This is a genomic window from Bradyrhizobium sp. AUGA SZCCT0105 (genome assembly GCF_018129565.1).
Classification (GTDB): Bacteria; Pseudomonadota; Alphaproteobacteria; order Rhizobiales; family Xanthobacteraceae; genus Bradyrhizobium.
The window spans coordinates 55077-112277 of sequence record NZ_JAFCMK010000009.1 but is presented as its reverse complement, the minus strand read 5'-3'; the positions used below and the strand labels follow the sequence as shown (position 1 = coordinate 112277).

Sequence of the window (57201 nt, the reverse complement as noted above, 5' to 3'; positions counted from 1 at the left end):
AGCCGATCGGCGAGAGCACGAGGCCGAGGATGAAGGTGCCGCCGAATTGCGTGGTCGCCAACACGATGTCGGGCGTCGCGCGCAATGAGCGCGTAATCAGCATCAGCACCGCAAACGACAGGCTGCCGCCAAGCGCGATCATCGCCGGCCAGCTGATGGTCTGCGCCGATGGCCGCAGCGCAATCAACACGCCGCAAAAGCCGACCAGGATCGCGGTCCAGCGCCGCCAGCCGATATGCTCGCCGAGCACGAGGCCCGACATCGCGGTGACGAAGATCGGACCGGCCAAATAGTAGGTGATGACGTCGGCGAGCGGCAGATAGACGGTCGCGAGGAAGAACGCCGCGACCTCCAGCGTCGACAGCGTGACGCGCAGCAATTGCAGCCACGGCCGCTCCAGATGCAGGAAATCCGCGCGCCGCTTCCACACGATCGGCAGCAGCACCAGCAGTGCCGCGCAGGCGCGCAGCCACAGCAATTGCCCGACCGAATAGGTGGCGACGAGGAATTTGCCCATCGCGTCGCCGAACGAGAACATGAAGATCGACAGCAGCATCAGGCCAATGCCGGCAAGCCGCGCCGATCGATCGTCGTAGGAGGACAGTTTTGCGAACAGGCTCATTGTTCTCTTGTTGTCGCCGCCTCTGAGTCGGGCGGTCCTGTCGCCGGTTTTACCGACGTCGTTGCGCAGGACAACCCCGGCGGCTGCAGATCGAACCAATTGTCGCAGTGCGGCGCCTGCGCTACCGGTAGAGCGTTTTCGAGCGAAGTGGATACCGGTTCGCGTGAAGAAAACGCGTCAAAACAAGAATCTAGATCCCCGTTCCGATTCAATCGGAACGGGATAGGCTCTAGGTCAGCCATTCAAGAAACAGAGCAGGAAACGCCGCATGAGCGAATTCGACCCCACCCAGCATCGCATGGTCCCCGCGCAGCGGTGGTTCGAGGATTTCGTGCTCGGCGAGCGCTTCGTGATTCCGAGCCGGACCCAGACCTCGGCGGTATTCGCGGCGTTCCAGACCGCCAGCGGCGACACCCATCCGATCCATTACGACGTCGAATATTGCCGCACGCGGGGCATGCCGGACCTGCTTGCGCATGGCTTCCAGACCCTGGTGCACACCGCGCCCGGCGCCGGGCTGTTTCCCTATGTCGTGGAGGAGTCGCTGATCGGCTTCCTGGAACAGTCGAGCAAGTTCCTGAAACCGGTCTATGCCGGCGATACCATCTACCCCGCGCTGGAGGTGATCGAGCTCGCGCCCGGCCGGACCACGGGCGTCGTGACGCTGCGCTCGACCGTGCACAACCAGCGCCGCGAGCTGGTGCTGGAGGGGATGCAGAAATTCCTTGTGCGGCGGCGGCCCGCAGCATGATCCGGAAAAGTGTGAAGCGGTTTTCCGAAAAGATCATGCTCAAAGGACAGGCCAAAGCGCGATAGCCGCGCTTTGGCGCTAAGGGCCGCAAAAAGGCCCGAAAATTAAGGCTTTTCGCCGAAGTCAGGGCCTTTCCGGGTTGCCGCCGCGGCCCCCCTGCCCTAACTAGTACGGATCATGAAATTCCTCGATGAAGCCAAGGTCTATATTCGCTCCGGCGACGGCGGCAACGGCTGCGTCGCGTTCCGGCGCGAGAAGTTCATCGAGTTCGGCGGCCCCTCCGGCGGCAATGGCGGCCGCGGCGGCGACGTCATCATCGAGTCCGTCGACGGACTGAACACGCTGATCGACTACCGCTACCAGCAGCACTTCAAGGCGCAAAAAGGCACCAATGGCATGGGCAAGGACCGCCATGGCGCCAACGGCAAGCCGATCGTGCTGAAAGTGCCGGTCGGCACCCAGGTGTTCGACGAGGACCGCGAGACGCTGCTGCACGATTTCACCGAACTCGGCGAGAAATTCGTGCTGGCTGAAGGCGGCAATGGCGGCTTCGGCAACGCGCATTTCAAGTCTTCCACCAACCGCACGCCGCGCAACGCAAATCCCGGTGCGCCGGGTGAAGAACGATGGATCTGGCTGCGGCTGAAGCTGATCGCCGACGCCGGCCTTGTCGGCCTGCCGAATGCCGGCAAGTCGACCTTCCTGTCGGTGGTCAGCGCGGCGCGACCGAAGATCGCCGACTATCCCTTCACCACGCTGCATCCGCAGCTCGGGGTGGTGAATTACGGCGGCCGCGAATTCGTGCTCGCCGACATCCCCGGCCTGATCGAAGGCGCGCATGAAGGTGCCGGCCTCGGCGATCGCTTCCTCGGCCATGTCGAGCGCTGCCGCGTGCTGCTGCATCTGGTCGATGCGACCTGTGAGCACGCCGGCAAGGCCTACAAGACCGTGCGCACCGAGCTCGAAGCCTATGAAGGCCATCTCGCCGACAAGATCGAGATCGTCGCGCTGAACAAGATCGACGCGGTGGAGCCGGACGAGTTGAAGAAGCAGAAGGACCGCCTCAAGCGGGCGGCGAAGAAGACGCCGCTGCTGGTCTCAGGCGTGACGGGCGACGGCGTGCAGGACGCGCTGCGCGCGCTGGTCGAGGTGATCGGCGAAGCGCCGGTGTCCAACAAGGCCAAGAGCCAGGCGGAGCCGTGGGCGACGCCGGTGCCGCAGGGTTGAGCGGCACTTCGACTTCTTAAGCCACATCGTGGCGCCTCTTGCTTCCACTTTCCTGCCAGACCAAACCCATGAAACGCCCCGCGCTCAAGAACTTTCGCCGCATCGTCGTCAAGGTCGGCTCGTCGCTATTGGTCGACTCGCAGGCCGGCGAAGTCCGCGCATCCTGGCTCGCCGCGCTGGTCGACGATATTGCGAAGCTGCACAAGCGAGGCTGCGAGGTCATGGTGGTGTCGTCGGGCTCGATCGCGCTCGGCCGCAGCCGCCTGAAGCTGCCGCGCGGCCCGCTGAAGCTCGAGGAGAGCCAGGCTGCCGCCGCAGTCGGCCAGATCGCGCTGGCGCGGATCTGGTCGGAGGTGCTCGGCCATCACGGCATCGGCGCCGGGCAGATCCTCGTGACGCTGCAGGACACCGAAGAGCGCCGCCGCTATCTCAATGCGCGCTCGACCATCGCCAAGCTGCTGGAATGGCGCGCGGTGCCCGTGATCAACGAGAACGATACGGTCGCCACCACCGAGATCCGCTACGGCGACAATGATCGCCTCGCCGCCCGCGTCGCCACCATGGCGAGCGCGGATCTGCTGATCCTGCTGTCCGATATCGACGGCCTCTACACCGCGCCGCCCGCGATCGATCCCGATGCCAAGCTGATCCCGGTGGTCGAAAGCATCACCTCGGAGATCGAAGGGATGGCCGGCTCGGCCGGCTCCGAACTGTCGCGCGGCGGCATGACCACCAAGATCGAGGCCGCGAAGATCGCGACCACCGCCGGCACCCACATGCTGATCGCCTCCGGCAAGATCGAGCATCCCTTGCAGGCGATCGCCGACGGCGGCCGCTGCACCTGGTTCCTGACCCCGGCCAATCCCGTCACCGCGCGCAAGCGCTGGATCGCGGGCTCGCTCGAGCCGAAGGGCACGCTGACCATCGATGCCGGTGCGGTGGCCGCTTTGCGCGCCGGCAAGAGCCTGCTGCCGGCCGGCGTGATCCGGGTCGACGGCCAGTTCGCCCGCGGCGATGCCGTGGTAGTGCGCGGCCCCGACACCCATGAGATCGGCCGGGGCCTGGTCGCCTACGACGCCGAGAATGCCGAGAAGATCAAGGGCCGCTCCTCGCCGGACGTGATGGCCATCCTGGGCATCAGCGGCCGCTCCGAGATGATCCACCGCGACGACCTCGTGATCGGCCCGGCCGGGGCGATCCCGGCCAAGTAGGCCCAGATAGCCTACCCGGCCGACAGGCTGGGCCTGCCGCCCACCTGCCATGCCGGTTCCGCGCCTCGCCACCCCTCAATTGCCATGCTAGAACATAGCCTTAATCGAAAGCCGGGACTTCCATGAGCGCCCCCCTGAAGGCGATCGACGGCAACGCCGATCTCGCCGCCCTGATGACCGACCTTGCCGCCAAGGCGCGCGCCGCCGCGCGCGTGCTGGCGCTGGCGCCGCCGGAGCAGAAGAACCGGGCGCTCGCCGCGATCGAGCGCGCGATCCGGGCCAACGCACCGGCCATTCTTGCAGCCAATGCCGAGGATGTCGCCGAGGCGCGCGCGGGCGGCATGACGTCAGCCTTCGTCGACCGTCTGACACTGACGCCGGCGCGCGTCGCCGCCATGGCCGATGGCGTGGCAACCGTGCGCGAGATTGTCGATCCGGTCGGCGCCGTCACCGAAAGCTGGCAGCGTCCAAACGGCATGACCATCGAGCGCGTCCGCGTGCCGCTCGGCGTAATCGGCGTGATCTTCGAGAGCCGCCCCAATGTCGCCGCCGACGCCGGCGTGCTGTGCCTGAAATCCGGCAACGCCGTGATCCTGCGCGGTGGCTCCGACAGCTTCCGATCGTGCCGCGCGATCCATGATTGCCTGGTGCAGGGCCTGCGTGAAGCCGGCCTGCCTGAGGCCGCGATCACCCTGGTGCCGACCCGTGACCGCGCGGCCGTCGGCCTGATGCTGACGGGATTGAACGGCGGCATCGACGTGATCGTGCCGCGCGGCGGCAAGAGCCTGGTCGCGCGCGTCGAGGCGGAGGCGCGCGTTCCGGTGTTCGCGCATCTGGAGGGCGTCAACCACATCTATGTCGATGCCAGCGCCAGGCTAGATATGGCCAAGGAGGTCGTGCTGAACGCCAAGATGCGCCGTCCCGGTGTCTGTGGCGCCGTCGAGACCCTGCTGATCGATCGCAACGCTGCCGCGACGAAGCTGAAACCGCTGGTCGAGTTGTTGATCGATGCCGGTTGCGAGGTGCGCGGCGACGAAATCGTGCAAGGCGCCGACGCCAGGGTGAAGCCCGCATCCGACGAGGACTGGAACACCGAATATGAGGACGCGATCATCTCGGCGAAGATCGTCGGCAGTCTCGATGAAGCGATCGCGCATATTCAGAATCACGGCTCGCATCACACCGATGCGATCGTGACGGAGGATGCCGCTGCCGCGCAGAGATTTCTCAACGAGGTCGATTCGGCGATCGTGCTGCACAACGCCTCGACCCAGTTCGCCGATGGCGGCGAGTTCGGCTTCGGCGCCGAGATCGGAATTGCCACCGGCAAATTCCACGCCCGCGGGCCGGTCGGCGCCGAGCAGCTGACGAGCTTCAAGTATCGCGTCCACGGCACCGGGCAGACCCGGCCGTGATCATTGTCGCACGCGCACGGTAAACCATTGCAACAAGCTTCCACCGTGCCGTTATCCCCAGCCCAGGCGCTTCCGTTCTATACCAACGGCATGCGCATCGGGCTGCTCGGCGGCTCGTTCAATCCACCGCACGCCGCGCATCGCGCCATCAGCCAGTTCGCGCTCAAGCGTTTGCAACTCGACCGCGTGTGGTGGCTGCTGACGCCGGGCAATCCGCTGAAGAACCATGATGGCCTGCATGCGCTCAACGAGCGTGCCGCGGCCGCGCGTCGCGTTGCCGACGATCCGCGCATCGACATCAGCTGTCTCGAAGCTGTCATCGGTGTCCGCTACACTGTCGACACGATCATCCACTTGCGCCGCCGTGTCTCCGGCGTGCACTTCGTCTGGATCATGGGCGCTGACAATCTCGCGCAATTTCATCGCTGGAAAGATTGGCGGCGCATCGCGTCCGATGTGCCGATTGCCGTGATCGACCGTCCGCCCCAGAGTTTCCGCGCCCTTGCCGCACCGGCGGCGCAGGCGCTCATGCGCTATCGCTTGCCTGAAAATCAGGCGACACGGCTGGCCGATCAGCAGGCGCCGGCCTGGGTGTTCCTGACAGGAATGAAATCCAATTTGTCTTCGACCGGACTGCGGAACCCGGACGGGAGCTGGAGGACGGCGTGAGGCGCAAAAGGGTTACTGGATATTGAAACCATTAACCCCACATGCGTAGAATGGTGCGTGGGGCCGAGGATTCGGCACCCGCGATACAGTGAAAGGAATGGTCCCTGGCCACATCTGTATTGTCAAAGTCTGTTTTACCGAAAGTTCCCAAGACTTCAGGTCCCAAGACTGCGCGTAAAACATCGACGAAAACCGCGGCCTTGCAGGCGCAACCGGATGCCGACAAACCGGATGCCAACAAGACGCTGAGCCTGATCCTCTCCCGCCTCGACGACATGAAAGCGGAAGAGACGGTCACCATCGACCTTCGCGGCAAATCCGCATATTCCGACTACATGATCGTCACCACCGGCCGGGTTAACCGGCACGTTGGCGCGATCGCGGAAAATGTGACGAAGAGCCTCAAGGAAAACGGGGTCAAGAACATCCATGTCGAGGGCTTGCCCAATTGCGACTGGGTGCTGATCGATTCCGGCGAGGTGATCGTGCACGTGTTCAGGCCTGAGGTGCGCGAGTTCTACAATCTCGAGCGGTTGTGGACTCAGAACCCGGCCGTCGCGGCGGTCTAAGGCGTATCGAAGCCGATGCGAATCGGTTGCAGCGCAGCTAGTCTGCGTTGATGCGTCTCGTCGTGATCTGCATCGGCCGTCTGAAACAGGGCCCTGAACGGGAGCTCGCCGAGCGCTACCGCGAGCGCTTCGAAGATATCGGCCGCAAGCTCGGCTTTCGCGGCCTCGAGATCCATGAGATTGCGGAGAGCCGCGCGCGCGATACGTCTGCGCGCATCACTGAGGAGGCCGCGGCGATCGCGGCGCTGCTGCCGGAAAAGCACATGCTGGTCGCGCTCGACGAACGCGGCAAGAGCATCGACAGCGCGAGCTTTGCGCAGCAGCTCGGCCGCTGGCGCGACGAGGGGGCAGCACATACTGTCTTCATGATCGGCGGTGCGGACGGACTTTCGCCTGAATTGCAGCGCAAGGCTTCGTTGCGTATTGCATTCGGCTCCGCGACCTGGCCGCACCAAATGGTCCGCGTCATGCTTCTGGAACAGATTTATCGGGCCGCGACCATTTTGGCCGGCCACCCCTACCATCGCGCCTGAGGCGCGGTGACGGACAGTCGAAAGCGCTGAACGCACGCGAATGCAGCACAAGCGGGACACAGCTTCGGATTCGCATCGCGGCACCGCGCGCCGCCGCTGGCTGCCGGCATCCCTGCCTCTGTCGATCGCTATGCTCGGCGCGTATCCGCTGACCGCGGCGCATGCGCAGGCGACACCACCCGCGCAACAGTCCGCCCCGCCGGCACAGCAGGCCACGACGGCAGAAACATCGCCCGACGCCATCAAGCAGCGCGAGCAGGAGCTCGAGGCCGCGCGCGAACAGCAGCGCAAGGCCACCGAGTTGCAGGAGAAGTTGAAGGCCGACATCGCCGCGATCGGCCAGGACCGCAGCAAGCTCAATCAGCAGCTGATCGACATTGCCGGCCAGGTGCGCGGCGTCGAGACGCGGATCGCCGACGCCGAGGCACGCTTGCAGCCGCTCGATGGCCGCGAGCGCGAAATCCGCGGCTCGCTCGATTCACGCCGCTCCGAAGTGATCGAGGTGCTTGCCGCGCTGCAGCGCGCCGGGCGGCGCACGCCGCCGGCGCTGCTGGTGCGGCCCGAGGATGCGCTGCAATCGCTGCGCACCGCGATGCTGCTCGGCGCGGTGGTGCCGGAATTGCGCGTCCGCGCCGAGAAGCTTGCGTCCGATCTCGGCGAACTGGTGGCGCTGCGCAAGACCATCTCGACCGAGCGCGATGCGCTGGCGGGCGACCGCGACAAACTCAGGGAAGACCAGACCCGCCTCGCCGCATTGGTCGACGAACGGCAGCGCCAGCAAAGCGCGGCCGAAAAGGACATGGAGGCCGAAGGCGCCCGCGCCATCGCGCTGTCGAAGCAGTCCGCCGACCTGCAGAGCCTGATCGCCAAGATGGAGCAGGATCTCAAGAGCGCGGCCAAGGCCGCCGCCACGGCCAGCCTCCAGGGGGCCCCGGCGACCGTCAACGGCAAGCCCAATCTGGGGGCGCTCAAGGACCCGGCCCGCATGAGCCCGGCGGTCGCCTTCGCCTCGGCCAAAGGCCTGTTCTCCTATCCCGTGAATGGCACCAAGATTCGCGAATTTGGCGGTTCCGACGGCGCGGGGGGCGTACAAAAGGGCATTTCTTTGGCCGCCAAACCGGGCGCGCAGGTCACAACCCCGTGTGACGGCTGGGTTGTTTACGCTGGTCCTTTCCGCAGCTACGGACAACTCTTGATCCTCAATGCCGGGGGCGGGTATCATGTCCTGATCGCCGGGATGGAGCGTATTTCGGTAAACATCGGCCAGTTTGTGCTAACGGGGGAGCCGGTTGCGACCATGGGGTCGACGTCCCAGGTTGCATCCATTCTCGCGACCAATGCGAGCCAGCCAGTGCTCTATGTCGAGTTCCGGAAAGACGGCACTCCAATCGATCCAGGTCCATGGTGGGCCGCAAATGAAGGCGAAAAGGTTCGCGGATGATGCGCAAGACTTCGGTAATTCTCCTTAGCGCCGCCACCGGCGCGGCCCTGACGCTTTTCGTCACGCAGCCCCGCGCTGTGCTGATGGGATCGAGCGCGCGCGCCGCGACGTCGGACACCTACCGCCAGCTCAATCTGTTCGGCGACGTGTTCGAACGGGTGCGCAGCGACTATGTCGAGAAGCCGGATGACAGCAAGCTCGTCGAGTCCGCGATCTCGGGCATGCTGTCCGGCCTCGACCCGCACTCGAGCTACATGGACGCCAAGAGCTTCCGCGACATGCAGGTGCAGACCCGCGGCGAGTTCGGCGGCCTCGGCATCGAGGTCACGATGGAAGACGGCCTGATCAAGGTCGTCTCGCCGATCGACGACACCCCGGCCTCGAAGGCCGGCATCATGGCCAACGACATCATCACCAATCTCGACGATGAGGCCGTGCAGGGCCTGACGCTGAACCAGGCCGTCGAGAAGATGCGCGGTCCGGTCAACACCAAGATCAAGCTCAAGATCATCCGCAAGGGCCAGGACAATCCGATCGACGTCACGCTGGTGCGCGACAACATCCGCGTTCGGTCGGTGCGGGCGCGCGTCGAGGCCGACGACATCGCCTACATCCGCATCACCACCTTCAACGAGCAGACCACCGAAGGCCTGAAGAAGGAAGTCGCCAATCTGCAGAGCCAGATCGGCGACAAGCTGAAGGGCTACATCATCGATCTCCGAAACAACCCCGGCGGCCTGCTCGAAGAGGCCGTCACCGTGTCCGACTCCTTCCTGGAGCGCGGCGAGATCGTCTCGACCCGCGGACGCAATGCCGAGGAAACCCAGCGCCGCGCCGCGCACCCCGGCGACCTGACCAAGGGCAAGCCGGTCATCGTGCTGATCAACGGCGGCTCGGCATCGGCCTCCGAAATCGTCGCCGGCGCGCTGCAGGACCACAAGCGTGCGACGCTGGTCGGCACCCGCTCGTTCGGCAAGGGTTCGGTGCAGACCATCATCCCGCTCGGCTCGGGCAACGGCGCGCTGCGTCTGACCACCGCGCGCTACTACACGCCGTCGGGCAAGTCGATCCAGGCCAAGGGCATCGTGCCCGACATCGAGGTGCTGCAGGACGTGCCGGAAGAGCTGAAGGCGCGCACCGACACCAAGGGCGAGGCCTCGCTGCGTGGCCATCTGAAGAACGACGGCGACGAGAAGACCGGCTCGCAGTCCTACGTCCCGCCGGACGCCAAGGACGACAAGGCGCTGAAGATGGCCGACGACCTGCTGCACGGCATCAAGTCGACCTCGAGCGCGACGCCGGCACCGGCTGCGCCCGGCGACAAGGCCGCGGTCGACAAGCCCGGCAACAAGGCTGCGAACTGATCCAATCCAATTGTTGAGGCGAACAGGGCGGCCCTCGGGCCGCCCTTTCTGCTTTCGCCGTCCACCCCCAACCGTGCTTTGACGGGGGAGGCCGGCGCGCGGAAATGCACCGCATCGTGCTATCGTTCGCGCTGTTGATTCGGGGAGGGGCATGGCAGAAGCGGCCGACGAACTGAGCACGCCGCTTGGGCAGCAGACCGTGGGCAGGACGCGCCGTTTCCGCCTGCCATTCACGGCGATGCAGGCGCTCGCCGTGCTGTTGGGCCTCGTGCTGGTCGGCTTCGCCGGCGTCGCATTGTTCAACGACAATCCGCTCGGCGGCGAACCGATTGCCCGCATCGCGCTTCACAATCCCCCGCCCGCAGCCGCCGACGATAAACACGCCCCGGCCGAACCGGCGGTCAAATCCGCCGCCAAAGCCCCGGCCGCAGCCGTCGACGCCAAGAACGACGCCAAGACCGTCACCATCATCGACGGCTCCAGCGGCAAGCGCCAGGACGTGGTGATCGGCGCCGGCGATCCGGCCGAAAAGACCACGGATGGCGACGCGCCGCCGCTCGCGATGACCGGGATCGACCCGCGCCTGCTGGAAAAATCGCGCTACGGCATGATCCCTGTTGTCGCCGACGGCCTGAAGCCGTTCACGGTCTATGCGGCCGAAGCCGACCGCGCCAAGGCGGCCCGGATGCCCGTGGTCGCCATCGTGGTCGCCGGCCTCGGGGTCGGCGCCGCCAAGACCGCGGACGCCATCATGAAGCTGCCGCCGGCCGTGACGCTGGCCTTCACGCCCTACGGCGCCGATCCCGGCAAGCTCGCGGAACGAGCCCGGACCCAGCGCCACGAGATCCTGCTGCAGATCCCGATGGAGCCGTTCGACTATCCCGACAACGATCCGGGCCCGCAGACCCTGCTGACCACCTTGAGCAGCGAGCAGAACCTCGACCGTCTCTATTGGCACCTCAGCCGCCTGCAGGGATATGCCGGGATCGCCAATTTCATGGGAGCCCGGTTCGTCGCGACCGATCCGGTGATGCAGCCCATCGTGCGCGAGGCGGCCAAGCGCGGCCTGAGCTTTTTCGACGACGGTTCCACCCCGCGCAGCGTCGCGCAGAGCCTCGCGGCCGGCCAATCGTTGCCGTTCGCCAAGGCGGATTTCGCCATCGACGTGGTGCCGACATCGGCGGAAATCGACCGCGCGCTGGTCAAGCTGGAAACGATCGCCAAGGAACGCGGCACGGCCGTGGGCGTCGCCTCGGCGCTGCCGGTCTCGATCGAGCGGCTCGGCGCCTGGCTCAAGACACTGGACTCCAAGGGCATCATGCTTGTGCCATTGACAACGGCGATGCTGAAATCAAAATCAGGCTAAAGATCAATCCGTTGGTGCAGCTTGAGACCTTGCCGGGGGGCCGGGTCGGCGGCGCCAGGAACTGTACGAGGTAGCGGCGGCATGGCACGTTACGAAGACCTGCCCTATCGAACCTGCGTCGGCATCATGCTGCTCAACACGGCTGGGCTGGTCTTCATCGGACGCCGCGCCGGCGGCATTGAGCATGTCGACGACGCGCATGTCTGGCAGATGCCGCAAGGCGGCGTCGATCCCGGCGAGGATACGTTTCAGGCCGCACGGCGCGAGCTCTATGAAGAGACCAGCGTCAAGTCGGTGGAGAAGCTCGGCGAGGTCTCGGACTGGCTGATCTATGATATCCCGCGCACCGTCGCCGGCCGCGCTTGGAAGGGCCGCTACCGCGGCCAGCGGCAGAAGTGGTTCGCATTGCGCTTCACCGGCGACGAGAACGAGATCAACGTCGCCCACCCCGGCGGCGGCCACAAGGCCGAGTTCATCACCTGGCGCTGGGAGCCGATGAAGAATCTTCCGGAGCTGATTGTGCCGTTCAAGCGTCCGGTCTATGAGCGCGTCGTGAAGGAATTCGCCGGTCTGGCGGCCAAATAGACGGCCATATGATCGGCCAGACAAACGCGCGGCGCACCGGTCGAGATGTCATCAGATAAGCCCTATCGCCCCAATGTGGGCATCGCGCTGTTCAACGGCGACGGACGCGTGCTGATCGGCCACCGGATCAAGGACGACGGTCCGGAAATCGTACTGCCCGGCCTCGAATGGCAGATGCCACAAGGCGGCATCGACGCTGGCGAGGACCCGCGCCAGGCCGTGATGCGCGAATTGTGGGAAGAGACCGGGGCGGTCAACGCCGACTATCTCGGTGAGACCGACTGGATGACCTACGAATTCCCGGACTATGACGGGCCGGCATCGCATCGGCTGGCCAAATTCCGCGGCCAGCGGCAGAAATGGTTTGCGCTGCGCTTCACCGGGCGCGACGAGGAGATCGATCCATTGACGCCGCGCAACGGCCAGCCCGCCGAGTTCGATCAATGGCGCTGGGAGCGTCTCGATCGCGTCGCCGATCTCGTGGTGCCGTTCCGCCGCGACGTCTATCGCGCGGTCGCGATCCGGTTCGCGGAATTCGCTAAAGCGCGATGAGATTAGGTTGAATCGTCATCGCGCCTTAGATTCTTGTTCGAGCATGATCTTTTCGGAAAACCGCTTCACACTTTTCCGGATCATGCTCTAGCTGATCCTGCGGCGGAAGACGCCGCGCATCGCCCGGCGTCATGCGGTAGGTCGCGCGGAACACGCGATAGAAGGTCGCGATGCTGTCGAAGCCGCATGAGAACGCGATCTCGTCGATGCCGCGCTCCTGCATCGATGAAAGAAGCCGCCTCGCCTCCCTCAACCTCTTGGCCGTCAGCGTTCGCGCAAATGAGAGACCGGTCGGCTCGAACAGCGCATGCAATTGCCGAAGCGAAATACCGAGCTCGGTGGCGACCGCGGCCGGCGTGAGCGAGGCGCGATGCAGATCGCGCAGCAGGATTTCGCGCGCGGCATGAAGGTAGCCGGCATGCAGCGCGGCACGGATCTCATCCTGGCGCGGCCGCAAGCGCCCGCGCGCAAGCAGCGCCAGGCGCACCATATGCGTGACCTCGCCGGCGAACTGCCCGGCTTGCGCCGGATCGCGCGTCATGGCGCGGAACATGGCGCCGACAAGCCGGGTCAGGCTCGCATCACGCGCCAGCGCGACCAGCGGCACGTCCTCGATCCGCGCACCGAGCACGAGTTCGTCGGTGGCGGGAATCTTGAGGCTGAAGAAGCGAAAACCGTCGGTCCGTTCGGGCGTCGACGCAAACGGAAGATTGGAATGGCCGAACACCATATCTCCGTTGCCGACCCATTGGATGCGATCGCGGCCGATATTCATGTGGCCGGGGCCGCGCACCTGCCAGCCGAGATGCAGGCTGTTGCTCGGAACACGTCCGATGTCGGATGACGTCCGGCTGACGCGGTAGGACGACGCCGACATTTCCGCCAGCACGGCATCGCCGACCGGCGTCGCGGAAAACCGTCCATGGAATTCGGGCCGTCTGTCGCGCTCGAGCTCGATCGTGACCCCGAACAGGTTTTTGCCGCGAACATCGCACCAATGCTCAAAGCGGTCCTGCGGGCGGAGAGCGTCAGTCGAGAAAGTCAGCACAGTACCTTGTCCGTTATTCCGGGGATAAAATCGCGATGCAATCGCGTCAACTCGTCATCGCGCCGCAGCTTGTCATTGGTGCACGATCCCGGCTGTAAGCTGCTTCACATTTCCCGGATCATGCTCTAGTTCGGGCCGACCGTGAACGGACCGACCGCGATGACATGGCAATCGCTGTCGCGCCTGGCGCAGTCGCCGAGCGCGGCGTTGACCGCGCTCTGCTCGTTCTCCGCCTTCAATCCCAGTCCCGGCCGTCCCTGCGTCCCGACCGCAACCGCATTCCAGCCTGCCGTCGCCTCGGTAAGCTTCCGCGCCACGTCGCTCCGCTCGCCCGGCGTGATGACCGAGCTGTCCGCTGGCTTGAAGAAACCGGTCACGCGCAATGTGGCCGGTATCGGCACCACGAAAGCATCGTCGACCACGACGATCGTGCAGGGTACGCCCGCCACCGCACCGCAGGCCTGCAGATTGCGCCGCGCCGATTCCTCGAGCGAATCGATGCCCGAATTGAAGAAGTAGTGACCGCCCGGACCGAGCGCGATGGTTCGCGTCTTGCGCCCCGGCACAAACAGGCTGTCGAGCCGGGTCCTGGCCGCCTCGCGCAGCAGCGGAACGTCCTTGGTCGCGTACGGCTTCTCGACCAGCGCATCACGCTTGACCCACGGCAAGGGCGGCACTGGAGGCTGGCCATGGGCATACACGATGGCATTGCCGACCGCGTACAGCTCGCACTTGCGCGGCGAGCCTGCATTATCGGCGCGCTTCTGGCACAGATCGAGTGCTGCCGTCTTCGCCGCGTCCTCGCTCGGCTGCGCCACGCTCCAGCCGACGAAGCCGTTGATGTTGAGGGCAATCGCCTTGGAGTTGCCCGCCGGCAAATACTCGGTCGCGAGCGCGATGCGGGTGCGGTCGCTGACGAACGGAACAATGTCGGTGGCGAGCTTGTCGCCTGATGCGATCGGAGGCGGCAGCGAGGATGCCGGTGCAGCCGGCACAGGCGGTGCGGGCTTCGCAGACGGCACGCTCGATGCCGGCGGCGACGACGCGACCAACGGTGCCGGTGAAGCTGATACCAAGGGTGTGGGTGCCGGAGGAGAACTGGCCACGGCTGCAGGCTTCGTCGCCGACGTTTCCAGCTTGGTGTAGTAGAGGAAGCCGCCGACGCCGATCGCGGCCAGCAGCACCACGGTGATGGCAGTGGGCCACATCCAGGCCGGTGCGCCCGCAGCTGCGGCCTTGATCGGCTTCTTGAGCTGCGGCGTCGCGTAGGTGCCGTCCTCGCGCCGCATCGCCACCATGTAGGCGTGCACGGGGGTCGGAATGTTCTTTACTTCCTGCGCGCCGATATCGGCGAATTGCACCGACAGCTTGTTGGCGACCTGCTCATGCACGGCGCGCGACACGCAGATGCCGCCGACCTCGGCGAGGCCCTCGAGCCTTGCCGCGATATTGACGCCATCACCCAGCAGATCGCCGTCGCGCTCGACCACGTCGCCGATGGTGATGCCGATCCGGAACGACATCTGCCGGCTCGGCGGATAGGCCATGTTGCGCGTGCGCAGGCTTTCCTGGATGTCGATCGCGCAACGCACGGCTTCGACGGCGCTGGGAAATTCCGCGAGCACCGCATCGCCTGCGGTGTTGAAGATGCGGCCGCCGCATTTGGCAATGAAATCGTCGGTGACCTGACGATAGGAGGCGAGCCGCCGCAGCGTCTCTTCCTCATCCTCGGCAACCAATCGACTATAGCCTGCAATATCGGCCGCAAAGATCGCTGCGATCTTGCGCTTCATGAGTGCCAGCCCCGGAACCCAAATATGCCGGGCAGAATGCCGCCAGACGCTTCCGGGCGCAACAAGCATTCACCGCCCGCCGGGGTACGGCGAGCGTTGAATGCTTCAAGTCCTGGCAGACGATGACTGGAAGAGTGTGAGCGATTTCACAAAGGAGCCGGCTCACTCGACGCTATGGCGCGATCGCTGGTCAGCAATCGCGCCTTAGTGCATAGCCGTCGCGTTGAGCTCGTGCTGGATGCTCTTGAAGTGGTCGAGCCGCTCGATCGCGTGGTCGAGTTCGGAGCCCTCCTTCTCGGAGAGCTTCTCCTGCATCTCGTTGATCGTCTCGGCGAACTTCGCCCGATCGAGCTCCGCAATCGCGGTCGCAACATCGGCGAGCACGGTGAGGCCCTTGTCCGACACCTCGGCAAGGCCGCCGAGCACGATCACCTTCTCGCGCTTGCCGGCGGTCGTGATCGTCAGGATACCCGGACGAATAGTGGCGACGACCGGCGCGTGTCCGGCGAGCACACCGAAATCACCCTCCACACCGGGGACGTCAACCTGATCCACCTCGCCGGAGAAGGCGAGCTTTTCGGGAGAGACGAGATCGAAGTGGAAGGTGGCCATGGTCTTTCCGTTCTTTGCGCTGTCACCCGCGGGCTCGGCCCGCGGGTCCATCAGTCAAAATACTTCTCGTTCGATGGATCGCCGGAACATGTCCGGCGATGACGACATTCCACTTAGGCCGCTTCGGCGGCGAGCTTCTTGCCCTTCTCGACGGCTTCTTCGATCGTGCCGACCATGTAGAACGCCGCTTCCGGCAGATGATCGTACTTGCCCTGGCAGAGATCGCGGAAGCCCTTGATGGTGTCGGCGAGGTCGACGAACTTGCCCGGCGAGCCGGTGAAGACTTCGGCGACGTGGAACGGCTGCGACAGGAAGCGCTCGACCTTGCGGGCGCGGGCGACCGTCAGCTTGTCCTCTTCCGACAGTTCGTCCATGCCGAGAATGGCGATGATGTCCTGCAGCGACTTGTAGCGCTGCAGGATCTGCTGGACCATACGCGCGGTGTTGTAGTGCTCTTCACCGACGACCAGCGCCGACAGCATGCGCGAGGTCGAGTCGAGCGGGTCCACCGCCGGATAGATGCCCTTTTCCGAGATCGCGCGCGACAGCACCGTGGTGGCGTCCAAATGCGCGAACGAGGTCGCGGGCGCCGGGTCGGTCAAGTCGTCGGCCGGCACGTAGATCGCCTGCACCGAGGTGATCGAGCCCTTCTGGGTGGTGGTGATGCGCTCCTGCAGCGCGCCCATGTCGGTCGCGAGCGTCGGCTGATAACCCACCGCCGAAGGAATACGGCCGAGCAGCGCCGACACTTCCGAACCCGCCTGGGTGAAGCGGAAGATGTTGTCGACGAAGAACAGCACGTCCTGGCCCTGGTCGCGGAAGTGCTCGGCGACCGTCAGACCGGTCAGACCGACGCGGGCGCGGGCGCCCGGCGGTTCGTTCATCTGGCCGAACACCAGCGCGCACTTCGACTTGACGCTCGGATCCGGATTGTGCGGATCGGCGTTGACCTTCGATTCGATGAACTCGTGATAGAGGTCGTTGCCTTCACGGGTCCGCTCGCCGACGCCGGCGAACACGGAGTAACCACCGTGCGCCTTCGCGACGTTGTTGATCAGTTCCTGAATCAGCACCGTCTTGCCGACGCCGGCGCCGCCGAACAGGCCGATCTTGCCGCCCTTGGCGTACGGAGCGAGAAGGTCGACGACCTTGATGCCGGTGACGAGGATTTCCGCCTCGGTCGACTGGTCGGTGTAGCTCGGCGCTTCCTGGTGGATGGCGCGCAGGCCTTCGGACTTGATCGGACCGGCTTCGTCGATCGGCTCGCCGATGACGTTGATGATGCGGCCGAGCGTGCCTTCGCCGACCGGCACCCGGATCGGCTCGCCGGTGTCGGTGACTTCCTGGCCGCGCACCAGACCTTCAGTGATATCCATCGCGATGGTGCGAACGGTCGATTCGCCGAGATGCTGCGCGACTTCGAGCACCAGGCGGTTGCCGCCGTTCTTGGTCTCGAGCGCATTCAGAATCGCCGGAAGGTGGCCTTCGAACTGCACGTCGACCACGGCGCCCGTGACCTGGGTAACGCGACCGATCTGGTTGGCTGCTGTAGCCATGGACTGTTCTCCTTCGAAATCTGTCTTAGACCGCCTCAGCGCCGGAGATGATTTCAATCAGCTCCTTCGTGATCTGGGCCTGACGGGTCCGGTTGTAAATCAGGGTTTGCTTGCGGATCATCTCGCCGGCGTTGCGCGTCGCGCTGTCCATCGCGCTCATCTGCGCGCCGTAGAACGAGGCGTTGTTCTCCAGCAGCGCACGGAAGACCTGCACCGCGAGGTTGCGCGGCAGCAGGCTGCCGAGAATCTGGTCCTCTTCCGGCTCGTATTCGTACGAGGTCGCGGGAGCCACGCTGGCCGCGGGTGCAGCCACTTCCAGCGGGATGATCTGCTGCGCGGTCGGGATCTGCGCGATCACCGACTGGAAGCGCGAATAGAACAGCGTGCAGACATCGAACTCGCCGGCCTCGAACCGCGCCAGCACCTTGTTGGCGATGTCCTCGGCGTTGACGAAGCCGATCTGCCGCACCGAACGCAGGTCGAGGTGCTCGACAATCCGCTTCTCGAACGTCCGCCGCAGTTGCTCGTAGCCCTTGCGGCCGACGCAGAAGAATTTGACTTCCTTGCCTTGCGCGAGCAGCGCGTTCGCCCGCTCGCGCGCCAGACGCACGATGGCTGAGTTGAAAGCGCCGGACAGGCCGCGCTCGCCGGTGCAGACCAGAAGCAGGTGCACCTGGTCGTTGCCGGTGCCCGCCAGCAGCGCCGGCGCACCGGGTGAGCCGTTGGTCGCGGCGGCGATGTTGGAAATCACCGCGTCCATCTTGGTGGCATAGGGCCGCGCCGCCTCGGCGGCGTTCTGCGCGCGGCGCAGCTTCGAGGCTGCGACCATCTGCATGGCCTTGGTGATCTTCTGCGTCGCCTTGGTCGAGGCGATGCGGACCCGCATGTCTTTCAGTGACGCCATTCTTCGTCCACCCCGGCAATCCGACCGCAACGGTCAGATCGCAAGCCTCTCTGTTCCTATCGCCTGGCCAACGGCCAGGCGATGCCCTTATGCGAAGGTCTTCTTACGCAAACGTCTTGTTACGCAAAAGTCTTGGCGAAGCCCTCGACCACCGTCTTGAGCTTGGCTGCGGTGTCGTCGGACAGATCGCGGCTGGTGCGGATCGCGTCGAGAATCTCGACGTTCTTGCCGCGCAGCAGCGAGAGCAGGCCGTCCTCGAACGCCTTCACCTTGTTGAGCGGCAACGGATCGAGATAGCCGTTGGTGCCGGCCCAGATCACGCAAACCTGCTCTTCCATCTTCAGCGGCGAGAACTGCGGCTGCTTCAGGAGTTCGGTCAGGCGGGAGCCGCGGTTGAGCAGGCGCTGGGTCGAGGCGTCGAGGTCGGAGCCGAACTGCGCGAACGCCGCCATTTCGCGGTACTGCGCGAGCTCGCCCTTGATCTTGCCGGCGACCTTCTTGGTTGCCTTGGTCTGCGCCGACGAACCGACGCGCGACACCGACAGACCGACGTTCACCGCAGGACGGATGCCCTGGAAGAACAGGTCGGTTTCCAGGAAGATCTGGCCGTCGGTGATCGAAATCACGTTGGTCGGAATGTAGGCCGACACGTCGTTGGCCTGGGTTTCGATGACCGGCAGCGCGGTCAGCGAGCCCAGACCATGCTCCTTGTTGAGCTTGGCGGCGCGCTCGAGCAGGCGGGAATGCAGGTAGAACACGTCGCCCGGATAGGCCTCGCGGCCCGGCGGGCGGCGCAGCAGCAGCGACATCTGGCGATAGGCGACGGCCTGCTTGGACAGATCGTCATAGATGATCACGGCGTGCATGCCGTTGTCGCGGAAGTACTCGCCCATGGTGCAGGCGGTGAACGGCGCGATGTACTGCATCGGGGCCGGATCGGACGCGGTGGCCGCGACGATGATCGAGTATTCCAGCGCGCCCTGTTCTTCGAGCACCTTGACGAACTGCGCGACGGTGGAGCGCTTCTGGCCGATCGCGACGTAGACGCAATACAGCTTGAGGTTTTCGTCCGGCTGGGCGTTCAGCGGCTTCTGGTTCAGGATGGTGTCGAGCGCGATCGCGGTCTTGCCGGTCTGACGGTCACCGATGATCAGCTCGCGCTGGCCGCGACCGATCGGAATCAGCGCATCGATCGCCTTCAGGCCGGTGGCCATCGGCTCGTTCACCGACTTGCGCGGAATGATGCCGGGCGCCTTGACGTCGACGCGCTTGCGTTCGGTGGCCTGGATCGGACCCTTGCCGTCGATCGGATTGCCGAGCGCGTCGACGACGCGGCCGAGCAGGCCCTTGCCGATCGGGGCGTCCACGATCGCGCGGGTGCGCTTGACGGTCTGGCCTTCCTTGATCTCGCGGTCGGCGCCGAAAATCACGATACCGACGTTGTCGGTTTCGAGGTTGAGCGCCATGCCGCGCGTGCCGTTCTCGAACTCGACCATTTCACCGGCCTGGACGTTGTCGAGACCGTAGACGCGAGCGATACCGTCGCCGACCGACAGCACCTGGCCAACTTCGGTGACTTCGGCTTCCTGGCCGAAATTCTTGATCTGGTCCTTGAGGATCGCAGAAATTTCTGCGGCGCGGATGTCCATCAGCCTGCCTCTTTCATCGCGTTCTTGATCGAATTGAGTTTGGTGCGAAGCGAACTATCCACCATGCGGCTGCCGAGCTTGACCACCAGGCCACCAATAATGGAGGGATCGACCTTCACGTTGAGCGCGACGTCCTTGCCCGTCACTGATTTCAGTGCGGCCTTCAGCCCGTCGAGATTCTTGTCACTGAGCTGCTCGGCGACGGTGACTTCCGCAGTCGCCTCGCCCTTGAACTTGGCCACCAGGGCGCGATAGGCGCGGATCACATCGGCCACGGCAAACAGCCGGCGATTGGCGGTGAGCACCTTGAGGAATTTTGCCGACGTGCCGGCGATGCCGGCCTTGTCGAGCACCGCGGCCAGCGCCTTCAGCTGGGCGTCGGCGGCAAACACCGGGCTGCGGACGAGGCGCTTGAGATCGGCGCTCTCGTTGAGCATAGCCTCGAATTTGTCGAGGTCGGCCCGGACTTGATCGACGGACTGCTCGTCGCGCGCCAACTCGAACAGGGCCGTTGCGTAACGACCGGACACTCCCGAAACGGACGGATCTTCAGCAGCCACGAGCTCGCTCTTTTTTGCTGTCAAATTCGCAAGGGAAAAACCGTCGCCACCAAAGCAGCGCCTAGCGATCCAAGCCCTTGGAATTCAAGCGGGACTTCGATTTTCGACCGGCACAGGACATGCCGGGATCGTTAAAATCGCGGCTTTGCTAACATAGCAATCGCGCAGGTGCAACATGACGGCATCGTGCGAGCCGCCTTGTCGCATGCGGTTTTTGGCGACCGCATCCGGCGCTCGAATCAGAAAAATTCGGCGCGCGGAAATTCAGCGCGCAGCCCCCGATTCGCGCCACCGCGGATTTGTTCCATCGAAATTTGCATGGGCCTATGGCCGAGCGTGCAAGGAACCCGAAACGGGCCGCCGCTTCATTTGGCGATTACTTACTGAAAACTTACCGCTGGACCATTAATCAGTATTCGTAAGTATATTAATGGTTAAAAATTAGTTAAAGGCCAAGATTACGGAACCTCGATTGAGTACCCCAAAGCGGTAACAAGATATTTCAGCCCGAGACAATCGGGATTTACTGCCCAATTCGTGCCTCATTGCGAAACCAAACGGCTTTGGTCAACGAAGGGACGGGGGTTCCACTTGCCGCGTTAGTGGCAATACTGTCTGAGGGTCTTATCAATGCTGAATATCAAGAAGGTGGCGGGCAATGTAACCCGCTCGCGTACGGCGCTTGCATTTGTAGCCGCAACTATCCTGGTCGGGGGCAGCGTGACGGAGGCGTCCGCGAAGTCCAGGCACCATCATCATCGCCACCACCATCATCACCAGGCCCGCGCCGAAGGTTCGTCCTGGCGCGACGCCAATGCATCGATCCAGCCGTCCGGCGGCCACACGTTCTCGGGGATGGCCTCCTTCTACGGCAATGAGTCGGGCAGCCGCACCGCTTCCGGCCAGCGCTTCAACCAGAACGCCATGACCGCCGCCCACCGCTCGCTGCCGTTCGGCACCAAGCTCCGCGTCACCCATGGCGGCCGCAGCGTCGTCGTCACCATCAACGATCGTGGCCCGTTCATCCGCGGCCGCGTGCTCGACCTCTCCACCGGCGCAGCCCGCGCCATCGGCCTGACCGGTGCCGGCGTCGGCCGCGTCACCGCCGAGGTCGTCTCGTAAGCGCTTCAGTAAGCGTTGCGTTGCGTAACGGCCACGAGGCCTGCCTCGCGCCAAAAGGCCTGCCGTCGCGAATGACGGCAGGCTTTTTCTTTGCCAGCTCGCCTACAGGAAACTCTGCGGATCGACGTCGACCTCGAGCTTCAGATTGCCCTTGGTCTTCGGACCGGCTTCCAGCCATTCGCGCAGATATTGCGACAGGTCGACATTGCGCAGCGACTTCACCAGCAGGCGGAAGCGATAGCGGCCCTTGATGACAGCAAGCGGGGCCTCGGCGGGGCCGAGCACCTGGATCCGCTCGTCGAGCGGCGCGACCGCAGCGAGCTTGCGGGCAAACCCCTCCGCTGTCGGACGGTCGCCGGCGGAAATGATCAGGCTCGCCAGCCGGCCGAACGGCGGATAGCCGGTGCGCTCGCGGATATCGATCTCGCTGGCGTAGAACGCCTCGCGGTCGTTCGCGATCAAGGCCTTGATGACCGGATGTTCCGGCTGATGGGTCTGCAGATAGCCGACGCCACGGCCCTGCTCGCGGCCGGCACGGCCGACCACCTGGTTCAGCAGCTGGAACGTCCGCTCGGCGGCGCGCGGATCGCCGTTGCTCAAGCCGAGATCGGCATCGATGACGCCGACCAGATTGAGCCGCGGGAAATTGTGTCCCTTGGCCACCAGCTGGGTACCGATGATGATGTCGACGCGGCCCTCGGCGATCTCGTTGAGCTCGCTGCGCATGGTCTCGATCGAGGTGATGAGATCGCTCGACAGTACCATGGTGCGGGCCTCTGGGAAAATGTGAGCTGCCTCCTCCTGCAGGCGCTCGACGCCGGGACCGACGGCGACCAGCGATTCCTCGGCCGCGCAATGCGGGCAGATGTTCGGACGCGGCATCGAGAAGCCGCAGTGATGGCAAACCAGCCGCTGCCGGAACCGGTGATCGACCAGCCATGCATCACAAATCGTGCAGGCGAAGCGGTGGCCGCAGGCGCGGCACAGCGTCAGCGGCGCATAGCCGCGACGATTGAGGAACAACAGCGCCTGCTCGCGGCGCTCGATCGCATGGCGAATCTGCTCGGCCAGCACAGGCGAGATGAAGCGCCCGCGCGGCGGCGGCGCGCGGCGCATGTCGATCGCCTCGATATGCGGCATGTGCTGGCCGCCGAACCGCGACGGCAGCGCGACGCGCTGGTAGCGCCCCTTGCGCGCGTTGACCTCGCTCTCGACCGAGGGCGTCGCCGACGCCAGCACGATCGGGATCTTGGCGATATGGGCGCGGACCACCGCCATGTCGCGCGCGTGATAATGCGCGCCCTCGTCCTGCTTGTAGGCCTGGTCGTGCTCCTCATCGACGATGATGAGACCGAGATCGGCGTAAGGCAGGAACAGCGCCGAGCGGGCGCCGACCACGACCGGCGCCTTGCCCTCGGAGATCGCGGCCCAGTTTCGTGCCCGCGTGCGCGGCGTGAGCTCCGAATGCCATTCCAACGGCCGCACGCCGAAGCGCTGCGCGAAACGGTCGAGGAACTGGCCGGTCAGCGCGATTTCCGGCATCAGGATCAGGGTCTGCTTGCCGCGGCGGATATTCTCGGCGATCGCCTCGAAGTAGACCTCGGTCTTGCCAGAACCGGTGACGCCGTCGAGCAGCGCGACGTGAAAGCTGCCGCTTGCCGCCAGCGTCCGCATCATATCGACCGCACTGCGCTGCTCGCGCGAAAAATCCGGCTGCGCATAGGAGGGATCAGGAACGGGTGGCGGTGCGGGCGGCGGCATCGCCTCGACCGTCAGCGTGCCCTCGTCGACCAGACCGTCGACCACGCCGGAGCTGACGCCGGCCTCCCGCGCCGCCTCGGACTTGCCGTGCAGCAAGCCATCCGACAGCACCTCGATCAGCCGCCGGCGCGCCGGTGTCAGGCGTCGTGGCGGCTCGCCCACGAGGCGCACCCCGAGCCGCATCCGCTCCGGCCCAAGGTTCTCGCCCATCCGCAGCGTCATCCGCAGCACCATGCCGCGCGCCGATAAAGTGTAAGTGGAGACCCAGTCGACGAGCTGGCGCAGCTCCGCCCTGAGCGGCGGAACATCAAGCTTCTCGCTGACGTCCTTGAGCCGGTTGTGCAGCCGCGGATCCGGCCTGGCATTCTCGGCCCACACCACCGCGACGACCTCGCGCGGCCCGAGCGGAACACAGATCACGTCGCCGGGCGCAAGCTCCATGCCGCGCGGCACGCGGTAGGAATAGGTCTGGTTCAGCGCGACAGGCACCAGCACGTCGACGACGCGGGTCGTCGATGCGGAGGCTGGGCTGGGGCGTGTGGTGTGGTCCATTGAATCAGAGCTTTGAGCCGGGCTAGCACCGCTGCGCGGTCTTAGCGAACGGTAAACGAAGGCAGTGCGATATAATCAGGAGATCAGCAGCGCCAATAGCCCCTAAGGACATGCCCGCTCAAGACATGACCGCTCAAGACATGGCCCGGACCGATCAGCCCATGCAACCGCTCGAGCTCGACTGCGCCGACGTGTCGGTCACGCAGGAGATGACGCGCTGGCTGTCGCATCTGCGCGCCGAGCGGCGGCTGTCGCCGAAGACGCTCGAGGCCTACGCCCGCGATGTGCGTCAATGCCTGACTTTCCTGGCCGAGCACTGGGGCGCGCGCGTCACGCTTGCGGCATTTTCCGCGCTCGAGGCCAGCGATGTCCGCGCCTTCATGGCGATGCGCCGCGCTGAGGAGATCGGCGGGCGATCGCTGATGCGGGCGCTGGCCGGCCTGCGCTCGTTCGGACGTTTCCTGGAGCGCGAGGGCAAGGGCAAGGTCGGCGCGCTCTCGGCGATCCGCGCCCCCAAGGTGGCGAAGAGCCTGCCGAAGCCGATCCATATGGAAGCGGCGAAACGCTTTGCCGATGCCGACGAGCGCGCCGGCGAAACCCGCGAGACCTGGATCCTGGTGCGTGACGCCGCCGTGATGGCGCTGCTCTATGGCTCCGGTCTGCGCATCTCCGAGGCGCTGGGGCTGAAGCGGCGGGACGTGCCGAAGCCGGGCGAAGGCGACGTGCTTGTCGTCACCGGCAAGGGCAACAAAACCCGCATGGTGCCGGTGCTGCACAATGTGCTGCAATTGATCGCGGACTATGCAGCGATCTGTCCGCATCAGCTCAGCCCGACCGGGCCGATGTTCGTCGGTGCGCGCGGTGGACCCTTAAGCCCACGCATCATCCAGCTCACCATGGAGCGGCTGCGCGGCGCGCTCGGCCTGCCGGACAGCGCGACACCGCATGCGTTGCGGCACTCCTTCGCCACGCATCTGCTCAGCCGCGGCGGCGATTTGCGCGCGATCCAGGAATTGCTCGGCCACGCATCGCTGTCGACGACGCAGATCTACACCGGCATCGACAGCGAGCGCCTGCTGGAAGTCTATCGCTCCGCGCACCCGCGCGGCTGAGCACCCGGGTTCAAAATACGGCGCGCGGCCGGCATCAATGCGCCGTTCATCTTGCGCCGTTCATATTCATACGGCTGCCACAAACCGCTCGGCACTTGCCTTGTGCGCCGCATTCAGCAATCGTGGCGCGGTCTCATCCGGAGGGGGAATCATGAGCGCACAAGAAAGTATGGAGCACGCGGAGCATGCCGAGCATGCGTCGGGCGAAAACAAGAAGATCGCCCTCCTGATCGCCGTGATCGCGCTCTGCCTGGCGCTGTCGGAAACGCTCGGCAAGGGCGCCCAGACCGAATCGATCAGCAAGAACGTCGAAGCCTCCAACCTCTGGGCCTTCTTCCAGGCCAAAAGCATCCGCCGCACCGCGGTGCAGACCGCTGCCGAACAGGGCAAGCTGAACCTCGCGACCACCACCGACGAGGCAGCCAAGGCCGCGCTGCAGAAGCAGATCGACGACTGGCAGAAGACCGCGGCACGCTACCGCTCGGAGCCGGAGACCGGCGAAGGTTCAGAGCAACTCTCCGAACGCGCCAAGCATTCCGAGCACGAGCGCGACGAGGCCACCGCGAAATATCATCACTTCGAGCTTGCCTCTGCCGCCTTCCAGATCGCCATCGTGCTGGCGTCCGCGACCATCATCACCGGCATCGCCGCGCTGGCCTGGGTGTCCGGTCTGGTGACGCTCGCCGGCGTCGTGATGACCTTGCTCGGCCTGTTCCAGCCGCATCTGCTGCATTTGCATTAGCTGCATCTGCATGAGTTGGCATAGCTCCGCTTTTGACCGTCATCCTGAGGCGCGAGCCTTGCGGCGCAATTGCGCCGCTGGGCGAGCCTCGAAGGATGCACGGCCACCGGCCGGGCCGTTCATCCTGCGAGGCTCGCCCAAGAGGCTCGCACCTCAGGATGACGGAAAAAGGCTTAATCAGAGAACCTTGCTGGTCTGGTGGACGCTTTTGCGGAAGCGCGCGATCAGGCGCAGCGTGCGCGCGGTCCAGCCGTCGCCGTCGCCACTGATCATCTCGAGGATACGCCGCTTGACCGGCTCGACCAGCTCGGTGGCCTTGGCGCGCAGCGCCATCACGAAATTATAGAGCGCCTCGAACCAGGGCATCTCCAGCAGTTTCGATCGCGTCACGTCGAACAGGAAAGCGGTGACGCCGACGCCGACGATCTTGGCGAACAGGATCAGCGAGACCGCGCTGAACCAGTATTGGTTCGCCAGGAGCCAGAGTCCGACCAGCTTGAGCGGAAACAGCGGGATCAGCGGCACGACGAAGACGATCAGCGTCATCGCCGGCGACAGCGAATCGACCCGGTCGGCAAGCCATTGCTTGAGCGCACGCAGCGGAATCCACGCCACCACCCGGGCCACGATCGGCTCGACGTGATCCCATAGCCAGGCCTCGATCAGGAAGATGATCGCAAGCAGGACCCAGAACGGCTGAAGCAGACGGCGCAACATCACTATGATCTCTACCCGGCTCGCGCGCGGGATGTTCGATCACATATGGATGGCGCGCTTGCCCACCGCAAGCGCGGCTTCCTTGATCGCTTCGGAGCGGGTCGGATGCGCGTGGCAGGTGCGCGCCAGATCCTCCGCCGAACCGCCGAATTCCATCAGGACGCAGGCTTCGTGGATCATTTCGCCGGCTTCCCGGCCGACAATGTGCACGCCGAGCACCCGATCGGTCTTCGCATCTGCGAGAACCTTCACGAAACCGTCGGTGGTCTGATTGACCTTGGAGCGGCCGTTCGCGGTGAACGGGAATTTGCCGACGGTATAAGCGACGCCGGCCTGCTTGAGATCTTCCTCGGTCTTGCCGACCGACGACACTTCCGGCGTGGTATACACAACGCCTGGAATGACGTCGTAGTTCACATGGCCGGCCTGGCCCGCGATGATCTCCGCGCAGGCAACACCCTCGTCTTCCGCCTTGTGCGCCAGCATCGGCCCGGCCACGACGTCGCCGATCGCGTAGATGCCCTTCACATTGGTCGAGAAGTGCGCGTCGATCTCGACGCGGCCGCGATTGTCGAGCGCAACGCCGGCTTCCTTCAGCCCGAGGCCCTCGGTGTAAGGCACGCGGCCGATGCACACGAGCACGACGTCGGCTTCGATGGTTTCCGCAGCGCCGCCCGCGGCCGGCTCGATCTTGGCCTGAAGCGTCTTGCCCGAGCTGTCGACCGCGGTGACCTTGGCACCGAGCCTGAAGGCAAAACCCTGCTTTTCCAGGATGCGCTGGAATTGCTTCGCCACTTCGCCGTCCATGCCGGGCAGGATGCGGTCGAGGAATTCCACCACGGTGACCTTGGCACCGAGACGGTGCCAGACCGAGCCGAGCTCGAGCCCGATGACGCCGGCGCCGACGATCAGCAGGCTCGACGGCACCTTCTCCAGCGACAGCGCGCCGGTCGACGACACGATGCGCTTCTCGTCGATGTCGATGCCCTTCAACCGCGCGATGTCGGAGCCGGTGGCGATCACGATGTTCTTGGTCTCGACGATCTCGGACTTGCCGTCGCCGGAGACCTCGACCTTGCCGGCACCGAGGATCTTGCCGGTGCCCTTGAGGACGTCGATCTTGTTCTTCTTCATCAGGAACTCGACGCCCTTGACGTTGCCGTCGATGCCCTGCTGCTTGAAGTCCATCATCGCGGGTAGATCGAGCTTCGGCGTGGGGACGCTGACGCCCATCTTGGCGAAGGAGTGCGCGGCTTCCTCGAACATCTCGGAGGCATGCAGCAGCGCCTTCGACGGCATACAGCCGACATTGAGGCAGGTGCCGCCCAGCGTCGCGTTCTTCTCGACGACGGCAACCTTCATGCCGAGTTGCGCCGCGCGGATCGCGCAGACATATCCGCCGGGCCCGGTGCCGATGACGACGAGATCGTAAGAAGCCATGATAGAGGTCCTGTAGCTAAACTCTGTGACAGTTGGGCGGGCGCGATCCGATCGGAAGGCCGCTTCCCGCTTGATCGTGTTCTAGCGACCGCCCGAGACGTCGAGGATCGCGCTGGTGACGTAGGAGGCTTCGTCGGAGATCAGCCAGACGATGGCGTTGGCGATCTCGTCCGCGGTGCCGACGCGCTTCATCGGCACCATATGGGCCAGCCGATGCGCACGATCGGGCTCGCCGCCCGCGGCGTGGATGTCGGTGTCGATCAGGCCGGGACGGATGCCGGCGACGCGGATGCCTTCACCCGCGACTTCGTAACCGAGGCCGACCGTGAATGAATCGATCGCCCCCTTGGAGGCGGCATAGTCGACATAGGTGTTGGGCGCGCCGAGCCTTGCCGCGACCGACGAGAGGTTGACGATGACGCCGCCCTGGCCGCCGTGCTTGGTCGACATGCGCTTCACCGCCTCGCGCGCGCACAGGATGCTGCCGGTGACGTTGACCGCCATCATCTGCTGGATGCGCTCGGCCGACATCTCGTCGACACGCACACCACTTTTGCCGACGATGCCGGCATTGTTGACGAGCGCGCCGAGCGTGCCGAATCCATCGGCCGCCTTGAACAGCGCCAGGATATCCTGCTCGCTGCCGACGTCGCACTTCACCGCGATCGCTTTGCCATTCCTGGCCTCGATCGCGGCGACGACCTCGTTGGCCGCAGCCTGGTTGGAGGCATATCCGACCACAACGCGATGGCCGCGCGCGGCAGCCGCAAGTGCGGTAGCGCGGCCGATGCCGCGGCTGCCGCCGGTGATGACAACGACCTTGTCCGTCACATTGATCCCCAAACGTAAGCACCCAACGAATCGCGACGCCCGAACCGATCGGGCGCCGCGCGCGACATGACCTCAGAGATCCAGCACCAGGCGGGCCGGATCTTCCAGGCTCTCCTTGACGCGAACCAGGAAGGTGACCGCTTCCTTGCCGTCGATGACGCGGTGATCGTAGGACAGCGCCAGATACATCATCGGGCGAACCTCGATCTTGCCGCCGACCACCATCGGCCGCTCCTGGATCTTGTGCATGCCGAGAATACCGGACTGCGGCGCGTTGAGGATCGGCGTCGACATCAGCGAGCCGTAGATGCCGCCATTGGTGATGGTGAAGGTGCCGCCCTGCATCTCGTCGATCTTAAGCTGGCCGTCGCGGGCGCGGCGGCCGTAATCGGCGATCGACTTCTCGATCTCGGCGATCGACTTGTGGTCGCAGTCGCGCACCACCGGCACCACCAGGCCGCGGTCGGTGCCGACCGCAACGCCGATGTGGTAGTAGTTCTTGTAGATCAGGTCGGAGCCGTCGATCTCGGCGTTGACGGCCGGAATGTCCTTCAGTCCCTGCACGACCGCCTTGGTGAAGAAGCCCATGAAGCCAAGCTTCGAGCCGTGCTTCTTCTCGAACGTATCCTTGTAGAGGGCCCGCAGCTTCATCACCTCGGTCATGTCGACCTCGTTGAAGGTCGTCAGCATCGCGGCGGTGTTCTGCACGTCCTTGAGGCGGCGCGCGATGGTCTGGCGCAGCCGGGTCATCTTCACGCGCTCCTCGCGCGCGGCATCGTCCGCCGGCGACGGCGCGCGAACCTGCACGGCGGCGGCCGGCTGGTTGACCGGGGTCGGCGCCGAGGCGGCCTTCTCGATCGCAGCCAGCATGTCGCCCTTGGTGACGCGGCCATCCTTGCCCGAGCCCGGAACGGTGGAAGCGTCGACGCCGCTTTCGGCGGACAGCTTGCGCACCGAAGGCGCCAGCGGCGCATCCGCCGGCGGCACCTTCTGCGCAGCGGCAGGAGCCGGTGCGGGAGCAGCGGCCGGTGCAGGCGCGGCGGCCTTGGCGGGGGCTGCGGCAGCCGCGGACTTGGCCGGGGCAGCGCCGTCATTGATCTGACCGAGCAGCGCGCCGACGGCGACGGTCTCGCCATCCTTGGCGATGATCTCGCCGAGCGTGCCGGCGACCGGCGCGGGCACCTCGATGGTGACCTTGTCGGTCTCCAGCTCCACCAACGGCTCGTCCACCGCGACGGCCTCACCGGCCTTCTTGAACCAGCGGCCGATCGTGGCCTCAGTTACGGATTCACCGAGCGTTGGAACGCGAATTTCAGTCATGATCTTTTCCTCGATAACCTTGCGGTCGCAAATTTGGCAGTCGCAAACCTTGTCCGCCACCGTCCGCCAAAGCGAACGACCCGGTACTCCGTGACGACAGCGGTGAGGCTGGATGACGCGGGATACCGGATGCCCCGCTCCAGTGCGCAATTGCGCACAAGGCGGGGCATGGCTTCAGTGAAGGTCGTTAGTTCAGTGCGTCGTCGAGCAGCGCCTTGAGCTGCGCCAGATGTTTCGACATCAGACCGGTGGCAGTCGCCGCCGATGCCGGACGGCCGGCATAGCGCGGACGCTTGTTGGCTGCGTTGGTCTGGTTCAGCACCCATTCCAGATAGGGCTCGATGAAGTGCCAGGAGCCCATGTTGCGGGGCTCTTCCTGGCACCAGACCACCTCGGCACCCTTGAAGCGGCCGAGCTCCTGCACCAACGCCTTCAGCGGCACCGGATACAGCTGCTCGATGCGCATCAGATATATGTCGTCGACGCCGCGCTTCTCGCGCTCCTCATACAGGTCGTAGTAGACCTTGCCGGAGCACAGCACGACGCGACGGATCTTGTCGTCCGGTACCAGCTTGATCTTCTCGTCCGGCAGCATCTGCGCGTCATCGTACAGGATGCGGTGGAAGGTGGCGTTCTTGCCGAGCTCGTCGAGCCGCGACACCGCGCGCTTGTGACGCAGCAGCGACTTCGGCGTCATCAGGATCAGCGGCTTGCGGATTTCGCGATGCAGCTGGCGCCGCAGCACGTGGAAGTAGTTTGCCGGCGTGGTCGGATTGACCACCTGCATGTTGTCCTCCGCACACATCTGCAGATAACGCTCGAGGCGCGCGGAGGAATGCTCCGGTCCCTGCCCCTCGTAGCCATGCGGCAGCAGGCAGACGAGGCCCGACATGCGCAGCCATTTGCGTTCACCCGAGGAGATGAACTGGTCGAACACCACTTGCGCACCGTTGGCGAAGTCGCCGAACTGGGCTTCCCAGAGCGCCAGCGCATTCGGCTCGGCCAGCGAGTAGCCGTACTCGAAGCCGAGCACCGCCTCTTCCGACAGCAGCGAGTTGATGACCTCGTAATGGCCGGTGTCCTCGCCGCCGAGATGGTTGAACGGGGTGTAGCGGCTCTCGTCCTCCTGGTCGATCAGGACCGAATGGCGCTGCGAGAAGGTGCCGCGCTCGGAATCCTGGCCGGACAGGCGCACATGATGGCCCTCCTGCAGCAGCGTGCAGAACGCCAGCGCCTCGCCGGTCGCCCAGTCGATACCGACGCCGGTGTCGATCGCCTTGGCGCGATTGTCGAGGAAGCGCTGAATGGTGCGGTGAGCGCGGAAGCCGTCCGGCACCTTGGTGATCTTGCGGCCGATCTCCTTGAGCACGGCGACATCGACACCGGTGACGCCACGGCGGGCGTCTTCTTCCTGATCGGCCGACTTGAAGCCGGCCCATTTGCCGTCGAGCCAGTCGGCCTTGTTCGGCTTGTAGCCCGAGCCGGCTTCGAGCTCGGCATCGAGCCGTGCGCGCCAATCGGCCTTGGCCTTCTCGACCTCGCCCTCGGTCAATACGCCGTCGGCGACCAGCCGCTTGGCGTAGATCTCCAGCGTCGACGGGTGCGAGGCGATCTTCTTGTACATCACCGGCTGGGTGAACGCCGGCTCATCGCCCTCGTTGTGGCCGTGACGCCGGTAGCAGAACATGTCGATCACGACCGGCTTGTGGAATTTCTGCCGGAACTCGATCGCGACCTTGGCCGCGAACACCACGGCCTCCGGATCGTCGCCATTGACGTGGAAGATCGGCGCGTCGATCATCTTCGCGACGTCGGACGGATAGGGCGACGAGCGCGAGTAGCGCGGATAGGTGGTGAAACCGATCTGGTTGTTGACGATGAAGTGCAGCGAGCCGCCGGTGCGGTAGCCCTTCAGGTCGGACAGGCTGAAGCATTCCGCCACCACGCCCTGGCCCGCGAACGCCGCGTCGCCGTGCATCAGGAGCGGCAGCACCGAGATGCGCATGTCGGGCGGATCGCCGTGCTGATCCTGCTTGGCGCGCACCTTGCCCATCACGACCGGATCGACGATCTCGAGATGCGACGGATTTGCGGTCAGCGACAGATGGATGTTGTTGCCGTCGAACTCGCGGTCCGATGACGCGCCGAGGTGATACTTGACGTCGCCGGAGCCTTCGACCGAGTCCGGATTGGCCGAACCACCCTTGAATTCATGGAACAGCGCGCGGTGCGGCTTGCCCATCACCTGGGTCAGCACGTTGAGGCGGCCGCGATGCGGCATGCCGACCACGATCTCCTTCACGCCGAGATTGCCGCCGCGCTTGATGATCTGTTCGAGCGCCGGGATCAGCGATTCGCCGCCGTCGAGGCCGAAGCGCTTGGTGCCGGTGAACTTGGTGTCGCAGAACTTCTCGAAGCCGTCGGCCTCGATCAGCTTGTTGAGGATCGCGCGGCGTCCCTCGGGCGTGAAGCTGATCTCCTTGTCCGGACCTTCGATGCGCTCCTGGATCCACGCCTTCTGCGCGGCATTGGAGATGTGCATGAACTCGACGCCGAGCGTCTGGCAGTAGGTACGCTCGCAGATCTGGACGATCTCGCGCAGCGTGCCGTATTCGAGGCCGAGCACGTGGTCCAGGAAGATCTTGCGGTCGAAGTCGGCCTCGGTGAAGCCGTAGGAACGCGGATCGAGCTCCTCGCGGTCGCGCGGCGCCTCGATGCCGAGCGGATCGAGCTTGGCGTGGAAATGCCCACGCATGCGATAGGCGCGGATCAGCATCAGTGCGCGAACCGAATCGCGGGTGGCCTGATGCACGTCGGCGTCGGACAGTTCGGCGCCCTTGGCCTGTGCCTTGGCGGCGAGCTTGGTGCCGACCGCCTTCTCGACCTGGGCCCAGTTGCCGTCGAGCGCCGAGGTCAGCTCGTCACGCGGCGTCACCGGCCAGTTGGCGCGGCCCCACGAGGCACCGTCGGCGTTCTTCTGGACGTCGGCCGGGGCGTCCTTCAGGCTCTTGAAGAAATCCTGCCATTCTGCGTCGACCGACGATGGGTCCTGCTCGTAGCGGGCATAGAGATCGTCGATGTAGGTGGCGTTGGTGCCTTGCAGGAATGATGAGAGAGCAAAAGCAGCATTCGCGTCTTGGCGAGACATGGGGCAGTCCTGGTGATTTTTTTCGGTTCGCGCGTAGGAGACGGCGCTGGTGCCGGTCTGGAAGTGCGCCGGCTGGATTGATACCCTTTACCCTATCTGGGCGCGATATTCCTGCCTAAAAGAACCAAGAAATGAATTTATTTTCATATTTTATTGATCAGCGTTCTGGTGGCAAAACGCAATAAAAAGGCGGGTTCCCTCATGAGAACCCGCCCAAAACCACGTCAAACCTCGAAGGGAACTTCGCCTGACGGAGGTTACTTGAGCATCTCCGCGAGCGTATGCCCGAGCCGCGCCGGCGACGGCGACACCCTGATGCCGGCGGCTTCCATCGCCGCGGTCTTGGAACCGGCATCGCCCTTGCCGCCGGAGATGATCGCGCCGGCATGACCCATGCGGCGGCCGGGAGGTGCCGTGACACCGGCAATGAAGCCGACCATCGGCTTCTTACGGCCGCGCTTGGCCTCGTCCTTGAGGAACTGGGCGGCGTCTTCCTCGGCGGAACCGCCGATCTCGCCGATCATGACGATCGACTTGGTCTTCTCATCGGCCAGGAACATCTCCAGTACGTCGATGAACTCGGTGCCCTTGACCGGATCGCCGCCGATGCCGACCGCAGTGGTCTGGCCGAGGCCCTCCTGGGTGGTCTGGAACACCGCTTCATAGGTCAGGGTGCCGGAGCGGGAGACGATGCCGACCGAGCCGGGCTTGAAGATGTTGGCCGGCATGATGCCGATCTTGCATTCGCCCGCGGTCATCACGCCGGGGCAGTTCGGCCCGATCAGCCGCGACTTCGAACCCGACAGCGAGCGTTTGACGCGCACCATGTCGAGCACCGGAATGCCCTCGGTGATGCAGACGATCAGCGGGATCTCCGCATCGATCGCCTCGCAGATCGCGTCCGCGGCGCCCGGCGGCGGGACATAGACCACGCTGGCGTCGGCGCCGGTCTTCGCACGCGCGTCCGCGACGGTGTCGAACACCGGCAGGTTGAGATGGGTCGAGCCGCCTTTGCCCGGCGCCACGCCGCCGACCATCTTGGTGCCGTAAGCGATCGCCGCTTCCGAATGGAACGTACCGTTCTTGCCGGTGAAGCCCTGGCAGATGACCTTGGTGTTCTTGTCGATCAGAATGGACATGGTTCGAGATGCTTTCGCGAGACGAGCGGTGAAGGGTTCAGTGGATACGCCGGTACACGCCGGTGAGCACGTCGGCCCACCCTTCCGCGTCAGGCGAGAATTGGATCTTCATGTTGTAGGTATTGTCGTCGACGACCTCGTAGACGTGACGCGCATTGCCGCGCAGCGAGCCGCGCACCAGGATCAGCGACTTGCCCGCCCAGCCGCCGGACGCCGGCGACGGCGGGTAGTAGCCGAGTGAATCGTGCCAGAACAATCGGTAGGCGCGATCCTCGCGGTCGTAGGTGAAGACGCCGTGAGTGGCGAAGCTCTCCTTGCCGTCGCGGGTCTGCACGCAGTCCTGGATCAGGTAGAAACCGTTGAGCGCGATGCGCGCGACGACATGGGAAGTGGCCGGACCGCCTGCGGTCCAGCGCGACGGATAGACCATCTCGTCGCCCTTCCACTCGCCCGCGAAAACCGCGAGCTTGCGGTGTTCGTCCAGCGGGGTCGGAGCGTCGAGATGATCGGCCATCGTTAGCCTCCCTTGACGGCTTTCACGATCTTCTGTGCGGCATCATCGAGATTGTCGGCGGGCACCACGTTGAGACCGCTGTCGCGGATGATCTTCTTGCCCTGCTCGACATTGGTGCCTTCGAGGCGCACCACCAGCGGCACCTTGAGGCCGACCTGCTTCACCGCGGCGACCACGCCCTCGGCAATCACGTCGCACTTCATGATGCCGCCGAAGATGTTGACCAGGATGCCCCTCACGTTCGGATCGGCGGTGATGATCTTGAACGCAGCCGCAACCTTCTCCGCGCTGGCGCCGCCGCCGACGTCGAGGAAGTTCGCCGGCTCCATGCCGTAGAGCTTGATGATGTCCATCGTCGCCATGGCGAGGCCGGCGCCATTGACCATGCAACCGATCGTGCCATCGAGCGCGACATAGTTGAGGTCGTATTTCGACGCCTCGATCTCCTTGGCGTCCTCCTCGGACTCGTCGCGCAGCGCGACCACGTCCGGGTGACGGTAGAGCGCGTTGCTGTCGAACGACACCTTGGCATCGAGCACACGAAGCTGGCCCTGCTTGGTGACGACGAGCGGATTGATCTCGAGCATCGCCATGTCCTTGGCGGCGAAAGCTGCATAGAGCTGACTGGTCAGCTTCTCGGCCTGCTTGGCGAGATCGCCCTTCAGCTTCAGCGCCTCGGCAACCGTGCGGCCGTGATGAGGCATGATACCGGTGGCGGGATCGACCGAGAACGAGACGATCTTTTCCGGGGTCGAATGCGCAACGTCCTCGATGTTGACGCCGCCTTCGGTCGACACCACAAACGAAATCTCGGAGGTCTCGCGATTGACCAGGATCGAGAGGTAGAACTCCTTGTCGATGTCGGAGCCTTCCTCGATGTAGAGGCGGTTGACCTGCTTGCCGTGCGGGCCGGTCTGCACCGTGACCAGCGTCGCACCGAGCATCTGCTTGGCGAATTCGTCGACCTCGGCAACCGACTTGGCGATGCGGACACCGCCCTTGTCGCCGGCGGATGCCTCCTTGAACTTGCCCTTGCCGCGACCGCCGGCATGGATCTGGCTCTTCACCACCCAGATCGGGCCGGGGAGCTGCTTTGCCGCCGCATCGGCATCTTCCGGCTTCAGCACCGGCACGCCGCGCGAGATCGGCACGCCGAATTCGTGCAGCAGAGCCTTGGCCTGGTATTCGTGGATATTCATGGAAAGACGCTCCCAAACCCTCGTGCGGCGAACTTCAAGTCAGCCTTGACGCTGGTATACCATATACCAAAGCTCGCGCAACTACAAAATCCGCCGGAATTTCATCACCTTGTACCCGACAGGCGATTGAAATCGCCTATCGGGTCATTGTCGATTGAGATTACTTGCCGAGCAGATCGGGCGCGATCTTCTTGCAGGCGTCGACCAGGCCCTGCACCGCGCCGACCGACTTGTCGAAGGCTTCACGGTCCTTGCCGGCGAGTTCGATCTCGACGATGCGCTCGACACCCTTGGAGCCGATCACGGTGGGCACGCCGACATACATGTCCTTCACGCCGTACTCGCCGTTGAGATAGGCGGCGCAGGGCAGCACGCGCTTCTTGTCCCTCAGATAGCTCTCGGCCATCTGGATCGCGGACGCCGCCGGCGCATAGAAGGCCGAGCCGGTCTTGAGCAGGTTGACGATCTCGGCGCCGCCATTGCGGGTGCGGTCGACGATCTCGTCGATGCGGGCCTGCGAGGTCCAGCCCATCTTGACGAGGTCGGGCAGCGGAATGCCGGCGACGGTCGAGTAACGGGTCAGCGGCACCATGGTGTCGCCGTGGCCGCCGAGCACGAAGGCGGTGACGTCTTCGACCGAGACGTTGAATTCGTCGGCCAGGAAATAGCGGAAGCGCGCGGAGTCGAGCACGCCGGCCATGCCGACCACCTTCTTGTGCGGCAGACCCGAGGCCTTCTGCAGCGCCCAGACCATCGCATCCAGCGGGTTGGTGATGCAGATGACGAAGGCGTCGGGCGCGTACTTCTTGATGCCGGCGCCGACCTGCTCCATGACCTTGAGGTTGATCGACAGCAGATCGTCGCGGCTCATGCCGGGCTTGCGCGGCACGCCTGCGGTGACGATGCAGACCTTGGCGCCGTCGAGCGCTTCATAGGAGTTGGCGCCGACCAGATTGGAGTCGAAGCCGTCGACCGGCGACGACTGCGCGATGTCGAGCGCTTTGCCCTGCGGCACGCCCTCGGCGATATCGAACAGCACGACGTCTCCGAGTTCCTTGAGGCCAACGAGGTGCGCCAGCGTTCCGCCGATCTGTCCGGAGCCAATCAGTGCAATCTTGTCGCGTGCCATGGGAAATCAGTCCTTTGAACTGGTGCAGGAGGGAGGGAAGTCGGTTGCAAGGGTGGTTATCCCTTTCGAATGATCCATTCAAGTCGCGGCCTGCCCGATTGGAGGCCTTGCCTGGAATTCGATCAGGCATGCCAGCAACATCCGTCCCGGAGACACGAAAGTTGCTCCGAACCGGACCGCGCGCAAGACCGAATTTGGAGGCCGAATTTCAAGGCTGAATTTCAGGTCTCGACCAGGCCGGTCGACGAGCCGCTGGCCGAGGAATCCTTGCGGCCGTGCGGCAGCGCCAGATAGGATTCCGAGCTCATCTCGATCAGGCGCGAGGACGTGCGCTTGAACTCCATCGCCTCGATGCCGTCGGTCGCAAGGTACAACGACACCGGATCGGCCTCAGCCGAGGCCATCAGCTTCACGGCATTGTCATAGAGCGTGTCGATCAGCGAGATGAAGCGCTTGGCGGCGTTGCGCTCGGCGTAGTCCATCACCGGAATATGGTCGATCAGGATCGTGTGGTAGTCGTGCGCAAGCCTGAGGTAATCGGACGCGGCAAGCGGCTTCTCGCAGAGATCGGCGAAGCTGAAGCGCGCGACGCCATGCGACGAGCACGGCACAGTCAGCAAACGCTTTTTGATCTCGATAAGGCGCGCCTTGCACGGCGCGTTGCCGGTCATCTTGCGCCACGCCGCATTGAGCACATCGCGAGCCGCGTCATCCGCGGGCACCAGCCACATCTTCACGCCGACGAGCTTCTCGAGCCGGAAGTCGGTACGTGCATCGAGCCGCAGCACATCCATGTGGTCGGAAATCTGCGCGATGAACGGCAGGAACAGCGCGCGATTGAGACCGCCCTTGTAGAGATCGTCAGGCGCGACGTTCGAGGTCGCGACCACGACGGTGCCGAGATCGAACAGCTTTGCGAACAGCCGCCCGAGAATCATCGCGTCGGCGATGTCGGTGACGTGGAATTCGTCGAAGCAGAGCAGCCAGGCTTCGTCGAAGATCGCTTGCGCGGTGAGCGCGATCACGTCGCCGTCTGCGATCTCGCCACGCGCGATCTGCTGGCGGTAGCCGTAGATGCGCTCATGCGCCTCGGCCATGAATTCGTGGAAATGCGCACGGCGCTTGTGCTCGACCGGGCTCTGCTGGAAGAACAGGTCCATCAGCATGGTCTTGCCGCGGCCGACCTCGCCATGGACGTAGAGCCCGCGCGGCGGCTTGTCGTCCTTGTCGCCGCCGAACAGCCGTCCGAGCAGGCTTTGCTTGCGCTGCGGCTTGTAGCTCGCGAGCCGCTCCTCCAGCGCGCCGAACGCCTCGGCAGCTTGCGCCTGCGCCGGATCGGCCTCGATCGCGCCGGAGGCGACCAGGTCGTTGTAGTGTTCGAGAAAGGAACTCGGCGAGGTGGACAGCATGGGCCCACCTTACGGCCCTAGTGCGCGGAAAATTGCAAGCCGTGAATTGTGCCAATGGGGTATGCAAGCGCAAGCCCTTGCATACCACGGCCGACCGCACCGGCCGCTGCCTGACACCTCAAGCCGCGATCTGCGATCCCTCACGCGCAGAGCGCGTAGGAATCCTCGACCACATAGGGGCCGCCGCCCGTCGACGCGCGCGACGAGAACAGCACGAAGCGGTCCGCCATGAAGCTGCGGCTCGGGAAGTAGCCGCGCACCGACAGATAATCCGCGACGTCCTGGCTCGATGCGTCATGTAGACGCGCGAGCGTGACATGGGGCGTGAATTTCCTGCCCTCGGGATCGAGCCCCATCCGCTGCATCATCCGCTCGAGCTCAGCCTGCAGTTCGATCAGCGGCCGACTGGGCTCGACGGCGGCAACCACCGCGCGCGGCTTGCGTCCACCGAAGCTCGACAGGCCCTGCAGTTTGACCTCGAACGGTTTTCGGTTCACCCGAAACAGCATCGTTGCGATCTCGTTGGCCCAGAGGCCATCGATATCGCCGATGAAGCGCAGCGTGACATGATAATTTTCGGGATCGATCCAGCGTGCGCCGGGAAGGCCGCCACGCAAATTGGAAAGTGTCTGGCCGATCTCGGCCGGAATTTCCAGTCCAGTGAAGAGACGCGGCATCGCATTAATCCTCGATGCTTGGCGCGGGTTTTGGGAGCCCGCCCCTGTAACAAGCCCGGCGACGAATCACCGATGCCTATTTGTACCCGAGATATGTGACTCTGCGAAGCACGACCCGTTAACAGCTCGTAAACCTACGGGCACAACTCGGCGCGCTGCCTGCATTTCAACTGCGTTGCCCTGATAATGCGCCGAGAAATGCCTCCACCGTGGGCAGCATATTCTTGACGACGATGTCCACACCTTCCGCCGTCGGATGCATGCCGTCGGCCTGATTGAGCTTGGCATCGGCAGCCACGCCATCGAGGAAGAACGGATAGAGCGGCACGCCAAGGGACTTCGAGAGATCCGGATAGATCGCGTTGAACTTCGCTGCATACTCACTGCCATAGTTCGGTGGCGCGAGCATGCCGCACAAGAGTACGGCGATCTTGCGCCCCTGCAACTTTGTGATGATGTCGGTGAGCGCGGCACGCGTGACCGCGGGATCGATGCCGCGCAGCGCATCGTTGGCGCCGAGCTCGACGATCACGGCGTCAGTTCCGTTAGCCACCGACCAGTCGAGCCGCTCGCGGCCCCCCGAGGCGGTGTCGCCGGATACCCCGGCGTTGGTCACGCTGACCTTTATCCCCTTGGTTTCCAAGGCTTTTTGCAGCCGGACCGGAAATGCCGCCGCGGCCGGAAGGCCGTACCCGGCGCTCAGGGAATCGCCCAGAACCACCATCTGGATCGGTTTCGCCGAACCTTGCGCCGGGGCATTCTCCGGTGCTGGCGTCTGCGCACTTGCCGCCGTCATCAAGCCCATAAGCAACACGAGTATGTGCACGAAGATTCTCAACCGGCTCTCGACCGCAGCAGCGGAAGTGCCATATGACCGAACCATGGACAGTCTCATCGAATCCTCTTCACTGACCGACGTCGAGCCGGACACCATTGCCGTCAGGAACGTCAATCTCTCGCTCGGCACCGGCGCGGCACGGGTCCATATCCTCAAAGATATCAGCCTTCGTGTGGCAGCGGGTGAGGCCATCGGCCTGATCGGCCCGTCGGGTTCGGGCAAGTCGACCTTGCTGATGGTGATGGCGGGGCTTGAACGTCCTGACAGCGGAGAAGTGGTCGTCAACGGCACGTCGTTCAATGCCCTCGATGAAGATGCGCTGGCGCGCTTCCGCGGCCGCCAGGTCGGCATCGTGTTCCAGTCGTTCCATCTGATCCCGACCATGACGGCGCTGGAGAACGTCGCCGTGCCGCTCGAGCTCGCCGGTAATCCCGATGCCGCCGCGCGCGCCGCGCAGGAGCTGCAATCGGTCGGACTCGGCGAACGGCTGCATCACTACCCGACGCAGCTGTCCGGCGGCGAGCAGCAGCGCGTCGCGATCGCACGTGCGCTCGCGCCCGATCCCGCGATCCTGGTTGCCGACGAGCCGACCGGAAATCTCGACGAGACGACAGGAAAGCAGATCATCGACCTGCTCTTCACCAAGCACACCGAGCGCGGCATGACGCTGGTGCTGGTGACGCACGACCTTTCGCTGGCACAGCGCTGCGATCGTGTGGTGCGGCTGCGCTCCGGCCGCATCGACGGACAATCCACGACATGAGCATCGCGTCCGAAGTCGCGGTGCAGGGCCGCGCGTCGTCGCTTGCCTTCCGCTATGCGCTGCGCGAACTGCGCGGCGGCCTGCGCGGATTCTACGTGTTCATCGCCTGCATCGCGCTCGGCGTGATGGCGATTGCCGGCGTCGGCTCGGTCGCCGCGAGCCTCGGCGACGGCCTGTCGCGCGAGGGCCGCACGCTGCTCGGCGGCGACGTCGCATTCTCGTTGATCTCGCGCGAAGCCAAGCCTGAGGAGGTCGCGTATCTGCGCACCCGCGGCGAGGTTTCGGTGGCAGCCACGCTCCGCGCGATGGCCCGCAGCGGCGACGGCAAGCTGGCGCTGGTCGAGCTCAAGGCGGTCGACGGCAAATATCCGATGCTCGGCGAGCTGACGCTCGAGCCGAACATACCGGTTGCCGATCTGCTCGCCGAACGCGATGGCGTCTATGGCGCGGCCGCCGATTCAACGCTGTTGGCGCGGCTCGACCTGAAGCTCGGCGACCGCGTCAGCATCGGCAGCGCGACCTACCAGATCCGCAGCGTGGTGGCGGCCGAGCCCGACAAGCTTGCCGGCGGCGTCGGCCTCGGCCCGCGCTTCCTGATCAGTGAAGCCAGCCTGCGCGCTACTGATCTCTTGCAGCCGGGCAGCCTGGTGCGCTGGATCTACCGGGTAAAGCTGCCTGACGGCGCCAACGACGATCGCGCCACCACCGCGTTGATCGACGGCGCACGGGCTGCCGCACCGGAGGCCGGCTGGGAAGTCCGCAGCCGCAACAACGCCTCGCCGCAGCTTGAACGCACCATCAACCGCTTCACCCAGTTCCTGACCCTGGTCGGCCTCGCCGCACTGCTGGTCGGCGGCGTCGGCGTCGCCAACGCGGTGAAGAGCCATATCGACCGGCGCCGCGACGTCATCGCCTCGTTCAAGGCGCTCGGCGCCACCGGCCGCGACGTCTTCACGATCTACTGTACGCAGGTGGTGGTGCTGGCCGGGATCGGTTCGGTGATTGGGCTCGTGCTCGGCGCCGCGCTGCCGTTCGTCATCGTCGGCCTGTTCGGCAAGGTGCTGCCGCTGCCGGTGGTGCCGGCGCTGCATCCCGACGAACTCGCGCTCTCCTTCCTCTACGGCCAGCTCACCGCGCTGGCATTCGGACTGTGGCCGCTCGGCCGGGTCCACGACGTGCCCGTCGCCGCGCTGTTCCGCGAGACCGTCGCCAGCGAATGGCACCGTCCGCGCTGGAGCTATCTCGCGCTGATGACGGTGGTGGTCGCACTCCTGATCGCCGTTGCGATCGGGCTTGCCTATGACAAGCGAGTGGCCGCGGTGTTCGTCGCCTCGTCGATCTCGGTGTTCCTGCTGCTGCGCGGGATCGCCGAGATCCTGATGGCGGTGGCGCGGCGGCTGCCACGCAGCCGCATGACCATGCTGCGGCTGGCAATCGCCAACATCCACCGGCCGGGCGCGCTGACGCCGTCGGTCGTGCTGTCGCTGGGGCTCGGGCTCGCGGTGCTCGTCACCATCACCCAGATCGACGGCAATCTGCGCCGGCAATTCCTGGCCGCATTGCCGGAGCGGGCGCCGTCGTTCTTTTTCATCGACATCCCCTCCACCGAAGCCGACCGCTTTGCCGCCTTCCTGGCGCAGATCGCGCCCGGCTCGACCGTCGAGGACGTGCCGATGCTGCGCGGGCGCATCGTCGCCGCGCGCGGCGTCAAGGCCGACCAGCTCAAGCCGTCGGTCGATTCAGAGTGGGTGCTGCAAAGCGACCGCGGCCTGACCTACACCGGCGAAGTTCCCAAGGGTTCGAAGATTGTCGAGGGCGAATGGTGGGGGCCGGACTACAGCGGACCTCCGCTGGTCTCGATGGAGAAGAAGATCGCCGACGGCCTGTCCCTGAAGATCGGCGACGAGATCGTGGTCAACGTGCTTGGCCGCGATGTTCCGGCCAAGATCGCCAATCTGCGCAACATCGACTGGCAGGGCCTCGGCATCAACTTCGTGCTGGTGTTCTCGCCGAATGCCTTCAAGGGCGCTCCGCATAGCCACGTCGCGACCCTGACGGAACCCCATGCCGGCACCACCGACGATGCGCGCATCATCAAGCAGGTCGCCGACGCGTTCCCGATGGTGACCAGCGTCCGGGTCCGCGAGGCGCTTGAGACGGTCGGCACCGTCGTCAGCAATCTGGTGCTGGCGATCCGCGGCGCCAGCGCCGTGACGCTGATCTCGGCGATCCTGGTGCTGGGCGGCGCGCTCGCCGCCGGGCACCGCCACCGCGTCTATGACGCCGTGATCCTCAAGACGCTCGGCGCCACGCGGGTGCGATTGCTCGGCGCCTACGCGCTGGAGTATCTGATGATCGGTTTTGCAACCGCAATCTTCGGGGTGATCGCCGGTTCGGTCGCGGCCTGGCTGATCGTGACGCGGCTGATGACGCTGAGTTTCATCTGGCAGGCCGGCAGCGCCGCGCTGGTCGTGGTCGCCGCGCTGGTCGTCACCGTCGGATTGGGGCTGGCCGGAACGCTGCTCGCGCTGAACCAGAAGCCGGCCTCGGTGTTGCGGAATTTGTGACAATTTGTAGCGGCGGCAGCGCCGTTTTGCCTATAAATGCTAGGCTAGAGCGACATTCGGCCGCGCGTGGAAGCTTGCGTCGGATGTGTTAATTTCCCACATACCACTCGGGTCGGATAGTCGGTTTGAATGACACGCAATTAATGTTCCGCAAACCGAGCCATCTGAGATAGATTTAGAACCGGCGCCGCAAATCCCTTGCGCTCCACCGGGACCAACCACGGGAATTCGACCATGTCGGACCTAGACCGCAACTACGCTTCTCCTTTCGGCCGGGCCGCCGGGCGCATTGACGCTGCGGCCGTCGACGCCGGTCTGCGCGCCTACATGCTGCGCATCTACAACTACATGAGCATCGGCCTCGCCATCACAGGCTTGGCCGCGCTCGGTGTCTACATGGGTGCGGTGACCAGCGACCAGTCCGCCGCCGTTGCCAAGTTCGGCAACGCCTATCTGACGCAGTTCGGCTACGCGATGTTCGTGAGCCCGCTGAAGTGGCTGTTCATCCTCGCCCCTCTGGCGATGGTGTTCGTCATCTCGGCCGGCATCAACCGCCTGCAGCCTGCGACCGCCCAGCTGCTGTTCTGGGTGTTCTCGGCGCTGATGGGCCTGTCGCTGTCGTCGATCTTCCTGGTGTACACGCACACCTCGATCGTGCGCGTGTTCTTCATCACCGCGGCGACGTTCGGTGCGCTGAGCCTCTATGGCTACACCACCAAGCGTGACATGAGCGGCATGGGCTCGTTCCTGTTCATGGGCTTGATCGGCATCATCATCGCGAGCCTGGTCAACCTGTTCCTGGCGAGCTCGGCGCTGCAGTTCATCGTCTCGGTGGTCGGCGTGCTGGTGTTCGCGGGCCTCACCGCCTGGGATACCCAGCGGCTGAAGAACGACTACATCTACGGCTACGCCTCGCAGGGTGGTGTCATGGCAGAGCGTGCGGCGATCACTGGTGCGCTGTCGCTCTACCTGAACTTCATCAACCTGTTCACGCTGCTCCTGCAGCTGCTCGGCCAGCGCGACTAAGCGCATCGAGCCAAGCGATCGATCCAATCCAAGCCCCGGCCTTGCGGCCGGGGCTTTTCTTTTGCGCGGGGCAAAATACTGTCGTGCCCATGTCCAATTCCGCGGGATCCAATCCGGAAATCAGGCCGACCGCCGAGGCGGACCTGCCCTCGATCACCGCGATCTACGAGCACGCGGTGCGCTTCGGCACCGCGACCTTCGAGCTGATCCCGCCCGACCTTGCCGAAATGACCCGCCGCTACAGGGCGGTGGTCGATGGCGGCTTCCCCTATTTCGTCGCCGTGCTCGATGGCCGCGTCGCCGGCTATGCCTATGCCGGTCCCTACCGGCCGCGGCCGGCCTATCGCTTCACCGTCGAGAACTCGGTCTATCTGGACCCTGCGGTGCATCGCCGCGGCATCGGCCTCCGGCTGATGGAGCGCCTGATCGCCGAATGCGACGCGCGCGGCTTCCGGCAGATGATCGCGGTGATCGGGGACTCGGCCAATGCCGGCTCGATCGGGCTGCACCGCCGCTGCGGATTTCAGATGATCGGGACGCACCCGAATGTCGGCCTGAAATTCGGCCGCTGGCTCGACACCGTGATGATGCAGCGCGCGCTCGGCGAAGGCGCGGCGACGGTGCCGGCGGATTAGGTGGGATACGTAGCCCGGATGGAGCGCAGCGCAATCCGCGGCAAGTTCATCCGCGCTCTCGGCGGCCCCGGATTTCGCTGCGCTTTATCCGGGCTACGGCAGTGAATTTGCCGCGCCTACACCAGCGATAGCTTGCGATCGATCACGAACAGCACCCGTTCGAGTTCGTGGCCGCGGCGCAGGATCAGACCGGTCGCCGAAATTACGCTGTACATGCCCTGCTTGCGCGCCAGCCGGGGATCCTTCTCGATCCGGTAGATCGGTATTTCGGATGCGCGCCGGAACACCGAGAACACAGCGCGGTCCTTCAGGAAGTCGATCGCATAATCGCGCCACTCGCCATCGGCGACCATGCGGCCGTAGAGATTGAGAATGCGATTGAGCTCAAGTCGATTGAATGTCACGCGGTTGGGCTGAGGGGTCGCGGCGGCGGGACGCGCCGCGGCACGATTCCCACTCGGATCACTATCCTCCGAGATCAAACTCATCGAGCGCCTCCTGTCATCCCGGTGACGATCGGGTTCCGAAGGCCGGTGCCCCCACTTCGGGATCGTCACGAGAGTGACATGATTGCGCTAAGCGACGGAGCCTGCAAGGGGCCATTCGCAATGCAACCAGCCCTTAACCAAGGCCAGGCGCGACCGATTGTCCGGAAAACCGAAGAGTCACGGGAACGTTAGAGGAATCATATTGCTGCCCCACTTCCGCCCATCGCCCGCCCCGCTGCCCTGCGAAAAGAAAATCCTGCGTTGGCCCGGTCCTTTCGGTTCCGGATTCCTCAGCCCCCAGCCCCCCGGGGCCGTCGGGATCGGGCCTGTTCGCAGGGGAATCAAATCCCAACACACTGGGCCAACGAAAGTTGGTCCTTTTTGTTTTTGGGGCCCTGCTCGATTACGCGCGATCAAGACGCGCAACGCCCCGGCGCTTCCCTCTCAGCAGATCACTGGATGCACGCTGCCGCCGCACGGAGCCGCACGACTACATGCGTGCGGCCAATGACGCGACTAGCAGAAGCCAGCGCCGCCCAGCGTTAGAGCGTTTTCGAGTGAAGTGGACACCGGTTCGCGCGAAGAAAACGCGTCAAACAAGAATCTAGAGCTTCGGTTCTGATCAGTCAGAACCGAAAGGCTCTAGTGAAGCGAGGTGAATGCGGCGCCCAGCATCGGGCCCGGCTTGTCGCGATTGCCGTCCTGGACGTAGACGGCCGCAGCATCGACGCCATCGCGCGTGATGTTCTCAAGCGGCACGGTCCAGCTCCCGGACGAGCCGTTCCAGTCGCCGACCTTCAGGAGATTGCGCACCACGTTATGATAGGTGATCTCGCGGCCGCGGTTCTCGCCGCGCGCGATCGAGATCGGCACCGACTTCGAGATCGAGCAGATCCAGACTTCGCCGCGCGACACCGCGGGCGATTTCGATGCGGCCACCGACACGTTGATCTGTTTGCCGGTCAGCGTCATCGTCACCGGCACCGACATCACGCTGCCGCTCTTCTCGGTGTCCTTGATGGCGTCCTCGATGCTGGCGCGGTCGCTGCCGATCACATGAGCGGAGCCGTTGATCACGGCCTGCGGCGTGTAGACGTCGCGGTCGCCGCGCATATGCGAATAGGCTTTCTGGCGCGCGCTGAAACGTGAATCGGCCAGCGTGTCCTTCCAGCCGAGATAATCCCAATAGTCGATCGGCATGCTCAGCGCGATGACGTTGGGGTCCTTGGCGAGGTCACCGATGATCTTGTCCGCGGGCGGACAGGACGAGCATCCCTGCGAGGTGAAGAGTTCGACGACAGCACGCGGATCGGCGTGAGCGGGGCGGATGATTGCGACGATCGCGCAGAAACCGAGGGCGCTGGACCATCGCGAGATAGAATTATAGGCCATCATCGCTGTCATACTGCGAACCAGTCGTGATGATTTCTATCCGTAATTGTACGGAGCATGAAGCTGTCCCTTGAACTTGCGTGCCCCAGAACGCCAGAAGGCGGCCTTGTCATAGGCCGCCTTCTTTTTAGCCGCTACTCACTAAGCAGTGAGGCACCGATCACAAATCCTCGCTAGGCCGCGAGTTTGCGCAGCACGTAATGCAGGATGCCGCCGTTGCGATAGTAGTCGAGCTCGTCCAGCGTATCGATGCGGCAGAGCAGCGGGACATCCCGCTTGCCGCCGTCGGCGGAGACGATTTCGGCCGTCAGCGTCTGGCGCGGCTTCAAATCGCCCTGCAGCCCGCGGATCGTGACCTTCTCGTCGCCCTTGAGGCCGAGCGAGGACCACGACGTGCCGTCCTGGAAGGTGAGCGGAAGCACGCCCATGCCGACCAGGTTGGAGCGATGGATGCGCTCGAAGCTCTGGCAGATCACCGCGCGCACGCCGAGCAGGCGGGTGCCCTTCGCGGCCCAGTCGCGCGACGAGCCGTTGCCGTATTCGGCGCCGGCGAACACCACCAGCGGCACGTTCTCCTGCTGGTACTTCATCGCGGCGTCGTAGATCGACATCTGCGCGCCGTCGGGCCAGTGCTTGGTCAGACCGCCTTCCGGAATATTGCCGTCGGCGCCCTTCAGCATGAAGTTCTTGATGCGGATGTTGGCGAAGGTGCCGCGCATCATCACTTCATGGTTGCCGCGCCGCGTGCCGTACTGGTTGAAGTCGGCGGGGCGCACCTGGTGCTCGCTGAGGAACTTGCCGGCGGGCGAGGTCAGCTTGATCGAGCCGGCCGGCGAGATGTGGTCGGTGGTGATCTTGTCGCCGAACATCGCAAGGATGCGCGCGTCGACCACGTCGACGATCGGCTCCGGCTGCTTCTTCATGCCTTCGAAGTAGGGCGGGTTCTGCACATAGGTCGAGCTCATGTTCCAGCGATAGGTCTCGCTTTCCGTGGTCTTGATCTTGCGCCAGTTGGTGTCGCCCTTGAACACGTCGGCGTACTTCTTCTTGAAGATCGTCGCGGTGACGTACTTCTTCATGAAGGCATTGATCTCCTTCGTGGTCGGCCAGATGTCCTTGAGGAACACCGGCTTGCCGTCCTTGCCGATGCCGATCGGCTCGACCGCGAGATCCTTGGTCACGGTGCCGGCAAGCGCATGCGCAACCACCAGCGGGGGCGAAGCGAGGTAGTTCGCCTGCACGTCGGGCGAGACGCGGCCTTCGAAGTTGCGGTTGCCCGACAGCACGGCGGCGGCGACGATGCCGTTGTCATTGATCGACTTCGAGATGTCTTCCGGCAGCGGGCCGGAATTGCCGATGCAGGTGGTGCAGCCGAAGCCGACCAGGTTGAAACCGACTTTGTCGAGATCGGCCTGCAGGCCGGAATTGGCGAGATATTCAGCCACCACCTGGCTGCCCGGCGCGAGCGAGGTCTTCACCCACGGCTTGGCCTTCAGGCCCTTGGCGGCCGCCTTGCGCGCCAGCAGGCCGGCGCCGATCAGCACGCTCGGGTTCGAGGTGTTGGTGCAGGAGGTGATCGCGGCGATCACGACGTCGCCATGGCCGAGATCGAAATTGCGGCCCTCGACCGCGAAGCGCTTCTGCTCGCCATCGGGCTTCTTGTACTCGTTGACCAGCGCGGTGGCGAAACCGGTCGAGACCGCCGGCAGCGCGATGCGGCCTTCGGGGCGCTTCGGTCCGGCCATCGACGGCACGACGTCGGCGAGATCGAGCGTCAGCGTGGTGGTGAACACCGGATCGGCCGACTTGGCGGTACGGAACAGGCCCTGCGCCTTGGCATAGGCCTGAACCAGCTTGACGCGATCGGCCTTGCGGCCCGAGGTCTTCAGGTAATCGATGGTCGCGGCATCGACCGGGAAGAAGCCGCAGGTCGCGCCGTATTCGGGCGCCATGTTGCCGATGGTCGCCTTGTCCGCGACCGACAGGAAATCGAGGCCCGGGCCGAAGAACTCGACGAATTTGCCGACCACGCCGAGCTTGCGCAGCATCTGGGTGACGGTCAGCACGAGGTCGGTCGCGGTGACGCCTTCCTTGAGCTGGCCCTTGAGCTTGAAGCCGACCACTTCCGGCAGCAGCATCGACAGCGGCTGGCCGAGCATGCAGGCTTCCGCCTCGATGCCGCCGACGCCCCAGCCGAGCACGGCGAGGCCGTTGACCATCGTGGTGTGCGAGTCGGTGCCGACGAGCGAGTCCGGATAGGCGACCTCGAAGGTGCCGGTCTTCTTGCCGACCGTCATCTTCTCCTTCTTGGTCCACACCGTCTGCGCGAGGTATTCGAGATTGACCTGGTGGCAGATGCCGGTACCGGGCGGCACCACCGAGAAGTTCGAGAACGCCTTCTGGCCCCACTTCAGGAACTCGTAGCGCTCCTGGTTCTGCTTGTATTCCTCGGTGACGTTCTTCGCGAACGCCTTGTTGTCACCGAAGAAGTTGACGATCACCGAGTGGTCGATGACGAGATCGACCGGCACCAGCGGGTTGATCTTCTCGGCGTCGCCGCCGAGGTTCTGCATCGCGTTGCGCATCGCTGCGAGGTCGACCACGGCCGGAACGCCGGTGAAATCCTGCATCAGAACGCGCGCCGGGCGGAACGCGATTTCGTGCTCGAGCTGGCGCTTCTTCAGCCACTTCGACACCGCAACGATGTCTTCCTTCTTGACGGTGCGGCCGTCCTCGTTGCGCAGCAGGTTCTCGAGCAGAACCTTCATCGAATACGGCAGCTTCGAAATACCCTTCAGTCCGTTCTTCTCTGCCTGGGGCAGGCTGTAATAGACGTAGGACTTGCCGCCGACCTTCATGGTCTTGCGGCATTTGAAGCTGTCGAGTGAGGTCATGCGGAGGATCCCAATTCTCAGTTATACCCGGCAAGGGTAACTAAACACCGGCGATCGACACGGGCCGAGGGGATGGCCTGGATGGCTTGCGGCCGCCGATTGTGTGTGCTGCATCAAGTTCCGGGCTTATAGAACCTTTCTAGAAGCACCGCCACACCGACAAGCGTGCGACAGCGTTGCGCGACCCAAAAATTCTCACGCGGTAGCGAAAGATTTCAGAGGGCTGTGACAAGACGAACCATGCGGCTCTCGGGACGAAATCTGAAATGCGTGCGCGGCGGACGCGAGGTGTTTTCTGCCCTCGATCTGTCGGCCACGGCCGGTGAGGCGCTTGCCGTCACGGGACCCAATGGCGCGGGCAAGACGTCGCTGCTGCGCGTCCTCGCCGGGCTCCTGGTTCCCGCCGAGGGCTCGATTGCGCTCGAAGGCGGCGACGCCGAGCTCAGCCTGCCCGAACAGGCCCACTATCTTGGCCACCGCGACGCGCTGAAGCCGGCGCTGAGTGTCGCGGAAAATCTTTCCTTCTGGCGGGAATTCCTCGGCGGCGAGACCTTGGACGCCGGCCGCTGCCTTGCCGCCGTGGCGCTCGACCACGCCGCGCATCTGCCGGCCGCCTACCTCTCCGCCGGCCAGCGCCGCCGCCTGTCGATCGCGCGCCTGCTCTCGGTGCGGCGGCCGGTGTGGCTGCTGGACGAGCCGACATCGGCGCTCGATGCGGCCGGACAGGCGCTGTTCGTCGGCCTGATGCGCGATCATCTCGCAAGCGGCGGCCTGATCGTCGCCGCGACGCACCTTCCGCTCGGCATCGATGCGCGCGATTTGCGGATGGGAGGCGCGGCATGAGCGCGCTGGCCGCATTGATCCGCCGCGACATCCGCATTGCGCTGCGCGTCGGCGGCGGGGCGCTGATCGGCGTGCTGTTCTTCCTCACCGTCACGGTGCTGATGCCGTTCGCGGTCGGGCCCGATCTGGCGCTGCTGTCGCGACTTGGCCCCGCCATCCTCTGGCTCGGCGCGCTGCTGGCAAGCCTGCTCACCCTCGACCGGCTGTTCACGGCCGATCACGAGGACGGCTCGCTCGACCTGATCGTGATGAGCCGGACGCCGCTGGAACTCGCCTGCGCGGCCAAGGCTCTGGCGCATTGGATCGCCGCGGGGCTGCCGCTGATCATCGCGACGCCGGTCCTCGGCCTGCTGCTCAATCTCGACGGCACCGCGACACTGGCGGTCGCCGCGACCCTGCTGGCGGGAACACCGGCGCTGACCTTCACCGGCATGATCGGCGCCGCCCTGGCGGTGACGCTGCATCGCGGCGGGCTGCTGCTGGCGGTGCTGGTACTGCCGCTGTCGATCCCGGTGCTGATCTTCGGCGTCGCGGCCTCGCAGGCGGCGATATCGGGGTCCCTGCCCTTCGGAACACCGTTCTCGATCCTCTGCGCGCTGTCGCTTGCCAGCCTCGTGATCGGCCCGTTTGCCGCCGCCGCGAGCCTGCGGCACGGGCTGGACTGAAATTGACCGGCAATATGAGCCCGATCAAATCTCGCCGAGAGAAATTCGGCCAATTGCTTGCGACACATTGGGCGACTATCAGGGTGCCATGAAGCTGACTGAGACGCTGACCGACCTCGCCAATCCGACCAGGTTTCTGGCGCTGACCGCGCGCATCCTGCCGTGGCTTGCCGGCGTGACCGCGGTCCTGCTCGCGATCGGGATCTACCAGTCGGCCATGGCGCCCGACGACTACCAGCAGGGCGCCACGGTGAAGATCATGTTCATCCACGTGCCGAATGCATGGCTGTCGATGTTCGTCTGGGGCGTCATGAGCGTGGCCGCGCTCGGCACCCTGGTGTGGCGGCATCCGCTCGCCGACGTCGCCGCCAAAGCCGCAGCGCCGATCGGCGCCGCCTTCACGTTTCTCGCGCTGGTCACCGGCTCGCTGTGGGGCCGGCCGATGTGGGGCACCTATTGGGAGTGGGATGCGCGCCTGACCTCGGTCTTGATCCTGTTCCTGATGTATCTCGGCCTGATGGCGCTGTGGCGCGCGGTGGAGGACCCTTCGCGCGCGGCGCGGGCGGCGGCGGTCCTGACCCTGGTCGGCGCGATCAACATCCCGATTATCAAATTCTCGGTCGACTGGTGGAATACGCTGCATCAGCCGGCCTCGGTGCTCCGCATGGGCGGATCGACCCTCGACAAGGCATTCCTGTGGCCGCTGCTGGTGATGGCGATCGCGTTTTCGCTGCTCTTCATCACCTTGCACCTCGCGGCAATGCGCAACGAGATCCTGCGCCGGCGCGTGCGCAGCTTGCAGATGATGCAAGCTAACCGCATCGCGTTTTCGAGCGACGTGGGCACCGGTTCGCGTGAAGAAAGCGCGTCAAAACCGATTGGGGCGGCGTGACACGATGTCGCTTGGTCCCTACGCCTCCTTCATCGTGACGTCCTATGCGCTGGTCGCGGCTGTCGTGCTGCTGTTGATCGTCTGGATCATCGCCGACTATCGCCGCCAACAGGCGCGCCTGAAGGAGATCGAGGCCAGCGGCATCACGCGCCGCTCCGGCCGCAGCCCGGCGGATATCAGATGAGCGATCAGGCGACCAACAGTCCGCCGCAAGGCCGCCGCCTGCTGGTGGTGCTGCCGCTGGTGGTTTTCCTCGGGCTTGCCGGGCTGTTCCTGCTGCGGCTCTATGGCGGCGATCCCTCGAAAATTCCGTCGGCCCTGATCGGCCGGCCGGCGCCGCAGACCGCGCTGCCCGCGCTCGACGGCCTCGTGAAGGACGGCGCGCCCATCCCCGGCCTCGATCCCGCAGCCTTCAAAGGCAAGGTCTCAATCGTCAACGTCTGGGCGTCCTGGTGCGTGCCCTGCCATGACGAGGCGCCGCTGCTGACCGAACTCGGCAAGGACAAGCGCTTCCAGATCATCGGCATCAACTACAAGGACTCGCCCGAGAACGCGCGCCGCTTCCTCGGCCGCTACGGCAATCCGTTCGGCATCGTCGGCGTCGACGGCAACGGCCGCGCCTCCATCGAGTGGGGTGTCTATGGCGTGCCCGAGACCTTCCTGGTCGGACGCGAAGGCACGATCGTCTACAAGCTGGTCGGCCCGGTGACGCCTGATAACGTCAACACCGTGCTCAAGGCCGAGATCGAGAAGGCGCTGCGCGCGAGACCGTAGCCGCATCGGCACGCCGCGACTCGCGAACATGAATCGAGCATGAACGACGCGGGAAAACACCTGCGGCATAATACTTCGACGGGTTTATCTGCGGTTCATTTCACGGCCACGGCGACGCCACGAACGCAACCCTAACTCCATGGCGTGACTTCACTCATTCCTCGGAGAGGACATATGCGCAAGACCACGCTCGCTTCACTTCTTGCAACCGCACTCACGCTCGGCCTGATGACGGCCACGCCGTCGATGGCCCAGTCGCCGCAGCCGGCCGCGCCCGCCGCCAAATCCGAGAGCCACATGGCGCCAGCGCCGAAAGCGGCGGCCCCTGATCTGAAGACAACGGGAATGGCGAAGGACGACCTGCTCGACATCAACAGCGCCAGCTCCGACCAGCTCGACGCGCTGCCGGGTGTCGGCAAGGCCTATTCGGCCGCGATCATCAAGGGCCGCCCCTACAAGGGCAAGGATGAACTGGTGCAGAAGAACATCCTGCCGCAGGCGACCTACGACAAGATCAAGGACAAGATCGTCGCCAAGCAGAAGAGCTGAGCTCTGAAGAGTTGATCTCCGAAGTGTCGGACGCAGCGCGGCACAATCACCCGCGCTGCGTTCGGATTTACTTTCTGAGGTCGCCGGCGTCCGCCTCGCTGGTTTCCAGCGAGACCGGCTCCAGATGATAGCGCTTGGTCAGCGGCATCTGGGCGATGGCGAAGACCATGGTCAGCGGCGTCACGCCGAACACCTTGAAGTTCACCCAGAAATCCGTGGTCTGCGTCCGCCAGACGATCTCGTTGAGAATAGCCATGCCGGCGAAGAACAGCGCCCAGCGCATGGTGAGGATGCGCCAGCCCTGCGGCGTCAGATTGAACATCTGGTCGAACATGACGGCGATGAAGGAACGGCCGAACAGCAGCCCGCCGCCGAGCACGGCCGCGAACAGGCCGTAGATGATGGTCGGCTTGACCTTGATGAAGGTCTCGTCGTGCAACACCAGGGTCAGGGTGCCGAACACCAGCACGACCGCGCCGGTCACCAGCGCCATGATCGGTACGTGCCTGGTCACGACATAGGATGCGATCATGGCAGCTACGATCGCGACCATGAACGCGCCGGTCGCGAAGAACAGATGGTATTTGGCGTTCGCGATGAAGAACACGAGCAGCGGCCCGAGCTCGGTTGCGAGCTTGAACAGCGGATGTGGCTGGGTCTTGTCCATCAATTCAGTCCATTGAACTCGTGTCTTGGCCATCCTTCGAGACGGCGCTCCGCGCCTCCTCAGGATGACGACCTTTCGTATCCCACCGTCATCCCTGCACAACGGCTTTGCCGTTGTTGCTGGAGGAGCGCGCACCAGCGCGCGTCTCGAAGGATGAATTATTCGATCCCGGCAATCGCCTTGGCAAAATCCTTCGCCGTGAAGGGCGCGAGGTCCTCGACGCCTTCGCCGACGCCGATGAAATGCACCGGCAGCTTGTGCTTCTCCGACAGCGCGACAAGGATGCCGCCGCGCGCGGTGCCGTCAAGCTTGGTCATCACGAGGCCGGTGACGCCTGCCGTACGATGAAACGCCTCGACCTGCGACAGCGCATTCTGTCCCACCGTGGCGTCGAGCACGAGCAGCACAGCATGCGGCGCCGACGCATCGACCTTCTTGATGACGCGCACGACCTTTTCGAGCTCGTTCATCAGTTCGGACTTGTTCTGCAGCCGGCCGGCGGTGTCGATCAGCAGCACGTCGCGCGCCTGCTCCTTTGCCGCGGTCAGCGCGTTAAAGGCGAGGCTCGCCGAATCCGAGCCCTGGGTCCCGGCGATGACAGGAGATTTGGTGCGCTCGCCCCAGACCTTGAGCTGCTCGATCGCCGCGGCGCGGAAGGTGTCGCCGGCGGCCAGCATGACCTTGCGGCCCTCGGCGGAGAGTTTCGCGGCCAGCTTGCCGATCGTCGTGGTCTTGCCGGAGCCGTTGACGCCGACCACCAGGATCACGAACGGCTTCAGCGTCGCATCGATCTCGAGCGGCTTGGCCACCTGCGCCAGCACCTTCTCGACCTCGGTCGCAACGACGTCCTTGACCTCGTCGGCGGAGATCGCCTTGTCGTAGCGGCCCTTGCCGACCGCCTCCGCAATCCGGACCGCGACATCGGTGCCGAGGTCGGCGCGCAGCAGCACATCCTCGATGTCATCGAGCATGGCAGAATCGAGCTTGCGCTTGGTGACAAGGTCGGCGACCGCGGTCCCGATCGAACTCGAGGTTCGCTTCAGGCCGCCTTTCAGCCGCTGCCACCAGCTCTGTTTGGGAGTTCCCGCAGTGGTATCGTTCATGGCGGGGGTGTGTTAGCCGTTTCGCCTCACAAACGAAAGTCTCGACGAATTGATCGATGTTCCCCAATTGACCGCGGAGGAAATCCTGGGCCGCGTGCTCCACCGCGACGGGCTGATGCTGGTCATTGACAAGCCGGCGGGCCTGCCGGTGCATCGCGGCCCCAAGGGCGGCCCCAATCTGGAGGCCTCCTTCGACGCGTTGCGGTTCGGCCTGCCGCGGCCGCCGGTGCTGGCGCATCGGCTGGACAAGGACACCTCCGGCTGCCTCGTCCTGGGACGCCACCGCAAGGCGACCGCCTCGCTCGGGCTGTTGTTCAAGCACAGCAAGATCGCAAAGACCTACTGGACCGTGGTCGAGGGCGGCCCCATCGAGGACGAAGGCACCATCGACATGCCGCTCGGCCGGCTCAACGCCGAGCGCGGCTGGTGGCAGAAGCCGGACCCGGATGGCCAGAAGGCCATCACCAACTGGAAGGTGCTGGGACGGGGCGACGGCCTTGCCTGGCTCGCGATGGAGCCGGTCACCGGCCGCACCCATCAGCTCCGGGTGCATTCGGCGGCGATGGGCTGGCCGATCGTCGGCGACAATATCTACGGCAACGGCCCGCGCTTCGGCGAGCCGACCCTGCATCTGCATTCCCGCGAAATCGGCATCCCGATTTCCCGCAACAAGGACCCGGTGCATGTCGTCGCGCCGGCGCCGGCGCACATGCAGGAGCGGCTCAAGGCCTGCGGCTGGAACGGCGAATAGAGCGTTTTCCAGCGAAAGCCTGTCCCGGACTTGATCCGGGATGGATACCGGTTCGCGTAACGAAAACGTGTCAAAATGTAGAGCTTCCTCCGGGATTCTACTGATCATTATCCTTACGAAACGTTCAGGTCCGCCCGATAAAGCTGCAAGCCGGCTTAGAACAAGCAATCGGGACGGGCTCAGGACGAGCAATGCTGACTGCCGGGCAGGCAATTGTCGACGAGGTCGAGGCTGCGATACGCGCCGGCTCCGCCGAAAAATGCATAGCGACGGCGAAGCGCGTCACTGATCTCTTCCTCCACTCCGCCGGCAGCTTCAACAGCGAGCAGATCGAACTGTTCGACAATGTGCTCGAACGGCTGGTCAAGACCATCGAGCTGCGCGCACTCGCCGAGATCAGCGCCCGGATGGCGCTTGCCGAGATCAGCGAGCAGCTCGCCCCGGTCGCGCAGGCACCGCCCGCGATCGTTCGCCGCCTCGCCAGCAACGACGAGATCCGGATCGCGCGGCCGATGCTGCAGGAATCCTCACGCCTCAGTGCCGAGGATCTGGTCGAGATCGCGCAGACCAAGAGCGAACAGCACCTGCTCGCCGTCGCCGGCCGCTGGTGGCTGAAGGACGTCGTCACCGATGCGCTGTTGGCCCGTCGCTTTGCGAGCGTGAGCCACCGCCTCGTCACCAATCCCGGCGCCAAAGTATCGCCGGGCGGATTTGCCGTCATCCTGGCGCAGGCCGAGCACGATCCGACCCTCGCAGTCGAGACCGGCATCCGCGCGGACCTGCCGGCGGAGCTCCGTCTTCAGCTGCTGCGCCGGGCAACGGAAGAGGTTCGCGGCCGTTTGCTGGAACGCGCCCCGCCGTATCTATACGAGGAAATCCGCCACGCGATCGCCGCGGTCGCCGCCGGCGTCGAGCGCGACATGTCGCAGGTCCGCGATTTCACCGCAGCCAAGCGGCACGTCGCGCAGCTGAAGGACAGCGGCGAGCTCGACGAGGCCGCCCTGCTCGGCTTCGCCAGGCAGCGAAGATATGAAGAGACTGTTGTTGCGCTGGCGGATCTCGCGCAGTCGAACATCGAGGTGATCCGCTCCCTGATGCAAAGCCTGCGCAGTGAA

53 protein-coding genes (2 of these 53 running past the window's edge) are annotated in these 57201 nt (G+C 64.7%); 27 read left to right on the top strand and 26 right to left on the bottom strand.

Annotation, left to right across the window (positions count from 1 at the left end; genetic code table 11):
- Positions 1 to 622 carry the 5' portion of a DMT family transporter gene (locus tag JQ573_RS33255; RefSeq protein WP_212318951.1) on the bottom strand. It extends 293 nt beyond the left edge of the window, so 622 of the gene's 915 nt are visible here — the first part of the coding sequence; it begins with the start codon at positions 620 to 622; its stop codon lies beyond the left edge, outside the window.
- 268 nt (positions 623 to 890) lie between these two features.
- Between JQ573_RS33255 and JQ573_RS33250 the strand changes: the two genes are divergently transcribed.
- The 12 genes from JQ573_RS33250 to JQ573_RS33195 all read left to right on the top strand — a co-directional run bounded on the left by JQ573_RS33250 (position 891) and on the right by JQ573_RS33195 (position 12305).
- A complete protein-coding gene (locus JQ573_RS33250) occupies positions 891 to 1373 on the top strand; it encodes a MaoC family dehydratase (protein WP_212318949.1) in 483 nt (160 codons plus the stop codon).
- A 177-nt stretch (positions 1374 to 1550) separates the two neighbouring features.
- The gene (gene obgE / locus JQ573_RS33245; RefSeq protein WP_212318947.1) at positions 1551 to 2600 is read left to right on the top strand and encodes a GTPase ObgE; all 1050 of its coding nucleotides are present in this window, start codon (positions 1551 to 1553) and stop codon (positions 2598 to 2600) included.
- A gap of 68 nt (positions 2601 to 2668) precedes the next feature.
- The gene (gene proB / locus JQ573_RS33240; protein ID WP_212318945.1) at positions 2669 to 3811 is read left to right on the top strand and encodes a glutamate 5-kinase; all 1143 of its coding nucleotides are present in this window, start codon (positions 2669 to 2671) and stop codon (positions 3809 to 3811) included.
- Positions 3812 to 3933: 122 nt separating this feature from the next.
- Positions 3934 to 5226 carry a glutamate-5-semialdehyde dehydrogenase gene (locus JQ573_RS33235; RefSeq protein ID WP_212318943.1) on the top strand — a complete coding sequence of 431 codons (1293 nt, stop codon included), beginning with the start codon at positions 3934 to 3936 and terminating at the stop codon, positions 5224 to 5226.
- 45 nt (positions 5227 to 5271) lie between these two features.
- Entirely contained in the window at positions 5272 to 5895 is a 624-nt protein-coding gene (locus tag JQ573_RS33230; RefSeq protein ID WP_176534335.1) for a nicotinate-nucleotide adenylyltransferase, read from the top strand.
- Between the two features lie 200 nt (positions 5896 to 6095).
- Positions 6096 to 6464 carry a ribosome silencing factor gene (gene rsfS / locus JQ573_RS33225; RefSeq protein ID WP_173640701.1) on the top strand — a complete coding sequence of 123 codons (369 nt, stop codon included), beginning with the start codon at positions 6096 to 6098 and terminating at the stop codon, positions 6462 to 6464.
- A 50-nt stretch (positions 6465 to 6514) separates the two neighbouring features.
- Positions 6515 to 6997: a 23S rRNA (pseudouridine(1915)-N(3))-methyltransferase RlmH gene (gene rlmH / locus JQ573_RS33220; protein WP_212318941.1), complete on the top strand. Its 483-nt coding sequence runs from the start codon at positions 6515 to 6517 to the stop codon at positions 6995 to 6997.
- Positions 6998 to 7037: 40 nt separating this feature from the next.
- Entirely contained in the window at positions 7038 to 8438 is a 1401-nt protein-coding gene (locus JQ573_RS33215) for a murein hydrolase activator EnvC (protein WP_212318939.1), read from the top strand.
- A complete protein-coding gene (locus JQ573_RS33210; RefSeq protein WP_207833969.1) occupies positions 8435 to 9802 on the top strand; it encodes a S41 family peptidase in 1368 nt (455 codons plus the stop codon). Before JQ573_RS33215 ends, JQ573_RS33210 begins: the two co-directional genes overlap by 4 nt.
- A 151-nt stretch (positions 9803 to 9953) precedes the next feature.
- Complete coding sequence (locus JQ573_RS33205) at positions 9954 to 11168, top strand: divergent polysaccharide deacetylase family protein (protein WP_212318937.1); 1215 nt, start codon at positions 9954 to 9956, stop codon at positions 11166 to 11168.
- Positions 11169 to 11249: 81 nt separating this feature from the next.
- Positions 11250 to 11753, top strand: a complete 504-nt coding sequence (locus JQ573_RS33200; RefSeq protein WP_092121642.1) for an RNA pyrophosphohydrolase — start codon at positions 11250 to 11252, stop codon at positions 11751 to 11753.
- A 45-nt stretch (positions 11754 to 11798) separates the two neighbouring features.
- On the top strand, positions 11799 to 12305 hold the full coding sequence (locus JQ573_RS33195; RefSeq protein WP_212318935.1) for an RNA pyrophosphohydrolase: 507 nt from the start codon (positions 11799 to 11801) through the stop codon (positions 12303 to 12305).
- Positions 12306 to 12330: 25 nt separating this feature from the next.
- Here JQ573_RS33195 and JQ573_RS33190 read toward each other — a convergent pair whose 3' ends face one another.
- The 7 genes from JQ573_RS33190 to JQ573_RS33160 form a co-directional block, all read right to left on the bottom strand.
- On the bottom strand, positions 12331 to 13353 hold the full coding sequence (locus JQ573_RS33190; RefSeq protein ID WP_212318934.1) for an AraC family transcriptional regulator: 1023 nt from the start codon (positions 13351 to 13353) through the stop codon (positions 12331 to 12333).
- Positions 13354 to 13478: 125 nt separating this feature from the next.
- On the bottom strand, positions 13479 to 15146 hold the full coding sequence (locus JQ573_RS33185) for an adenylate/guanylate cyclase domain-containing protein (RefSeq protein ID WP_212318932.1): 1668 nt from the start codon (positions 15144 to 15146) through the stop codon (positions 13479 to 13481).
- Between the two features lie 204 nt (positions 15147 to 15350).
- Positions 15351 to 15758, bottom strand: a complete 408-nt coding sequence (locus tag JQ573_RS33180; RefSeq protein ID WP_092126454.1) for a F0F1 ATP synthase subunit epsilon — start codon at positions 15756 to 15758, stop codon at positions 15351 to 15353.
- Between the two features lie 113 nt (positions 15759 to 15871).
- Entirely contained in the window at positions 15872 to 17314 is a 1443-nt protein-coding gene (atpD, locus tag JQ573_RS33175) for a F0F1 ATP synthase subunit beta (RefSeq protein WP_092121637.1), read from the bottom strand.
- Between the two features lie 25 nt (positions 17315 to 17339).
- Positions 17340 to 18218, bottom strand: a complete 879-nt coding sequence (locus tag JQ573_RS33170) for a F0F1 ATP synthase subunit gamma (RefSeq protein ID WP_212318930.1) — start codon at positions 18216 to 18218, stop codon at positions 17340 to 17342.
- A gap of 119 nt (positions 18219 to 18337) precedes the next feature.
- Entirely contained in the window at positions 18338 to 19867 is a 1530-nt protein-coding gene (atpA, locus tag JQ573_RS33165) for a F0F1 ATP synthase subunit alpha (RefSeq protein WP_092121635.1), read from the bottom strand.
- Positions 19867 to 20427: a F0F1 ATP synthase subunit delta gene (locus JQ573_RS33160; RefSeq protein ID WP_092121634.1), complete on the bottom strand. Its 561-nt coding sequence runs from the start codon at positions 20425 to 20427 to the stop codon at positions 19867 to 19869. The genes atpA and JQ573_RS33160 overlap by 1 nt, the downstream gene beginning before the upstream one ends.
- A gap of 630 nt (positions 20428 to 21057) precedes the next feature.
- Between JQ573_RS33160 and JQ573_RS33155 the strand changes: the two genes are divergently transcribed.
- A complete protein-coding gene (locus JQ573_RS33155; protein WP_212318928.1) occupies positions 21058 to 21549 on the top strand; it encodes a septal ring lytic transglycosylase RlpA family protein in 492 nt (163 codons plus the stop codon).
- A gap of 102 nt (positions 21550 to 21651) precedes the next feature.
- Here JQ573_RS33155 and JQ573_RS33150 read toward each other — a convergent pair whose 3' ends face one another.
- The gene (locus JQ573_RS33150) at positions 21652 to 23862 is read right to left on the bottom strand and encodes a primosomal protein N' (RefSeq protein ID WP_212318926.1); all 2211 of its coding nucleotides are present in this window, start codon (positions 23860 to 23862) and stop codon (positions 21652 to 21654) included.
- Between the two features lie 161 nt (positions 23863 to 24023).
- Here JQ573_RS33150 and JQ573_RS33145 point away from each other — a divergent pair, with 161 nt between their 5' ends.
- Together JQ573_RS33145 and JQ573_RS33140 are read left to right on the top strand one after the other, a co-directional pair.
- Complete coding sequence (locus tag JQ573_RS33145; protein ID WP_409334714.1) at positions 24024 to 24974, top strand: tyrosine recombinase XerC; 951 nt, start codon at positions 24024 to 24026, stop codon at positions 24972 to 24974.
- A 151-nt stretch (positions 24975 to 25125) separates the two neighbouring features.
- A complete protein-coding gene (locus JQ573_RS33140) occupies positions 25126 to 25716 on the top strand; it encodes a DUF4337 domain-containing protein (RefSeq protein ID WP_212318924.1) in 591 nt (196 codons plus the stop codon).
- Positions 25717 to 25893: 177 nt separating this feature from the next.
- On the opposite strand, the gene JQ573_RS33135 is transcribed toward JQ573_RS33140, so the two are convergent.
- The 12 genes from JQ573_RS33135 to JQ573_RS33080 all read right to left on the bottom strand — a co-directional run bounded on the left by JQ573_RS33135 (position 25894) and on the right by JQ573_RS33080 (position 40065).
- Positions 25894 to 26433, bottom strand: coding sequence for a hypothetical protein (locus JQ573_RS33135; protein ID WP_176534347.1), 540 nt, complete (start codon positions 26431 to 26433; stop codon positions 25894 to 25896).
- A 39-nt stretch (positions 26434 to 26472) separates the two neighbouring features.
- Positions 26473 to 27873 (bottom strand): dihydrolipoyl dehydrogenase, encoded by a 1401-nt coding sequence (gene lpdA, locus JQ573_RS33130; protein WP_212318922.1) that lies wholly within the window; start codon positions 27871 to 27873, stop codon positions 26473 to 26475.
- Positions 27874 to 27954: 81 nt separating this feature from the next.
- A complete protein-coding gene (locus JQ573_RS33125) occupies positions 27955 to 28704 on the bottom strand; it encodes an SDR family oxidoreductase (RefSeq protein WP_212318921.1) in 750 nt (249 codons plus the stop codon).
- A 72-nt stretch (positions 28705 to 28776) separates the two neighbouring features.
- Entirely contained in the window at positions 28777 to 30024 is a 1248-nt protein-coding gene (gene odhB, locus JQ573_RS33120; protein ID WP_212318919.1) for a 2-oxoglutarate dehydrogenase complex dihydrolipoyllysine-residue succinyltransferase, read from the bottom strand.
- 187 nt (positions 30025 to 30211) lie between these two features.
- Positions 30212 to 33172 carry a 2-oxoglutarate dehydrogenase E1 component gene (locus JQ573_RS33115; RefSeq protein WP_212318917.1) on the bottom strand — a complete coding sequence of 987 codons (2961 nt, stop codon included), beginning with the start codon at positions 33170 to 33172 and terminating at the stop codon, positions 30212 to 30214.
- 257 nt (positions 33173 to 33429) lie between these two features.
- Complete coding sequence (gene sucD, locus JQ573_RS33110; protein ID WP_212318915.1) at positions 33430 to 34311, bottom strand: succinate--CoA ligase subunit alpha; 882 nt, start codon at positions 34309 to 34311, stop codon at positions 33430 to 33432.
- Positions 34312 to 34348: 37 nt separating this feature from the next.
- Positions 34349 to 34825, bottom strand: a complete 477-nt coding sequence (locus tag JQ573_RS33105; protein ID WP_212318913.1) for a DUF1579 family protein — start codon at positions 34823 to 34825, stop codon at positions 34349 to 34351.
- 2 nt (positions 34826 to 34827) lie between these two features.
- A complete protein-coding gene (gene sucC / locus JQ573_RS33100) occupies positions 34828 to 36024 on the bottom strand; it encodes an ADP-forming succinate--CoA ligase subunit beta (protein ID WP_212318912.1) in 1197 nt (398 codons plus the stop codon).
- Positions 36025 to 36184: 160 nt separating this feature from the next.
- Positions 36185 to 37153, bottom strand: coding sequence for a malate dehydrogenase (gene mdh, locus JQ573_RS33095; protein WP_092121604.1), 969 nt, complete (start codon positions 37151 to 37153; stop codon positions 36185 to 36187).
- A gap of 221 nt (positions 37154 to 37374) precedes the next feature.
- Complete coding sequence (gene zapE, locus JQ573_RS33090; protein ID WP_092121598.1) at positions 37375 to 38562, bottom strand: cell division protein ZapE; 1188 nt, start codon at positions 38560 to 38562, stop codon at positions 37375 to 37377.
- A gap of 140 nt (positions 38563 to 38702) precedes the next feature.
- Positions 38703 to 39239, bottom strand: coding sequence for an RNA 2',3'-cyclic phosphodiesterase (gene thpR / locus JQ573_RS33085; RefSeq protein ID WP_092121595.1), 537 nt, complete (start codon positions 39237 to 39239; stop codon positions 38703 to 38705).
- A gap of 166 nt (positions 39240 to 39405) precedes the next feature.
- The gene (locus JQ573_RS33080) at positions 39406 to 40065 is read right to left on the bottom strand and encodes an arylesterase (RefSeq protein WP_409334715.1); all 660 of its coding nucleotides are present in this window, start codon (positions 40063 to 40065) and stop codon (positions 39406 to 39408) included.
- Positions 40066 to 40120: 55 nt separating this feature from the next.
- On the opposite strand from JQ573_RS33080, the gene JQ573_RS33075 reads away from it, so the two are divergent.
- The 4 genes from JQ573_RS33075 to JQ573_RS33060 all read left to right on the top strand — a co-directional run bounded on the left by JQ573_RS33075 (position 40121) and on the right by JQ573_RS33060 (position 45068).
- A complete protein-coding gene (locus JQ573_RS33075; protein ID WP_212318910.1) occupies positions 40121 to 40840 on the top strand; it encodes an ABC transporter ATP-binding protein in 720 nt (239 codons plus the stop codon).
- On the top strand, positions 40837 to 43407 hold the full coding sequence (locus tag JQ573_RS33070) for an ABC transporter permease (RefSeq protein ID WP_212318908.1): 2571 nt from the start codon (positions 40837 to 40839) through the stop codon (positions 43405 to 43407). Before JQ573_RS33075 ends, JQ573_RS33070 begins: the two co-directional genes overlap by 4 nt.
- Positions 43408 to 43641: 234 nt before the next feature.
- Positions 43642 to 44433, top strand: a complete 792-nt coding sequence (locus JQ573_RS33065) for a Bax inhibitor-1/YccA family protein (protein ID WP_029081319.1) — start codon at positions 43642 to 43644, stop codon at positions 44431 to 44433.
- 89 nt (positions 44434 to 44522) lie between these two features.
- Complete coding sequence (locus JQ573_RS33060) at positions 44523 to 45068, top strand: GNAT family N-acetyltransferase (protein ID WP_212318906.1); 546 nt, start codon at positions 44523 to 44525, stop codon at positions 45066 to 45068.
- Positions 45069 to 45184: 116 nt separating this feature from the next.
- Here the strand turns inward: JQ573_RS33060 and JQ573_RS33055 are convergent, their stop codons facing one another.
- From JQ573_RS33055 to acnA, 3 genes are all read right to left on the bottom strand, one after another.
- Complete coding sequence (locus tag JQ573_RS33055) at positions 45185 to 45556, bottom strand: DUF2794 domain-containing protein (RefSeq protein WP_092121561.1); 372 nt, start codon at positions 45554 to 45556, stop codon at positions 45185 to 45187.
- A 642-nt stretch (positions 45557 to 46198) separates the two neighbouring features.
- The gene (locus JQ573_RS33050; protein ID WP_092121555.1) at positions 46199 to 46960 is read right to left on the bottom strand and encodes a thioredoxin family protein; all 762 of its coding nucleotides are present in this window, start codon (positions 46958 to 46960) and stop codon (positions 46199 to 46201) included.
- 161 nt (positions 46961 to 47121) lie between these two features.
- Positions 47122 to 49842, bottom strand: coding sequence for an aconitate hydratase AcnA (gene acnA / locus JQ573_RS33045; RefSeq protein WP_207833993.1), 2721 nt, complete (start codon positions 49840 to 49842; stop codon positions 47122 to 47124).
- 240 nt (positions 49843 to 50082) lie between these two features.
- Between acnA and ccmA the strand changes: the two genes are divergently transcribed.
- From ccmA to JQ573_RS33015, 6 genes are all read left to right on the top strand, one after another.
- Positions 50083 to 50685 (top strand): heme ABC exporter ATP-binding protein CcmA, encoded by a 603-nt coding sequence (ccmA, locus tag JQ573_RS33040; RefSeq protein WP_212318904.1) that lies wholly within the window; start codon positions 50083 to 50085, stop codon positions 50683 to 50685.
- On the top strand, positions 50682 to 51350 hold the full coding sequence (gene ccmB / locus JQ573_RS33035; RefSeq protein ID WP_212318902.1) for a heme exporter protein CcmB: 669 nt from the start codon (positions 50682 to 50684) through the stop codon (positions 51348 to 51350). The genes ccmA and ccmB overlap by 4 nt, the downstream gene beginning before the upstream one ends.
- Positions 51351 to 51438: 88 nt before the next feature.
- Positions 51439 to 52242: a heme ABC transporter permease gene (locus tag JQ573_RS33030; protein WP_212318900.1), complete on the top strand. Its 804-nt coding sequence runs from the start codon at positions 51439 to 51441 to the stop codon at positions 52240 to 52242.
- 4 nt (positions 52243 to 52246) lie between these two features.
- Positions 52247 to 52426, top strand: coding sequence for a heme exporter protein CcmD (ccmD, locus tag JQ573_RS33025; protein ID WP_212318898.1), 180 nt, complete (start codon positions 52247 to 52249; stop codon positions 52424 to 52426).
- Positions 52423 to 53016, top strand: a complete 594-nt coding sequence (locus JQ573_RS33020) for a DsbE family thiol:disulfide interchange protein (RefSeq protein ID WP_212318896.1) — start codon at positions 52423 to 52425, stop codon at positions 53014 to 53016. Before ccmD ends, JQ573_RS33020 begins: the two co-directional genes overlap by 4 nt.
- Before the next feature lie 174 nt (positions 53017 to 53190).
- Positions 53191 to 53565 (top strand): helix-hairpin-helix domain-containing protein, encoded by a 375-nt coding sequence (locus JQ573_RS33015; protein ID WP_212318894.1) that lies wholly within the window; start codon positions 53191 to 53193, stop codon positions 53563 to 53565.
- Between the two features lie 67 nt (positions 53566 to 53632).
- Here JQ573_RS33015 and JQ573_RS33010 read toward each other — a convergent pair whose 3' ends face one another.
- Both JQ573_RS33010 and ftsY read right to left on the bottom strand, forming a co-directional pair.
- Positions 53633 to 54232, bottom strand: coding sequence for a septation protein A (locus tag JQ573_RS33010; protein WP_173639649.1), 600 nt, complete (start codon positions 54230 to 54232; stop codon positions 53633 to 53635).
- A gap of 158 nt (positions 54233 to 54390) precedes the next feature.
- The gene (ftsY, locus tag JQ573_RS33005; protein WP_212318892.1) at positions 54391 to 55335 is read right to left on the bottom strand and encodes a signal recognition particle-docking protein FtsY; all 945 of its coding nucleotides are present in this window, start codon (positions 55333 to 55335) and stop codon (positions 54391 to 54393) included.
- Positions 55336 to 55384: 49 nt separating this feature from the next.
- On the opposite strand from ftsY, the gene JQ573_RS33000 reads away from it, so the two are divergent.
- Positions 55385 to 56086, top strand: coding sequence for an RluA family pseudouridine synthase (locus JQ573_RS33000; protein ID WP_207833999.1), 702 nt, complete (start codon positions 55385 to 55387; stop codon positions 56084 to 56086).
- Between the two features lie 191 nt (positions 56087 to 56277).
- Positions 56278 to 57201 carry the 5' portion of a DUF2336 domain-containing protein gene (locus JQ573_RS32995; protein ID WP_212318890.1) on the top strand. Its footprint extends 216 nt past the window's final position, so the window shows 924 of its 1140 coding nt (coding positions 1-924); its start codon is at positions 56278 to 56280; its stop codon lies off the right edge, out of view.

What these genes read in the sequence shown, in the direction of transcription:
- JQ573_RS33250 (WP_212318949.1), top strand. Translation starts at nt 891, where the DNA reads ATGAGCGAATTCGACCCCACCCAGCATCGCATGGTCCCCGCGCAGCGG.
- obgE (WP_212318947.1), top strand. Translation starts at nt 1,551, where the DNA reads ATGAAATTCCTCGATGAAGCCAAGGTCTATATTCGCTCCGGCGACGGC.
- proB (WP_212318945.1), top strand. Translation starts at nt 2,669, where the DNA reads ATGAAACGCCCCGCGCTCAAGAACTTTCGCCGCATCGTCGTCAAGGTC.
- JQ573_RS33235 (WP_212318943.1), top strand. Translation starts at nt 3,934, where the DNA reads ATGAGCGCCCCCCTGAAGGCGATCGACGGCAACGCCGATCTCGCCGCC.
- rlmH (WP_212318941.1), top strand. Translation starts at nt 6,515, where the DNA reads ATGCGTCTCGTCGTGATCTGCATCGGCCGTCTGAAACAGGGCCCTGAA.
- JQ573_RS33215 (WP_212318939.1), top strand. Translation starts at nt 7,038, where the DNA reads ATGCAGCACAAGCGGGACACAGCTTCGGATTCGCATCGCGGCACCGCG.
- JQ573_RS33210 (WP_207833969.1), top strand. Translation starts at nt 8,435, where the DNA reads ATGATGCGCAAGACTTCGGTAATTCTCCTTAGCGCCGCCACCGGCGCG.
- JQ573_RS33205 (WP_212318937.1), top strand. Translation starts at nt 9,954, where the DNA reads ATGGCAGAAGCGGCCGACGAACTGAGCACGCCGCTTGGGCAGCAGACC.
- JQ573_RS33200 (WP_092121642.1), top strand. Translation starts at nt 11,250, where the DNA reads ATGGCACGTTACGAAGACCTGCCCTATCGAACCTGCGTCGGCATCATG.
- JQ573_RS33195 (WP_212318935.1), top strand. Translation starts at nt 11,799, where the DNA reads ATGTCATCAGATAAGCCCTATCGCCCCAATGTGGGCATCGCGCTGTTC.
- JQ573_RS33185 (WP_212318932.1), bottom strand. Translation starts at nt 15,146, where the DNA reads ATGAAGCGCAAGATCGCAGCGATCTTTGCGGCCGATATTGCAGGCTAT.
- JQ573_RS33180 (WP_092126454.1), bottom strand. Translation starts at nt 15,758, where the DNA reads ATGGCCACCTTCCACTTCGATCTCGTCTCTCCCGAAAAGCTCGCCTTC.
- atpD (WP_092121637.1), bottom strand. Translation starts at nt 17,314, where the DNA reads ATGGCTACAGCAGCCAACCAGATCGGTCGCGTTACCCAGGTCACGGGC.
- JQ573_RS33170 (WP_212318930.1), bottom strand. Translation starts at nt 18,218, where the DNA reads ATGGCGTCACTGAAAGACATGCGGGTCCGCATCGCCTCGACCAAGGCG.
- atpA (WP_092121635.1), bottom strand. Translation starts at nt 19,867, where the DNA reads ATGGACATCCGCGCCGCAGAAATTTCTGCGATCCTCAAGGACCAGATC.
- JQ573_RS33155 (WP_212318928.1), top strand. Translation starts at nt 21,058, where the DNA reads ATGCTGAATATCAAGAAGGTGGCGGGCAATGTAACCCGCTCGCGTACG.
- JQ573_RS33150 (WP_212318926.1), bottom strand. Translation starts at nt 23,862, where the DNA reads ATGGACCACACCACACGCCCCAGCCCAGCCTCCGCATCGACGACCCGC.
- JQ573_RS33145 (WP_409334714.1), top strand. Translation starts at nt 24,024, where the DNA reads ATGCAACCGCTCGAGCTCGACTGCGCCGACGTGTCGGTCACGCAGGAG.
- JQ573_RS33140 (WP_212318924.1), top strand. Translation starts at nt 25,126, where the DNA reads ATGAGCGCACAAGAAAGTATGGAGCACGCGGAGCATGCCGAGCATGCG.
- JQ573_RS33135 (WP_176534347.1), bottom strand. Translation starts at nt 26,433, where the DNA reads ATGTTGCGCCGTCTGCTTCAGCCGTTCTGGGTCCTGCTTGCGATCATC.
- lpdA (WP_212318922.1), bottom strand. Translation starts at nt 27,873, where the DNA reads ATGGCTTCTTACGATCTCGTCGTCATCGGCACCGGGCCCGGCGGATAT.
- odhB (WP_212318919.1), bottom strand. Translation starts at nt 30,024, where the DNA reads ATGACTGAAATTCGCGTTCCAACGCTCGGTGAATCCGTAACTGAGGCC.
- JQ573_RS33115 (WP_212318917.1), bottom strand. Translation starts at nt 33,172, where the DNA reads ATGTCTCGCCAAGACGCGAATGCTGCTTTTGCTCTCTCATCATTCCTG.
- sucD (WP_212318915.1), bottom strand. Translation starts at nt 34,311, where the DNA reads ATGTCCATTCTGATCGACAAGAACACCAAGGTCATCTGCCAGGGCTTC.
- JQ573_RS33105 (WP_212318913.1), bottom strand. Translation starts at nt 34,825, where the DNA reads ATGGCCGATCATCTCGACGCTCCGACCCCGCTGGACGAACACCGCAAG.
- sucC (WP_212318912.1), bottom strand. Translation starts at nt 36,024, where the DNA reads ATGAATATCCACGAATACCAGGCCAAGGCTCTGCTGCACGAATTCGGC.
- mdh (WP_092121604.1), bottom strand. Translation starts at nt 37,153, where the DNA reads ATGGCACGCGACAAGATTGCACTGATTGGCTCCGGACAGATCGGCGGA.
- zapE (WP_092121598.1), bottom strand. Translation starts at nt 38,562, where the DNA reads ATGCTGTCCACCTCGCCGAGTTCCTTTCTCGAACACTACAACGACCTG.
- thpR (WP_092121595.1), bottom strand. Translation starts at nt 39,239, where the DNA reads ATGCCGCGTCTCTTCACTGGACTGGAAATTCCGGCCGAGATCGGCCAG.
- JQ573_RS33075 (WP_212318910.1), top strand. Translation starts at nt 40,121, where the DNA reads ATGGACAGTCTCATCGAATCCTCTTCACTGACCGACGTCGAGCCGGAC.
- JQ573_RS33070 (WP_212318908.1), top strand. Translation starts at nt 40,837, where the DNA reads ATGAGCATCGCGTCCGAAGTCGCGGTGCAGGGCCGCGCGTCGTCGCTT.
- JQ573_RS33065 (WP_029081319.1), top strand. Translation starts at nt 43,642, where the DNA reads ATGTCGGACCTAGACCGCAACTACGCTTCTCCTTTCGGCCGGGCCGCC.
- JQ573_RS33060 (WP_212318906.1), top strand. Translation starts at nt 44,523, where the DNA reads ATGTCCAATTCCGCGGGATCCAATCCGGAAATCAGGCCGACCGCCGAG.
- JQ573_RS33055 (WP_092121561.1), bottom strand. Translation starts at nt 45,556, where the DNA reads ATGAGTTTGATCTCGGAGGATAGTGATCCGAGTGGGAATCGTGCCGCG.
- JQ573_RS33050 (WP_092121555.1), bottom strand. Translation starts at nt 46,960, where the DNA reads ATGACAGCGATGATGGCCTATAATTCTATCTCGCGATGGTCCAGCGCC.
- acnA (WP_207833993.1), bottom strand. Translation starts at nt 49,842, where the DNA reads ATGACCTCACTCGACAGCTTCAAATGCCGCAAGACCATGAAGGTCGGC.
- ccmA (WP_212318904.1), top strand. Translation starts at nt 50,083, where the DNA reads ATGCGGCTCTCGGGACGAAATCTGAAATGCGTGCGCGGCGGACGCGAG.
- ccmB (WP_212318902.1), top strand. Translation starts at nt 50,682, where the DNA reads ATGAGCGCGCTGGCCGCATTGATCCGCCGCGACATCCGCATTGCGCTG.
- JQ573_RS33030 (WP_212318900.1), top strand. Translation starts at nt 51,439, where the DNA reads ATGAAGCTGACTGAGACGCTGACCGACCTCGCCAATCCGACCAGGTTT.
- ccmD (WP_212318898.1), top strand. Translation starts at nt 52,247, where the DNA reads ATGTCGCTTGGTCCCTACGCCTCCTTCATCGTGACGTCCTATGCGCTG.
- JQ573_RS33020 (WP_212318896.1), top strand. Translation starts at nt 52,423, where the DNA reads ATGAGCGATCAGGCGACCAACAGTCCGCCGCAAGGCCGCCGCCTGCTG.
- JQ573_RS33015 (WP_212318894.1), top strand. Translation starts at nt 53,191, where the DNA reads ATGCGCAAGACCACGCTCGCTTCACTTCTTGCAACCGCACTCACGCTC.
- JQ573_RS33010 (WP_173639649.1), bottom strand. Translation starts at nt 54,232, where the DNA reads ATGGACAAGACCCAGCCACATCCGCTGTTCAAGCTCGCAACCGAGCTC.
- ftsY (WP_212318892.1), bottom strand. Translation starts at nt 55,335, where the DNA reads ATGAACGATACCACTGCGGGAACTCCCAAACAGAGCTGGTGGCAGCGG.